Genomic DNA, 43726 nt, shown 5'->3' on the forward strand with positions numbered 1-43726 from the left:
CCGCCGCCCACCACCAGCGCCCGCTTCGGCAAGGCATCAAGCAGGAACATCTCATTCGAGGTCACCGCCAATTCACCGCCCGGCACTTCCGGCACAAACGGCCGCCCGCCCGTGGCAATCAGAATATGCTTGACGCTGAACTCCTCACCCGAGGCCAACCGCACCCGATGCGGATCGACCACCACCGCGCGGGCATCATAGATCGTCACACCGGCATTCAGCAGCGTGCTGCGATACGCGCCCTCCAGCCGATCCAATTCCTTGTCCAGCGTGCCGCGAAACTGCATCCAGTCGAACGCGCCGACCTGCGCATCCCAGCCGTAAGCCCGCGCATCCTGCACCTCTTCGGGATATTCCGAGGCAAACACCATCAGCTTCTTCGGCACGCAGCCCCGGATCACACAGGTCCCGCCCATCCGGCTTTCCTCGGCCAGCGCCACCTTCGCGCCACCCTCCGCAGAAGCAATCCGCGCCGCCCGCACCCCGCCCGAGCCACCACCGATGACGAAAAGATCGTAGTCGAACACGTTATTCCCCCAGATCAGCGAAGATATTGTCCGTCGGTGCAAACAAAATCCGCTCGTCCGTCTCAGACCCCGAGTTGATATCGCGCACCGTCACTCTGCCATCGCCGTGGCCAATGATCACGATGTCACAGATATCTATGAACAGCCCGTTTTCAACCACACCCGGAATTTGGTTCAACACCAAGGCCAACTGACGCGGATTGCCGATCCGCTTCAGATGCAGATCGAGGATGTAATTGCTCTCGTCCGTCACCAGCGGGCGGTCGCCATTCATTCGCAGGGTCACATCGCGCGCCAGCACATCCATCGACACCAGCATTTCCTCGACCAAAGCCTTAGAGGTCTGCCAGCCGAACGGAATGATCTCAATCGGCAGCGGAAACGCCCCCAACTGCTGCACTTCCTTCGCCGCATCGGCGATCACGATCATCAGATCGCTGGCGGTCGCGACGATCTTCTCCTGCAACAACGCCGCACCGCCGCCCTTGATCAGCGCAAGGTTCTGGTCAAACTCATCTGCGCCATCAATCGTCACGTCCAACCACTTCGCCTCATCCAGCGAGGTCACATGAATCCCCACCTGCCGCGCCAACTCGGCGGTGCGGGTCGAGGTCGGAACCCCGACAATCTTCAACCCCTCCTCGCGCACCCGCTCGCCCAGACAGCGCACCATCCATGCGGCGGTCGATCCGGTGCCTAAGCCCACCTTCATGCCGCTTTCAATGAAATCCACCGCCCGCTTAGCGGCGACGAATTTGGCTTTGTCGATGGGGGAAAGATCGGCTGGCATGTGATTTCCTCAGTCTGATGCGCCCATTGGGCCGCGGGCTGCTTGGGCTGTTGCGCCCTTATAGGCAAACCCGCCCGACGGGGCGAGAGGGGAATCACTTGGCCCTTGACAGACTCGCCCGCAAAGCTACATTGCGAATAATTCTCAATGTCAGAAAGCCGCCATGAACTCCCTTTTCGATCTGCGCAACGACTGGAAGCAACCGCGCGGCGATGCCGCCCTCGCTGACGTCCACCGCTCGGTGCAACTGCCGAAAGGCACATGGCGCCGCTTCGCCGCTTTCCTCGGCCCCGGCTATATGGTGGCGGTTGGCTATATGGACCCCGGCAACTGGGCGACCTCGCTCGCGGGTGGCTCCAAATTCGGCTACACCCTGCTGGTGGTGGCGCTGATTTCCAACCTGATGGCGATCGTGCTGCAATCACTCTGCGCCCGCCTCGCCATCGCCTCGGGTCGTGATCTGGCGCAAGCCTGCCGCGACGCCTTCCCGCGCTTTGTTTCAATCCCGCTCTGGCTCGCCGCAGAAATCGCCATCATCGCCACCGACATTGCCGAGGTGATCGGCACCGCCATCGGCCTCAACCTGCTGTTCGGCATCCCGCTCGAACTCGGCGTGCTGATCACCGCCCTCGACGTCTTCCTGATCCTGTGGCTGCAAACCAAAGGCTTCCGCTGGCTGGAGGCCTTCATCATCACGCTTCTGGGCGTGATCGCCGTCTGCTTTGGGCTCCAGATCGCGATGGCCGATCCCGATTGGGCAGGCGTGATCAAAGGCTTCGCCCCCACCACCGAAATCCTGCGCAACCCCGAAATGCTCTACCTCGCGCTTGGCATCCTTGGCGCCACCGTGATGCCGCACAACCTCTACCTGCACTCCGCCATCGTGCAAACCCGCGCCTATGGCGACAGCATCGAGGAAAAACGGGAGGCATTGAAATTCGCCACCATCGACAGCACCGTGGCGCTCTGCTTCGCGCTGTTGATCAACGCCTCGATCCTGATCCTCGCCGCCGCCTCGTTCCATGCCACAGGCCAGACCGAGGTCGCAGAACTCGGTGACGCCCACCAACTGCTCGGCCCATTGCTCGGCTCTGGCATCGCGCCCTCCCTATTCGCAATCGCCCTCTTGGCCTGTGGTTTAAACTCAACCGTCACCGCCACCCTCGCAGGTCAAGCCGTGATGGAAGGCTTCCTGCAAATCCGGCTGCCGCCATGGCTGCGCCGCCTGATCACCCGCGCCATTGCCATCATCCCCGCCGCCGGAGTGACTCTCTATTACGGCAGCGCGGGCACCGGGCGATTGCTCATCCTCACCCAAGTCATCCTGTCGCTGCAACTTTCCTTCGCCGTGGTGCCCTTGGTGATGTTCACCGCCAACCGCGCCAAAATGGGTGCGCTCGCCGCCCCACGCTGGCTGGTGGCGCTGGCCATCCTGATCGCCGTGGTGATCATCGCGCTGAACGCCAAACTGCTGTGGGATTTCATCAGCTAGCCCACAGCCAAATTGCTAAAACTTATCTAAAATTTGCTTTCATCTTGGCGAAAATATCCCACGGGGGTGCGGGGGTGTGAAACCCCCGCGAACCTTTGGGCAGAACGCCCCGTATCAGAACCACCTCCGCCGCCGCCGCTGCACACCAAAAAGTGTCGGTTTTCGCATGGTATCCCTCCCGCCTTCCGCCATACTGCGGCGAAATGAGGAGCCCGCGATGTATGTTCTGCACCACACACCCGACTCGGCAGCCCTGATCGTCCGATTGGTGCTAGAGGAGCTCGGCCTGCCCTACCAGATCGCCTCGCTCGACCGCGAAGGCGGCGCGCTCGACAGCCCCAGCTACCGTAAACTGCAACCCCTGGGCAAAATCCCCGCGCTGGAAACCCCCGATGGCACCATGTTTGAAACCGCCGCGATCCTGCTGCATCTGTCCGAAATAACTGGCAAGCTCGCGCCCGCTCCGAACACGCCCGAACGCGGCCAATTCCTGAAATGGCTGTTCTTCACCTCCAGCAACCTGCACCCAACTGCGATGGTCTACTACTACCCGCATCGCGTCGCAGGCCCGGAAAACGCCGACGCCGCCAAGGCGCAAGCCGCTGCGACCCTGAAATCGCTGGTAAAGACCCTTGATGACATGGTCGCCCTAGAGGCCCCCGACTGGCTCTCAACCGCCCCTTCCATCCTTGGCTATTACATCGCCATGCTGATGCGTTGGCTGTTCGAGCCGTGCCCCGCAACCGACTATCCCGCCTTGCACAAAATCCTGCTCGCCTTGGAGACCCGCCCCGCAGCCATTGCTTGCGCGCAGGCCGAAGGCTTGGGCGACATGATGTTCTCGAACCCCTATTGATCGGACCGCCCCTATGTTCCTCTCCGTTTTCGACATGTTCAAAGTCGGCGTCGGCCCGTCCTCGTCGCACACCATGGGGCCAATGGTTGCCGCCGCTCGCTTTCTCGATCTGATGCGCACCTCGCCGTTCAAATTCGGCGGCGTCAAAGCCTCGTTGCACGGCAGCCTCGCCTTCACCGGCATCGGTCACGCCACCGATCGCGCCACCATTTTGGGCCTCGCAGGCTTCCACCCCGCCACCTATGACGCCGCGAAAGCCGAAACCACCCTTGCGGCGATCAGCGAGACGCACACCATCCACGCAGACGGCCTGCCGCCTTTGCACTTCAATCCCAAAGCCGACCTGACCTTTGATTACGGCCCAGCTTTGCCGGGCCACGCCAATGGCATGGTGCTGAAAGCCACCGACGCCCAAGGCGACGTGATCTTGCAGGAAACCTACTATTCCATCGGCGGCGGCTTCGTGCTGAGTGCTGGTGAGTTGACGGAGGCAGGCGCTGGCAAAGCCAAGACCAAAGCCGACGTGCCCTACCCTTTTGAAACGGGTGACGAAATGATGGCGATGGCAAAGGCGTCGGGCCTCTCCATCGCGCAAATGAAACTCGCCAACGAACTGAAATTCCGCTCCAAAACCGAGATCGACCAAGGCATCGCCCGACTGTGGCAAGTGATGAACGACTGCATCTCGCGCGGCATGGAGGGCACCGGTATCCTGCCGGGTGGCCTAAAAGTCCGCCGCCGTGCCAAAGGCATTCACGACGCTTTGCTGGCTGAACGCGGATTGAACATGACCGCGCCCCACACCATCAACGACTGGATGAGCCTCTATGCGATGGCGGTAAACGAAGAAAACGCCGCCGGCGGCCAAGTCGTCACCGCCCCCACCAACGGGGCTGCTGGCGTATTGCCTGCAGTGCTGCGCTATTACCTTGACCACGTCCCCGGCGCTTCCACCTCGAAAATCGCCGAATTCCTGCTGACCGCCTCCGCCATCGGCGGCCTCTGCAAACACAACGCCAGCATCTCGGGTGCGGAATGTGGTTGCCAAGCCGAAGTGGGCTCCGCCGCCGCAATGGCCTCCGCCGCCCTTGCCGCCGTTTTGGGTGGCACGGTGATGCAAGTCGAGAACGCCGCCGAAATCGCGCTGGAGCATCACCTCGGCATGACCTGTGATCCCGTCGCTGGCCTCGTGCAGGTGCCTTGCATCGAGCGCAACGGTCTGGGTGCAATCAAAGCCGTCTCCGCCGCCTCCCTCGCCCTGCGCGGCGACGGCGAGCATCTGGTGTCACTGGATGTCTGCATCGAGACCATGCGCCAAACCGGCAATGACATGCATGAGAAGTACAAAGAAACCTCGCTGGGTGGCCTTGCTGTCAACGTGCCAAACTGCTGAGAAGGTGATCTGGTAGAGCCGCAAAGCGGCAAAAGTTTTCCCTTCCCCCGGCTTCCCGCCGGGATGAAGGGGCTGCCGCCGCGATAAGATTGAGACCCTGCGCTTGGGGTTCGGGAAGTTATTGAGTATTTTCAAAAGAGCAACTCCCAGACCCGCAGCGCCATCCATAGTCGTTTTCAGACAGGACGCATCCCGCTCGCTCGTCTAGCGATAACGCATGACAAACGACCGCATCCTTCCCGGCATCCTGTTAATGCTCGCCTTTTGTGTGCTGGCCCCGTTGCTCGACACCGCCTCAAAACTTGCCACCGCCGCGATCCCGGTCGGTCAAATCACCACCGCGCGTTTTCTAGTGCAAGGGGCGCTGATGCTGCCCATTGCTTTGCTGATGCGGCTGCCTTTGCGTATCTCGCCCAAAACCACCGCGCTGATCACCCTGCGCGCGGTCTTTCTGATCGCCTCGACCTACGGCTTTGTCGCAGGCGTGCAAGTCATGCCGATCGCCGATGCCCTCGCCATCGTGTTCATCGAGCCGTTCATCCTGCTGATCCTCGGCTATGTCCTGTTCGGCAACCCGGTCGGCCCCCGCCGCATCGCAGCTTCTGTCGTGGGATTTGCAGGCGCGCTCTTGGTGATCCAGCCCTCGCTGACCCATTACGGCACAGCCGCACTTTACCCGCTGGTCTCGGCGTTCTGTTTTGCCTTCTACATGCTGATCACCCAGGCCATCGCCACTGGGATGCATCCCGTGACCCAACAGTTGCACACCTCGATCGCTGGCAGCCTGCTCTGCCTGCCCGTGATGCTGTGGGCCAATGGCACTGGCATCACCGAACTTGATCCCGTCATGCCGCAGGGTCTGAACTGGCTTTGGCTGTTCGGCGTCGGCTTTTGGGCGGCGGCAAGCCATATGTGCATGACCGTGGCGCTGAAATGCGCCCCCGCCTCCACCCTAGCGCCCTTGCACTATCTGGAGATCGTCACCGCAGTGACCCTCGGCTATCTGGTGTTCGGCGATTTCCCCAATGCGCTGACTTGGGCGGGCATCGTGATCATCATCGCCTCGGGTCTTTACATCATCCACCGCGAGCGGATCACGCTACACCAAGCCCGTTCAGTGCTGCCGCCAGAGATTTGATTGGCAAGATCACCAGCATCTTGGGCGCCGAGAACCGCAGGCTGACCGGGCCGGATACCTCATTCGAGGTGCCGATCATGCCATCTGGCGCGAAATCCAAGCCCTGCAACGGCCACCGCAGCCCCGCGCTTTCCCCGCTCACCTGCGCCATCGGAAACAGCGAGAACCGGCTGCCCAGCGGCAAATCCAACCGCATCTGCAACGGTGCCAGAAAGATCACATCCTGCGGCGACAGCACCAGACAGCGCTGATCGGGCGCGCGCACCAAAGCGTTCAGCACCGCCAAGCCATGATCCAGCCGCGCCCCTGCGAATCCTATCCCCAGCACGAACGGTGCCCGGATCGAGCGCAGAGCCTTGTCAAAATCGGTGGTTATTTGTTCGGCAATCGGAAACAACCGCCCCGCCAGCCGCGCCTGCGCTGCAGCACTGATCGAATCGAAGTCGCCAATCACCGCTTCAGGCTCCACCCCCAGCGCCAAAAGCCGGTCCGCCCCGCCATCAGCCCCAACAATCCTTGGGGCTAACCGCAGCGCACGGGTAAGCTGCGCTTTGCCGAACGGCCCACCGCCCGCCAAAGTTACCCCCTGCAAAGAGTCGACAATCACCTGCATAATCCCGATACTGTTCTTCTAATTGCGGCACAAACCCCGTGCGGTGAACACAATCAATCCTTCAAATTACCCTGTTCTGTCCACGGAATTGAACAAAGCGCAGTGCAGGTTGGCGACGTGAACTTTGTAAAGGCGGCATCCCGATGATCGGTGCAAGTAAAATTCTTACCGTTTCTTACGGAACTTTCAGCTGCACGCTGGAAGGGTTCGATGAGCCTTTCAACACCATGAAGGCCATCGCCGAATATTTCCGTGATCTCGCCGCCGAAGACCGCTACTTTGGCGCCGAACCGCCCACCCCGGATGCCGCCATGCTGCACCGCATTGCCGAGCGCGAAATCCAGCGCCGGGTTGAGGCGAAAATCCAAGACAATGGCGTGATCCTGCGGGCTGGTGATACCGAAGCGCCTGCGCTCGCCGCCCCGATTGTTGCCCCCCCCATCTCCCCCCCGACAGTCACCGCTGCCGCGAACCTGGATGCCAATGGCGAATCCGTCGCCGAACGCTTGTCCCGCCTGCGCGCCGCACAATCCGCTCCGATGGCTGCCGAACCCACCATTCACCACATCGCCGAAGCCGCCGCTATCGCCGACGACAGCTATAGCGAAGACCAACATTCCGACGACATTCTGGCCAATATTGCCGCTTTGGCAGCGCCTGAAGCTCCCTCGGAAACCCCTGTCGAAGCGGATACAACCGAGCCGCACTACGCTCTCGAACCCGGCGATCTGATCGCCGCAGAAATCACGCCTGATCACCAAGATGCATCAGAGCCCGAGATCGAGCCGCAAGATCTTGCCGACCTCGCCGCGTTGGATGCGCCACGCCCCAACGCCGCACCCCTTGATACCGCAGCGGACACCAGCGCAGCTTTGCCCGCAGCCCAAGAGAGCTATGACGAAGACCCTGCCTTGCAGAACGACGGCTCCGCCGATCTTGCCGCCGCCTTCGCAGATGATCTGCCCGCAGCCGAAAGCCTGATCACCACCGAAAGCCTGATCGCTGTCGAAGACCCGGTGATCGAAGATTTTGCAGCGGCTGTGCAAGACGCGCCCGCCGCCGAAGACTATGACGACGAAATCCTCGCTGATCTGCTGCCCGAACACGATCCGATTGCCGAAGCGGCGGCCTATGCCGATGAAGACATGTTGGCCTCACTCGGCGCTCTGATCGCCGAGAACGATCTAATCCAGCCCGAAACTGATGCAGTCGCACCCATATCAGAGCCGCTGATCGCGGTTTCCGATGCAGTATCTGAAGACACCCTGTCAGAAGACGCACTGCCAGAAGCTGTTGATGCAGCAGAAGACGATGCGGAAGATGACATCCTGCTCGCCAGCCTGCCCACAGCCGCAGAAGTCAGCCCCGAAATCTCTGTCGCCCCGGAAATCCAACCGGAACCAGAAACCCAAGCCGCCGCGGCAGCTTTCCCAGAAACCGCCCGCGAACCCGGCGAGAAAATCCAGCGTGCCCGCGCCCGTGTGATCAAAATCCGCCGCGCCGATGCACCGCGCGCACCCGAAACTGCTCAAACCGCACCGCAAACCTCGCTGCTCTCCCCCGAGGCCGAGGCAGCACTACAAGCCGAACTCGCCGCGCTTGAGGCCGAGATCCCGGCAGCATCCGCCCCGGTGCGCCCGACCCGCCCCGTGCGTCACCTGACGCCGCGCCCGATTGAAACCAGCTTTGACGACGACGATCATCTCGCCGCCGCCCTGGCCGATGCGCCTGTCGCTGACACGCCAGCCGCAGAAATGCTGCCAGAGATCACCCCCGCAGCGGATGCCGTCGCGGCACTGCTGGCCTCCACCACGCCCGCAGAAGTCGAAACACCTACTGAATCCGAAGCCCAACCGCAGCCGGCGCATCACGCCGAAGGTCGCAAACTGCTAGAAACCGAATCGGATGACGATGCCGTCACCCGGCTGATGGCCGCCACCAACTCTGTGATGGACGACGAAGAAAGCCGCCGCCGCCACTCGGCGATCTCGCATCTGAAAGCCGCCGTCGCCGCGACCGAGGCCGAACGCCAGATCAAAGCCGCCAACCCCGGTCGCCCACAACCCGATCGCCAAGACATCTATCGCCACGATCTGGAAAGCGTTGTCCGCCCCAAGCCCGCCGACAGCAGCATCGAAACCCGCGCCGCAGCCAATGCCGAACGCCTGACGCCGCTGGTTCTGGTCTCCGAACAGCGCATTGATCGCGCCAAACCCGCCGCCGCCCCCTTTGTGGCCACTGCCGCCTTTGTGGCCCCCGCGATCCTGACGCCCTCGGCCCCGGCCAGCCCGCGCGTGGTGATGCCGGTGCGCCCGCGCCGCGTCAGTGGTGCCGCCAGCATGGCCGCGATGCAAGCGATGCCCGATGAAGACAGCCTGATCGGCGACGCAACTGACGATCTGGACGACGAAGACCTGCTCGCCGCCGAAGATGAGGGCAATTTCTTCGCCGAGGGCCAAAACTTCGCCGATTTCGCCGAGAAACTTGGCGCAAATTCCTTGGCCGAACTTCTGGAAGCCTCAGCTGTCTACTGCACGCAAGTGCTGGGCCGCCCGAACTTCAGCCGCCCCCTTGTCATACGCCAGCTGGACTCCCTGATCGACGAACCAGATCACCAACGCGAAGATTGTCTGCGCGCTTTCGGCACCCTGCTGCGGCAAGGTCGCATCGCGAAAATTAAGCGTGGCCAATTTGCCATGACCGAGCGTTCGCCCTTGCTGGCGGAAGCGCTTCGCTTTACCGCCTAAGCCAAGAGAACAGGGCCGAGGCTGCCACTCGCGCCCCACAAAACAGCCGGAACATTGGGGAATGTTCCGGCTGTTTTCATGTCTGATCAGAGTTTACGATCAATAGGGGCGTCAGGCACGGGGTTAGCCTCAGGATCGGGCTGGCCCACCCCCAAAAACACCGATTTGAACGGCAATATCCACGCCACGCCCAAAAACAGATAGGCCGGAACCTCAGCCCAGATTGGCAACCGATCAATCTTGTCGATCAGATTGACCGCCACCACGACATAAATCGGCATCCCCACCAGAAGGATTAGCAAAGACCACCGCTTACGGGCCTTGTAACTCAGCGCCATCGCCATCTCCTGAAACCAAAACGCCCCCTGCACGACAGCAGGGGGCGTGGTGTAAGCTAAACCGCAAGATCAATCCGCAAAGGGATCGGTCACCAGAATCGTATCGTCCCGCTCAGGCGAGGTCGACAGCAGCGCCACCGGACATTGGATCAATTCCTCAATCCGCCGCACATATTTGATCGCAGCCCCCGGCAGATCGGCCCAAGACCGCGCGCCTGCGGTGTTCTCGCTCCAACCTTCCATTTCCTCATAGATCGGCGTGCAACGGGCCTGCTGATCGGCAGCGGTCGGCAGGTAATCCAACCGCACCCCATCCAGATCATAGCCCACACAAATCTTCAGCACCGGGAAACCATCCAGCACATCCAACTTGGTCAGCGCAATCCCCGACACGCCTGACGTTGCACAAGTCTGCCGCACCAGCACCGCATCAAACCAGCCGCAACGCCGCTTACGCCCGGTCACGGTGCCAAATTCATGGCCCCGCTCGCCCAAACGCGCGCCATCGGCATCGAACAGCTCTGCCGGGAACGGGCCTTCACCGACCCTGGTCGTATAGGCCTTCACGATGCCCAACACGAAATCAATCGCCGTCGGCCCTAACCCCGTGCCCGTCGCCGCCTGCCCCGCGATCACATTCGAAGACGTCACAAACGGATAAGTCCCGAAATCAATATCCAGCAACGCCCCCTGTGCGCCCTCGAACAAAATCCGTTTTCCGGCCTTGCGCGCCTCGGTCAGCACCTTCCACACCGGTTTCGCATAGGGCAAAACCTGCGGCGCAATCGCGCGCAATGCGTCAAGCAGCGCCGCGCGGTCAATCGGCGCGATCCCCAGCCCCCGACGCAAGGCATCATGGTGGCCCATCAAACGATCCACCCGCGTCGCCAACGTCGTCTCATCCGCCAGATCGGCCACCCGAATGGCGCGCCGACCCACCTTATCCTCATAAGCCGGGCCAATGCCGCGCCCAGTGGTGCCAATCTTTGCCACCCCGGTCTGGCCCTCGCGCGCCCGGTCCAACTCGCCATGAATCGGCAAGATCAGCGACGCATTCTCGGCAAGCATCAGATTTTCAGTTGTAATATCAACGCCCTGCCCGCGCAGCTTTTCAATCTCGGTCACCAGATGCCACGGATCAACCACCACGCCGTTGCCAATGACCGACAGCTTGCCGCCGCGCACAATCCCCGAGGGCAGCAGCGACAGCTTATAAACCTTGCCATCAATCACCAGCGTATGCCCGGCGTTATGCCCGCCCTGAAAGCGCGCAATCACATCGGCCCGCTCTGAGAGCCAGTCGACGATTTTCCCCTTACCTTCGTCGCCCCACTGGGCTCCGACGACAACAACATTGGCCACGGCATATCCTTCGCGTTTTGGAAAAACCGCGCGACCTATAGCGACACCTGCACCGCGATGAAACCGCTAAATCACGCGGGCGGCTGGACAGACCGCCGCAGATACGCCACCAAAGACCAAACGAGGGGGAAAACATGGGCATTATCCTGCGCTGGCTTGGGGCATTCATCCTGCTATCGGCCACCTACAACCCAACCCAAATCAACTTCACCCGCTGGGCCGAGGCAAACTGGCAGACCCAAATGCCGCTGACCATCCTGCTCGGCCTGCTGCTCGGCGTCGGCTACATGATCTACATCGGTGCCACCCTGCGCTCGATCGGCGCCTTCGGCATCATTCTGGTTGGTGCCATCGTGGCCGCCCTCGTCTGGGTGCTGATCGACTACCAAATCCTCACCCTGCAAAACCCCTCCCTCAACCTCTGGCTCGGCATCTTCGCCCTCTCGGTCGTCCTCGGCATCGGTCTGTCGTGGAGCATCATCCGCCAGCGGCTGTCGGGCCAAGCCACGGTGGACGAGGTGCAGGAATAATGCTGCTCTACATCACCCTTGGCACCAACGATATCGCCCGCGCCAAACGCTTTTACGACGCCACCCTCGCCCCCATAGGCCTGCATTTCATGGGCGAGTTTGACGGTGAAATTGGCTACGGCCCCACCGGCGCAGCAAGCCCTCTCGTCTGGATCAACCCGCCCTATGACGGCAACCCCGCCACCGTGGGCAACGGCTCGATGCCCGCCTTCGCAGCCCAAACCCGCGCCGCCGTCGATGCCTTCCACAAAGCCGCCCTCAGCCACGGCGGCCGCGACGAAGGCACACCCGGCCTGCGCTACAGCCCGAATTTCTACAGCTGCTACGTCCGCGACCCCGACGGCAACAAACTCTCCGCCGTCTGCACCGCGCCAGAATAGCGCCCCACCACAACCATTCACATTGACTTAATTCTCCCCGCCGGAGGCTTCCCACATCAATGTCGCATGCCTCCGGCGACCGGATTGTAAGCAATCCGTTTGGATATTTGAGCGCAGAGGATGACCAAGAGCCGCCGAAGGGCTTGCACGCCTGACTGCATCCGCCTAGATAGACCGCGACCTCTTAGAAAGCCCCGCCCGTATGGAAAACGTCGTTCTCACCGTCCACCTCATCCTCGCTTTGCTGTTGATCGGCGTGGTGCTGTTGCAACGGTCGGAAGGTGGCGGCCTTGGCATGGGCTCGTCGGGGGGCGCAATCTCTGGCCGCGCGGCGGCCACGGCTTTGGGCAAAGTGACGTGGGTACTGGCTGCGATGTTCATCGTCACCTCGATCACCATGACCATCCTCGCCTCGCGCTCTGCCTCGACCGCTTCGGTGATCGACCAGATCGGAGCCGAGCAACCCGCCGTGAAAGCCCCGGCTCCGGCACTCCCCGCAGGCGGCGATCTGCTGCCACCATCCAACGATGGCACCCCGGCAGCCCCACCGGCCGCCACCGCACCCGCAGCGCCTCCGGCAACCCCGGATGCTGCGGCTCCGGCTACCCCGGCACCTGCTCCGGCAGAACCTCCGGCCTCGAACTAACACCAACTGTTGCAGCGCAACACCGCCAACCGACAGCATCTAGCGGTCGGGTTGCGCTCTCGCTTTGCTTAAGCTATTGCTCAACTCCCGTGATGCTGTGATTCCAAAGCTGCGAATCAGAGCCGTTTTAACCAAATTCACGGGGGCCCCCACATGGCACGCTATATTTTCATCACCGGCGGCGTGGTGTCCTCTCTCGGCAAAGGCCTCGCCTCCGCCGCGCTTGGTGCGCTGTTGCAGGCTCGAGGCTATACCGTCCGATTGCGCAAACTTGACCCCTACCTGAACGTCGATCCCGGCACTATGTCGCCCTTTGAACATGGCGAAGTCTTCGTCACCGACGACGGCGCCGAAACCGACCTCGACCTCGGCCATTATGAGCGTTTCACTGGGGTTTCCGCCCGCCAAACCGACAGCATCTCCTCCGGCCGCATCTACTCCAACGTCTTGGAGAAAGAACGCCGCGGCGACTATCTTGGCAAAACCATCCAAGTCATCCCGCATGTGACCAATGAAATCAAAGACTTCCTGCGCATCGGCGATGAGGAGGTTGATTTCATGCTCTGTGAAATCGGCGGCACCGTCGGCGATATCGAGGGCCTGCCGTTCTTCGAGAGCATCCGCCAGTTCATCCACGAACGCCCGCGCGGCCAGTCGATCCTGATGCACCTCACCCTGCTGCCCTACCTCGCGGCCTCGGGTGAATTGAAAACCAAACCCACCCAACACTCAGTCAAAGAACTGCAATCCATCGGCCTCGCCCCTGACGTGCTGGTCTGCCGCTCTGAACATCCGATCCCGGATCGTGAACTGGAAAAGATCGCCCTGTTCTGCAACGTCCGCAAAGAACACGTCATCCCGGCCTATGATCTGAAAACCATCTACGAAGCCCCGCTTGCCTATCACCGCGCCGGCCTCGACCAAGCCGTGCTCGACGCCTTCGGCATCACCCCCGCGCCGAAACCGAACCTCGCCCGCTGGATCGACGTGATGGACCGTCTGACCCATGCCGAAGGCCAGGTCCGCGTCGCCATCGTCGGCAAGTACACCCAGCTCGAAGACGCCTACAAATCCATCGCCGAGGCCCTCACCCACGGCGGTATGGCCAACCGCACCCGCGTCAAAGCCGAATGGATCGACGCCGAAATCTTTGAACGCGAAGACCCCGCGCCCTATCTTGAAAACTTCCACGCCATCCTCGTCCCCGGCGGCTTTGGCGAGCGCGGCACCGAAGGCAAGATCAAAGCCGCCCAGTTCGCGCGCGAAAAGAAAATCCCCTATCTCGGCATCTGCCTCGGCATGCAAATGGCGGTGATCGAAGCCGCCCGCAACCTCGCAGGCGTCACCAATGCAGGCTCGGAAGAATTCGACGTCGAGGCCGGCGCCAAACGCTTCACCCCCGTCGTCTACCACTTGAAAGAGTGGATCCAAGGCAACCACGTCGTCGCCCGCAAAACCACCGACGACAAAGGCGGCACCATGCGTCTGGGCGCCTACACCGCCGCCCTCACCCCCGGCAGCCACGTCGCGCAAATCTACGGCACCACCACGATTGAGGAACGCCACCGCCACCGCTACGAAGTCGATGCCAAATACATCACCGAGCTGGAAAAATGCGGCCTGATCTTCTCCGGCATGAGCCCGGATGGCCGCCTGCCCGAGATCGTCGAGGTCAAAGACCACCCATGGTTCATCGGCGTACAATTCCACCCGGAATTGAAATCAAAACCCTTCGCCCCGCATCCGCTGTTTGCGGATTTCGTGCGGGCAGCGAAGGAAGTGGAGCGGTTGGTGTGAAAATTGAGTTTTCTTAGTTTTTGAAACTCAATCAAACTGGATTTTTTTGAGATAGAAAGGTAGTGCATATGACAACCTACATTGTGTCATACGATCTCATTTCTGGAGGGGATTATGCCCGGCTTTACGAAGCGCTGAAGGCAAGTAAAGCTTGGGCAAAAGTGACGGAGTCTACTTGGGCTATTGTTACTGATGAGACAGCGACAGAGGTTCGCGATCGTCTGGCTGGTCTTTTAAAAGAGAATGATAGAATCTTCGTGGTAAAGTCTGGAGTGCAGGCGGCTTGGAAAAACTCTAAATGTAAAAATGAGTGGTTAAAAAAATGGCTTTAATTTCAGGCAGCGACAAAGACGAAAAGGCAACTGGCAGCAATGATCCAAAAATTGTTCGCGGGAGAGTGGACTCTCTCACACTTTTTGAAATAACTGATAATGAACTTGGCATTTTGGAGAATGGTTCTCCAAATTCATTATATCTGAATTTCGCGATTTTTTTTATTTCTACCGGGCTTTCGTTTATTCTAAGCCTACTTACGACAAATTTTGAAAGTGACCGGGTATTTTATGTTTTTGTTATTGTATCTGTAGTTTGTGCGGCGTTCGGATCGATTCTAGCCATTATTTGGCTTAGAGTCCGTGGCGAAGTCTCGGATGTTTGTAAAAAAATTCGCGCACGAGTGGTTTAGGTACATAATTCCCACTCACCCCTCCCCCAAAACCCGCTGCACAATCCCCAGCTCCTTGGCGATCAGCGCCAGCAGCACCCGCGCCGGACCGTCAGGCTTGCGCCGCTCCTGTTCCCAATTCAACAACGTTGCCTTCTTCACCCCAATCGACCGCGCAAACTCCGCCTGCGACAACCCCGTCCGCTTCACTGTAGGGTGGGTTTTTAACCCACCGCACCCGCGCGACGGTGGGTTAAAAACCCACCCTACCCCCTCACACCATCTCCACCCGCAACCTTTTCCCCACCGCCTTCGCATACCGCCGCAAGGTCTCCACCGAGGGCGACACCCGCCCGCCTTCCAGCCGTGCAATCGCCGACTGGGTCGTGCCCATCCGCTCCGCCAAAGCCTCTTGCGTCAGCCCCGCCTCGGCGCGGGCCGAGATCATCGCCTCAATCACCGAATACTCCGCATCTGCCTCGGCATAGGCGGCGGCATATCCCGGATCGGCCATAAATTTCGCGTGCAGGTCAGCCAGTTTGGTCATGTCATCCTCGATTTCATTCGGCTCAGCGCAAGGTCCATCGCCCGCTTTGGCGTCTTTTGAGTTTTCTTCTCAAACACATGCAGCACCAGCACTCTCCGCCCGGTCAGCGTCACATAGATCCCACGCGCGATGCCTTCGCTTGCACTCACCCGCAACTCCCACAACTTTCCGTCAAGATGCTTCACATGCGGCTCGTGCATCCGCTCCAGCCCAACGCTTTCGATCAGCGCCAGAAGCCGCATCAGTTTGGCCCGTAGCTCATCCGGCAAAGCCGCTATCTCATCATCAACACCGTCATGTGTTTCCACCGACCATTGCATATTCGCTATATACCCTTTCCGCTATATCCAATCAAGCCCTCCCCCCAACTCTCCCGCATCATCCTTAACCAACCGCTAAGGCCGAACTTGCCCGAAACTTCCGCAGCCCCTATCCTGCCCTGAACAACCCCGGTGCTCACATGCCCCGCCTTGCCCTTGCCCTCGCCCTGCTCGCCACCCAAGCCGCAGCAGACCCGCTCAGCGGCAAAAGCTACATCATTCAGTTGTCCTCGACCCAATACAGCTCGGGCTACGGGGAATACCTGTTGCCGCCCTTGGCAAAGGTGATGCAACGCTCTGGTCTGAAAGCGAAAAATGGCCCCGGCGCTGATCTGGTGGTCAATGTCGAACCCGCCTCGGATGTCGGCGCTTGGGTTGGCACGGGCACAAACCGGGTCTGGCTTTACACAATCTCCGCCACAGTCGGCATCTCGCCAGAAACCTACGAGATCCCCTACCACGGCACCCCGGCCTTTGGCATCACCGCCACCCTGCAAACCCCGAACCCCGACCGGCAGGATGAAATGGACTGCCTGATCACCCTCGCCGCCCGCACCGCGCTGAAAAACTACCGCCCCGTTGGGATTTTCAAAACCGACGGCAGCGCCTGCCTGCGGAAATAGCTTTAAACCTTAACAAAACCTTAAATCCACCACCCTATCACCTTGAAATAAAACAATTAAAAAAGGTCCCGAGTTGGGACCCTGCGCAAATCCCCTTCCCCCCCGCAAAATCCCGCCGTATATTAACCCGCATGCTCAGCTATCAACACCTGTTCCACGCCGGAAACCTCGCCGATGTCCAGAAGCACGCGCTTCTGGCGGTCATGCTCGATTATCTCACCCAAAAAGACAAACCGCTGACCTATATCGAGACCCACGCAGGTCGGGGTCTCTATGATCTGGGCTCGGATGAGGCGCTGAAAACCGGCGAGGCCGCGGCAGGCATCGCCATCGCCGAGGCGTGGTTCCCGCCCCTGCACCCCTACCGCAACCGCCTGAACGAGGTTCGCGCCAGCTACGGCCAGATGGCCTATCCCGGCTCCCCCCTGATCGCAGCCCTTTCCCTGCGTGACCAAGACACCATCCATCTGGCGGAACTGCACCCGCAAGAACACCAACACCTGCGCCACGCTCTGAACCCGTGGAGCGCGCATATCTACCAGAAAGATGGCTTCGATCTCGCCCTCGCCATCACGCCCCCCACCCCGCGCCGCGGCTTGATGCTGATCGACCCCAGCTACGAGGTGAAGGCCGATTACGACGCCATCCCCAAGCACATCGCCAACATCAACCGCAAATGGAACGTCGGGATCATCGCTTTGTGGTATCCACTTTTGACCGGTGGCCCGCATGGCCCAATGCTGAAAGCCCTCGAAGCGCAGTTCCCCGATGCGCTGCGCACGGAAGTCCGCTTCCCTCCGGCGCGGGAGGGGCATCGGATGGAAGGCTCGGGCATGTTCATCCTCAATCCGCCTTACGGTCTGGCCGAAGAAGCCGCCCGGATTGAGGCGCATTTCAAGGCACTATAAAGGTCAGATTTCTCAAAGGCTGGAATCTTCAAATGCTGGAATTTCACACTCTCGATGTGTTCACCGAAACCCCATTCGCGGGCAATCCGCTCGCCGTGGTCCTCAACGCCGACACCCTGCCCCCCGCCGAAATGCAGATCATCGCGCGGGAGTTCAACCTGTCCGAGACAATCTTCGTGCAAGCGCCGCAAAACCCCGCCCACACCGCCCGCGTCCGCATCTTCTTTCCCACCGCTGAAATCCCCTTTGCGGGCCATCCCACGATCGGCTGCGCCATCCATCTCGCCTGTGCCAGACACACGGGCGATTTCGAAACCCTGATCACCCTTGAAGAAGAAGCAGGCCTCGTGCCCGTCACTGTCACCCGTCAAGGCATCCACATTGAGGCGGAATTCACTGCCCCCGTGCTGCCCTTCCCGGTGAAAACCGGCCTTCCGCTTGATCTGATCGCCGCCAGCCTCGGCCTCACCCCGGCCCAAATCGGCTTTGCCAACCACCGCCCCGCCACCCATCAAGGCGGCCCGCGTTTTCTGTATGTTCCGGTCGACAGCCTTGGAACCCTCGACCAAGCCGAACCACACGAACCGCATTGGTCCGCGCTGATGGCTCTCGCGGAAGTGGACAGCGCCTACCTTTATACCCCCGGCCAACATAGCGATTTCCAAGCCCGGATGTTCGCCCCCACCGCTGGCACCTATGAAGACCCCGCCACCGGATCCGCCAGCGCCATTCTCGCCGCTCAGCTTTGGGCATCAGGCGCGCTTGCCCCCGGCACCACCAAACTTGCCTTACGCCAAGGTATCGAGATGGGCCGCCCGAGTAGCATCGGCCTGACCATCGACGCCACCGCGCAAGGCATCGTCGCCGTCCGTGTCAAAGGCAGCGCTGTGCCAATCAGTTCAGGGCAAATCCGCAGCCCGTAACCGCTTCGTGCAATTCAGCGGCAGCAACTCCACTTGGCAAGGCCATAGCGCCCGCCTATCCTACCGTCATGTTCGCAGAAATCCTCCGCAGCCTTTTGGCTCCCGCCCCGACCCGCATGGCCGATCCTGATGCACAACTGGCGCTTGCAGCCTTGTTGGTGCGTGTGGCCAAAACCGATGGCCTCTATGCCGTCGAAGAAGTCGAACGGATTGAGAAAATCCTGATGGCCCGCAATGGGCTTGATCCGTTTGAGGCAGCCGCTCTGCGCGCCAGGGCCGAGGATTTCGAATCCCAAGCCCCGGACACCGTGCGCTTCACCCGAGCCCTTAAAGCCGCCGTGCCACTGGAAGATCGCGCTGCTTTGCTTGAAGCCCTGTGGTCGGTCGCCCTTGCCGACGGTCAACGCGATGCCTCGGAAGACCAGCAAATGCGCCTGCTTGCCAACCTGTTAGGGCTGAGCGATGTCGAATCCGCGCAAGCCCGCCAGAAAGCCGCCCGCCTATGATCGCCTCACTTGGCATGTATGACCGCCCGGAAACCGCTGCCGCCAATGATCGGCTTTGGGCGGGTATCCGCGACGGATTGCGCGCCGAGGGTATCAAAGCCCCCGATGCGCTGACTCGCGGTGAACACGCTTATTGGGACGCATGGCAATCACCCGACCTGATCTTCTCGCAAACCTGCGGCTTTCCGTTTCGCGCCAAACTGCACGACCATGTCACCCTGATCGGCACGCCGGATTATGGCCTGCCCGGCTGCCCGCCCGGCCATTACAACTCGGTGTTCGTTGCCCGCAAAGACGACCCGCGCAGCACCCTCAACGAATTTTCCGACGCGCCCTTCGCCTATAACGAAGACCTCAGCCAATCCGGCTGGGCAGCACCGCAAAACCACGCGGCTACCCACGGCCTGCATTTCCCGCCCAGCCTGCAAACCGGCGGCCACCGACTATCTGCGCTTGCCGTGGCAGACTCCCGCGCCGACATCGCCGCGATTGATGCGCTGACATGGGAATTGTTGTCCCAATACGAGCCCTTCGCCGCCTGCCTGAAAGAAATAGCCCGCACCCAGCCGCCAACCCCGGTGCTGCCCTATATCACCGCCAAAACAAACGATGCGGCAGTTTTTTTCCGCATCACTGCTGCCGCGATTGCCGCCCTCAGCGCGGCAGATAAGGCCACATTGCACCTGAAAGGCCTGATCGCGATCCCGGCCAGCGCTTATCTTGCGGTGCCTACGCCTGCCTCACCTGAACAGATTGCGCACAACCTTTAGGCAAAACGCCCAAGCACACGCCAAAATGCGCTGCAAAACCCGTTGCAATGCCACCAATTCTGCGGCCTATTCAATCACCTGCCCTCATCTAAGGCCCCCAAGTGAACGAATCTGCCGATACACCCGTCATCGCGATCCACGATTTACACAAAAGCTATGGCGCGCTTGAGGTGTTGAAAGGCGTCGATCTGATCGCCCCGCGCGGGCATGTCGTCTCGTTGATCGGCTCGTCGGGCTCTGGCAAATCCACGCTCTTGCGCTGCTGCAACCTCTTGGAAGACAGCCAACAGGGCGAGATCCGCTTTGAAGGCGAACCGGTGCGCTGGAAGGGCCAAGGGCTTGGACGCCACCCGGCTGATCGCGCACAAGTCACAAGGATGCGCACCAATCTTTCCATGGTGTTTCAACAGTTTAACCTGTGGTCGCATATGACCATCCTGCAAAACGTCATGGAAGCCCCGGTGACGGTGATGAAGCGTGACCCTAAAGAGGTCGAAGCGAAGGCCCGCGAATACCTCGCCAAGGTTGGAATTGCCGACAAAGCCGATGCTTGGCCCGCGATGCTGTCCGGCGGTCAACAACAACGCGCCGCCATCGCCCGCGCCTTGTGCATGGAACCCCGTGCTTTGCTGTTTGATGAGCCAACCTCCGCCCTTGACCCTGAACTGGAGCAAGAGGTGATCAAGGTGATCAAGGCCCTCGCCGATGAAGGCCGCACCATGATCCTCGTCACCCATGATATGAAGCTGGCCGCCGACGTGTCCGATCACGTCATCTTCCTGCACCTCGGAAAAATCGAAGAACAGGGCCCGCCGTCCGAGCTGTTCGGCAACCCCAAGACCGACCGTCTGCGCGGATTTCTCTCCGCAGGCGCGCATTAAGACCAAAAACACCAAACCAAAAACCAACTGGGAGACTCCAATGAAAAAACTACTTCTCGCCACCGCCCTCATGGCCCTATCGGCAGGCTTTGCCTCGGCTGACGTGGTGCGCTTGGCCACCGAGGGCGCTTACCCTCCGTTCAACTTCATCGACGACAAGGGCGAAGTCGCGGGCTTTGAGCGCGAGTTCGGCGATGAGGTCTGCAAGCGGGCAGCTCTGGAATGCACCTGGACCACCAATGAATGGGACAGCATCATTCCCAACCTGCAATCGGGCAACTACGACGTGATCATCGCCGGCATGTCGATCACCGATGAACGCTCCAAGGTCATCACCTTCTCGGACAACTACTACCCGCCAGCCGCTTCGGCCTATCTTGCCGCCTCGGCGGATGCCGATGTGAAAACCGGCATTGTCTCGGCGCAAGTCGGCACCATCCAAGCCGCTTATGTGGCTGAATCCGGTGCCACCCTCTTGGAATTCCCCACACCGGATGAAACCGTCGCCGCCGTGCGCAATGGTGAGGCTGCGGCTGTGTTCGCCGACAAAGACTACCTGCGTCCCTTCGCGACCGAGTCCAATGGCGCTTTGGTCTTCGTCGGCGAAGATATCTCCATCGGTGGCGGCGTCGGACTAGGTCTGCGCCAATCGGATACCGAGTTGAAAGGCAAACTCGACACCGCGATCAAAGCGATGAAAGCCGATGGTTCGCTGAACGCGTTGATTGAGAAGTATTTCGGCCCGGAAGGCTTGAAATTCTAATCACTCAAACGCCCTCCGGTGCAAATCGGGGGGCTTTTTCCGCCCCATCGGACCGATATTGATGTTCGCAGTTTGCGCCACCCCGAAAGCGATTGAGGGCCTGACTTGGGCCATGTGCTACCTGACCTCGGGCAAGCACCTTGATTTCTATTGGTCTTTTGTCACCGTGCTGCTGCTGCTGGCGATCACCGCCCCGGTCGCGATGGCCTTGGGCTTTGGTGGGGCGATGGCCGCGCGCAGCCAGATCGCGCCGCTGCGTTGGATCGGCAAAGCCTATACCGCGATGGTGCGCGGCGTGCCCGACATCGTGTATTTCCTGTTCTTCGTGATCGCGCTGGACCAAGGCATCGAATACCTCAACCACCTGCGCGTCTGTGAAGATCTGTCGCAACCAGTGTTCCGAGGCCTCGAATTCCACGTCTGCGCCGAAGCCAAAGTCCCCCCCGCGACCGCATCACCCTTCATGTTCCAAGCCTACAGCTTTGGCCTTGCGGTGATCACCTTCGCCATCGTGTTCGGTGCCTTCGTCGCCAATGTAATATATGGCGCGATGCAGGCCGTGCCCCATGCCCAGCTGGAAACCGCCGAGGCCTACGGGATGTCGCACGGCCAAGTCTTCCGCCGCGTGCTGGTGCCGCAAATGTGGACCTACGCACTGCCAGGCCTGACCAACCTGTGGATGATCCTGATCAAAGCCACGCCGTTGCTGTTCCTGCTCTCCGTCAAGGATATCGTCTACTACGCCCGCGAGCTGGGCGGCACCAAGACTCAAGCCTATGACTACCCGCACGCCGATTGGCGGCTGTATTACTTCCTTGGCCTGTTGGTGTTCTATCTTCTGATGACCAAGCTCTCGGAAATCGTGCTGACCCGCATCTCCAACCGCCTGTCCAAAGGCCAAGCCACCGCCGCAGGCGAAGCCATGCGAAAGGCCGCGATATGAGCTGCTGGGAAACCTTCACCGACTACGCGCTGCGCTCGATCGGTATCGGTGCAAAGCTGTTGCCGAAGACCGATTTCACCATTTGCCAACAATTCACCCTGATCGGCTCCGGCCTGATCTGGAACGTCTATTTCGGCGCTTTGGCGCTGCTGTTCGGCTTCTTCCTCGCCAATGCCCTCGCCTTGGCCCGCATCGCCCACAACCCCTTCATCCGCAAACCCGCCGAATGGTTCGTCTTCGTCTTCCGCGGCTCGCCCCTGTTCATCCAGTTCTTCCTCGCCTACGAAATGCTCGTGATGCTGCCGCGCACGGGTATCGAGATATTCGGCCTGACCCTAACCTCATCCTGGCTGACCAAAGCTTGGGCGGGTGCGCTGATCGTGTTGTTCCTCAACACCGCCGCCTATTCCGCCGAGATTTTCTACGGCGCCCTGCGTTCCATTCCCAAGGGCGACCTAGAGGCGGCGGAAGCCTATGGCATCACCGGTTTCGCCAAATTCCGTCGCATCCAATGGCCAACCATGCTGCGCCTCGCTTGGCCCAGTTACACCAACGAGGCGATTTTCCTGTTTCAGTCTACGACGTTGGTGTTTTTCTCGGGCTTCCCCGCGCTCAGCCAACAGGGTGACGCGCTCTACTACGCCAATTACTTTGCCGACAAAACCTTCAACCCGTTCATCCCTTATCCCATCGTCGCCTTCTACTTCGTGTTGCTGACCTTGGCGGTGATCTGGCTGTTTGGCCGCATCAATGCTCATCTCAACCGCCACCTGCCGCAAAACATCCGCAGCAGAATTCGCTTGCGTCCTCAGCTTATCCGATAGTAACCTACATTTGATCAAATTGCGGGACTGCTATCGTGGCAGCCGCCGGGATCACAAAAAAGGATAGGATCAAGGGCATGATCTGATCTGTCCGCTGGCCATTGCGGCAAGTGTGGGCGGCTTCGTGCCTTCCTGATGTGTAATGATGAAAGACTGGCTGAGAAAGCATCCTGACGTGCGCACGATTCGTGTGGCGGCGGTGGATTTGAATGGGCAAGCCCGGGGCAAACGCGTGCCTGCGCGCTTTGCCGACAACGTGGTCAAGAACGGCACGCGCTTCCCGTTTTCCGTGCTGAACCTCGACATCTGGGGCGAAGATATTGACGACAGCCCGCTGGTGTTCGAACAGGGCGACCAAGACGGCATCCTGAAGCCGACCGAGCGCGGCTTCATGCCGATGCCATGGCTGGAAGCCCCCACCGCTTTGCTGCCGATCTGGATGTTCCGCGAAAACGGCACCCCCTATGAAGGCGATCCCCGCCACGCCCTGCGCGCTGTGGTGGATCGGTTCAAAGCCCGGGGCTTGACCCCGGTTTGCGCGATCGAGTTGGAATTCTTCCTGATCGACGATAGCGGCAAAACCCTGCAAGCCCCCGCCTCACCGCGCTCCGGCAAGGTGCGCAAAGCCGCAGAAACCCTGTCAATCCGGGCACTTGACGCTTTTGACACTTTCTTCACCGACCTCTACGATGCCTGTGAAGCGATGGACATTCCCGCCGACACCACAACCTCGGAAACCGGCTTGGGTCAGTTCGAGGTCAACCTGATGCACTGCGACGACGCCCTGCGCGCCGCCGATGATGCGTGGTTGTTCAAGATGCTGGTCAAGGGCTTGGCGCGCCGCCACGGCTTTGCGGCCTCGTTCATGGCAAAGCCCTACCCCGAATATTCCGGCTCCGGCCTGCACACCCATTTCAGCGTGATCGATGAAAAGGGCGACAACGTTTTCGATAGCGGTGGCCCGAAAGGCACCACAATGATGAAAAACGCCGTCGCAGGCTGTCTCAACGCAATGCACGATTCCACGCTGATTTTCGCGCCGCACCAGAATTCCTACGAGCGTCTGGTACCGGGCAAACACGCCCCCACTGCCATCGCTTGGGGCTATGAAAACCGCACCGCCGCGATCCGCATCCCGGCAGGCAACCCCGCCGCGCGCCGCATCGAACACCGCGTCGCGGGCGGCGATGTGAACCCCTATCTGATGCTTGCAGCCATCCTTGGCGCGGCCTTGGACGGCATCGAGAATCAGATGGAGCCGCCCAGCCCGATTGTCGGCAACGCTTACGCCGTTGAAGGCCTTGCGCAGATCCCGACCAGTTGGGAAGCCGCGATTGACGCGATGGAGCAATCCGAAATCGTCGCGCGCTTCATCCACCCCGAGCTGATCAAGAACCTGATCTCGACCAAACGGCAAGAGCATCACTACATCGGCGAACTCACCGACGCCGAGCGCATCGAGCTTTACCTCGACACGGTCTAAGCCGGAATTCGCGCGAATTCCGTCCACGATTTCCGCGCGGAAATCGCCTTGCTCCTAGCGTTTGATCAAACCCTTTCAGCATCCCCCTTGACCGACCGGGGGGGTGCTGCGCTACCCTCGCCTTACCTAACGTGGACAGCACATGCTTATCGGAATCCTGCAAACCGGCCTTGCCCCTGACGCGCTTGTCGAAACTTCCGGCGACTACCCGGATATGTTCGCGCGCCTGCTGGCGGGAAACGGCTTTAGCTTCCGCACTTACCGCGTGGTTGAGGGTGAATTTCCGGCCTCGGTTAAAGAGTGCGAAGGCTGGCTGATCACCGGCTCACGCCACGGCGCCTATGAAGATCATGCTTGGATTCCGCCATTGGAGGTCTTCATCCGAGATGCCTACGCCGCCCATGTCCCGATGGTTGGTATCTGCTTTGGCCACCAGATCATCGCCCAAGCGATGGGCGGCAAGGTCGAACGTTACGCAGGCGGATGGGCTGTCGGTGCCACCGATTACGATTTCAACGGCCAGCACCTCACGCTGAACGCGTGGCACCGTGACCAAGTCACCGAAAAGCCCGCCAATGCCACGGTTCTGGCGACAAACGATTTTTGCACCAACGCAGCACTCATCTATGATGATCGGATGCTGACCGTGCAAGCCCATCCTGAATTTCGCCCTGAATTCATTGATGGATTAATGCAAACTCGGGGCAAAGGTCTGGTCCCCGACGAGGTCATGGCGGCAGCCGCAGACCGGCTGTCAGACCCGATCCAAGACCAGACGATGGCGGCGCAGATCGCTGCTTTCTTCAAGGCCAAAAGACCCTAAGTCCCCAGCCTCGCCGGGGAATAACCCGACAACCAACAGTGTGAAAAAATGTCCAAATGGACCGACCAACTGCCAGAGGCAGCCCGCAACTACATCGGTGACCGCCGGGTGGATGAAGTCGAATGTGTGATCGGCGACATCGCAGGTGTTGCGCGCGGCAAAGCCATGCCAGCGGCGAAATTCGCCTATCAAACCAACTACTTCCTGCCGAATTCGATCTTCCTGCAAACCATCACCGGCGAGTGGGCCGACAACCCGTTCGATGCCTTCACCGAGCCGGACATGATCTTGGAGCCGGATTTCACCACCGCCACTGCCGCCCCCTGGACAGCCGATGTGACGCTGCAAGTCATCCACGACGCCAAGGACCAAGACGGCAACCTCGTGCCCTTCGCCCCGCGCAACGTGCTGCGCCGGATCATGGACCTGTATGCCGCGCAAGGCTGGACCCCGGTTGTGGCCCCCGAGATGGAGTTTTTCCTGACCGCCCGCAACATCGACCCCAACCAGCCAGTGATCCCGCCGATGGGCCGCTCGGGCCGCAGGGCTGCGGGCAAGCAAGCCTATAGCCTCTCGGCGATTGACGAATACGGCAAGGTGATCGACGATATCTACGACTTTGCCGAGGCGCAAGGCCTTGAAATTGATGGAATCTTGCAAGAAGGCGGCGCTGGCCAGATTGAACTCAATCTCGCCCACGGTGACCCGATCCGTCTGGCCGATGATGTGTTCTTCTTCAAACGCCTGATCCGCGAAGCCGCCCTGCGCCACGATTGTTTCGCCACTTTCATGGCCAAACCCATCGCAGGCGAACCGGGCTCGGCGATGCATATCCACACTTCGGTGGTCGATAGCAAAACCGGCAAGAACATCTTTTCCGACAAAAAGGGCGGCGAGACGGAACATTTCCTGCACTTCATCGCCGGGATGCAAAACCACCTGACCGGGGCCATCGCTTTGCTGGCCCCCTATGTGAACAGCTATCGCCGCTATGTGCCGGATTTTGCAGCCCCGATTAACCTTGAATGGGGCCGCGACAACCGCACCACGGGTATCCGCATCCCGATCAGCAGCCCCGCTGGCCGTCGCGTCGAAAACCGCCTGCCCGGGATGGATTGCAACCCCTACCTTGGCATCGCCGCCACCTTGGCCTGCGGCTATCTTGGCCTGATGGAAAAGAAAAACCCGCGCCCGGAATTCTCCGGTTCCGCCTATATCGACAGCGACGATATTCCGGTCAACCTGGGCGATGCGCTTGACCTGTTGGAAGAAGACAAAGCTTTGTGCGAGGTGATGGGCCCAGAATTCGTCGCGGTTTACGATTCTGTAAAGCGCAATGAATACAAAGAGTTCCTGCAAGTCATCAGCCCTTGGGAACGCGAACATCTGCTGTTGAACGTGTAAGATGAACCTTCTGCACGCCAATGATCAGACGGGGGCCTATCCCCCGTCTTACTACGCCGCCACCCGCACCAATCTCGCCCCTTTCCCGCCCCTGCAAGGCGAGACCCGCGCCGACGTTTGCATCGTCGGCGGCGGCTATACCGGCCTGTCCGCAGCGCTGCATCTGGCCGAAAAGGGCTATGATGTGGTGCTGCTGGAAGCCCATAAACTCGGCTTCGGCGCCTCAGGGCGCAATGGCGGGCAAGTCGGCTCCGGCCAGCGCCAAGATCAGGATTGGATCGAGAAGGCAGTGGGGGCGCAAGCCGCCCATAAGCTATGGGATTTAGCTGAAGAATCAAAGGATTTGGTGAAAAACCTCATCCAAACGCATAACATGCCCGTCAGCTTCCACTCCGGCATCGCCCACGCCTGTTGGACAGAGGCACAGGTCCGCGACAGCCATGCCTATGCCGAAAAACTTTACCGTGACTACGGCTACAACCACCTAGAACCGCTGGACCGCGCAGGCATCCAAGCCCTGATCGGCTCCAAGGTCTACAAAGGCGGCGAGATCGACCATGGCGCGGGCCACCTGCACCCGTTGAACTACGCGCTTGGCCTTGCCGCTGCCGCCGCCAAATCCGGCGCGCGGTTGCACGAACTCTCGGAAGTCACCCAGATCGACCACGGCGCGCAGCCCGTTGTTCACACCGCCCAAGGCCGTGTTCACGCCAAACAGTTAATCCTTGCGGGCAACGGCTATCTCGGCAATCTCGCGCCGAAAGTCGCGGCAAAAGTCATGCCGATCAACAACTTCATCCTCGCCACCGAACCCTTGGGCGACCTTGCCAAAGACATCCTGTCGCAACCCATAGCCGTCGCCGACACCAAATTCGTCGTCAACTATTGGCGTCTGTCCGAAGACAACCGCCTGCTGTTCGGCGGCGGTGAATCCTACGGCTACCGCTTCCCCGACCTGATCAAAACCGTGTCGAAACCGATGCTTCAGGTCTATCCGCAGCTGAAAAACACCCGGATCGACTATGCGTGGGGCGGCACCTTGGCGATCACCATGAACCGGATGCCCTGCTTCACCCGGCCCTATCCCAACACCCTCTCCGCCTCTGGTTATTCCGGTCACGGCGTCGCAATGGCCACCCTTGCGGGCAAAATCCTCGCCGAAGCTACCGCCGCGCAATCCGAGCGTTTCGATCTGATGGCCAGCCTGCCGCAACCGCGCTTCCCCGGCGGCGCTGCCCTGCGCTGGCCGATGCTGGTGTTGGCAATGACATGGTATGCGATGCGCGACCGCCTGGGCCTTTAGAGCGGCTGAAGCCGATTTCATCTCCAAATACCGCCCCCGACAGCGGGGCGGTGTTGCCAAGTCTCTGCTGCAAAGCAAAATCTGCCTGACAAATAGGCGGATTTCGCCCGAAGCCCGCGATTGTCACTAGCCTGTCATAGACCTTACGTTTAAAGCTTTCCTGAAGAAGAGTTTAAGGAAAGCTGTGATCATGGCTGCTGACGGACAAACACGCGCCCCGCAAACCTACGACGCCGAACCGATCCCCGAAGCCGCACGCGCCGAGATTGAACGCCTGCTCAGCTCGGGCGACCTGTTCCGCTACACCGCCGCCGAAGGCGCGCCGGTGGCCCTGCTGGAGCAAGAATTTGCCGACCTGCTAGGAGCCAAATACGCCCTCGCCGTGGCCTCTTGTTCCGCCGCGTTGTTCCTTGCGATCAAAGCGCTCGATCTGCCGCGCGGCGCGAACATCCTGATCCCCGCCTTCACCTTCGCCGCCGTGCCCTCTGCCGTCGTCCATGCCGATTGCACCCCGGTTCTGGTTGAGGTTGGCGAGAATTACCGCGTCGATATGGTGGATTTCGCCGCCAAACTTGACGACGCAGCCGCCGTTCTGATCAGCCACATGCGCGGCCATACCAGCGATATGGACGCGATCATGGCCCTCTGCGATGCCAAGCGCATCCCGGTGATCGAAGACGCCGCCCACTCTTTGGGCACCACTTGGAACGGCAAGAATATCGGCACCATTGGCAAGGTCGGTTGCTTCAGCTTCCAATCCTACAAGCTGGTCAACGCAGGCGAAGGTGGCATCCTGATCACCGATGATCCCGAGATTGCCGCCCGCTGCGTGATCATGTCGGGCGCCTATGAGCAGAACTGGAAGAAGCATCCCGGCATGCAGAACAGCTACATGCTGTGGCAAAACAAGTTGCCGCTCTACAACATGCGGATGCAGAACCTCTCCGCCGCCGTGATCCGCCCGCAACTGCCCGAAGTCGCCACCCGCGTCGCCAAGGGCCGCGCTGGGCATGACCGAGTCGCGGACCAGCTGAACGCCAGCCCGTTCCTGACCGTGCCACCCGCCCTGCCGCCTGAACAGCGCGCGCCCGACTCGATCCAGTTTAACCTCGGCGGGGATTGGACCGACGCGCAGGCTTTCGCCTTCCAAGCCCATGCCAAACAGCGCGGCGTCTCGGTGCAGATCTTTGGTCTGACCGAAGGCAATGCCCGCGCGTTCTGGAACTGGGAATTCCTTGGCCCCGCCCCCGATCTGCCGCAGACCCGTGCGATGTTGATGCGCGCCTGCGACGTCCGCCTGCCAACCCGGCTGACCGAGGCTGAACTCGATTACATCGCCGAGGCGCTGATCCATGCCGCCGCGACGGTGAAAGCCCCGGCCAAAACCGCCGCCATCGCCTCCGCGTAACCGCCACAGATAAATCCGCGCGGCGACTGCATTTTTCCCCTTGCAGCCGCCTCGCCGCTCGCTTATCTCACCGCCATCCGACGGTTGCGGGCGTAGCTCAGGGGTAGAGCATAACCTTGCCAAGGTTAGGGTCGTGAGTTCGAATCTCATCGCCCGCTCCATCGGAAATCCAAAAACCTGCATGAAAAAAGCGCCCTTTCGGGCGCTTTTTGCTGTCTTGATATAAGGTTCCACGCCGCCCCGGCCTTGAGAGGAGCCTCGGGGTTTGTGCTCAAGGCCGGGGCAGCGTGGAGGGTTGCCTCACCGCATCCGCAAACCGCCCGCATCAAACCGGAACGCCCGTGGCGCGTCAGGGGTCAGATACACCGCTTCATCCACCGCGAAATCCTGCTCGCCAAACTGCCGCACCGTCAGCAGGCCATGCGGTTCCGCGCGCACATAGATCAGCGTCTCGCTGCCCAGCTTTTCGACATGGCTGATCCGCCCGGCAATCACCCCTGCATCGCGTGAGATTGCCAGATGCTCGGGCCGCACACCCACCGTCTCGCCCTGCTCGCCCAAAGCCTGCGCCTTCAGGAAGTTCATCTTCGGGCTGCCGATAAAGCCCGCCACGAAAGCATTGTCGGGATCGTTATAGAGATCCATCGGCCGCCCAACTTGTTCGACCCGCCCCGCATTCAGCACCACAATCTTATCGGCCAAGGTCATCGCCTCGACCTGATCATGCGTCACATAGACCATGGTGGCCTTCAACTCGCGGTGCAGCCGCGCAATCTCGATCCGCGTGTTCACCCGCAACGCCGCATCCAAATTCGACAACGGCTCGTCGAACAGGAACAGCTTCGGCGTGCGCACAATCGCGCGGCCAATCGCCACCCGCTGGCGCTGCCCGCCCGACAACTCGGCGGGGCGGCGATCCAGCAGCGCATCCAGCGACAGCATGCCACTCGCCCGCGCCACACTTTGCGCCACCTGCGCCGCCGTTGACCCCGCCTGCTTCAGCCCCAGCCCCATATTGTCGCGCACCGTCAGATGCGGGTAAAGCGCGTAGGATTGGAACACCATCGCGATCTCGCGCTTGCTGGGCGGGGTGTTGTTCACCGAAACCCCGTCGATTTTGATCTCACCTCCGCTGGAGTCCTCCAGCCCCGCGATGATCCGCAGCAGCGTCGATTTCCCACAGCCCGAGGGGCCGACAAACACGCAGAATTCGCCGTCTTCCACCGTCAAATTGACGCCCTTGATTACGTCTGTCGCACCAAAGCTTTTGGTAACATTGGAAAGGGTCAGATTGCCCATTTCAGGCTCCTAGCTTGACAGGTTGGCCGGATCGCACGCTTTCGTCCGCCGCAAGGCAGATCGCCAAAGATTGCACCGCATCATTCATATGCCGGGTCAGGTCGAGATCTTCCGTGATCGCGCGGGCCACATAAGCCGCCTCACGGTCGCAGAGTTCCTGATGCCCCGGCTCATCCGCCATCGAAATATCGGTATCGCCCGTCGCCACCTTATGCACCCGCAGCAACGAGGTTTTGGTGTGAGTGTCGATATCATCCGAGCGTGCCGACTCCGGCATGCGGATCGAAACCGCGCCATTCGGGCTGACCACATCTTTGACGAAAAATGCGGTATCCGACATCATCGGCCCCCAGCCGGCCTCATACCAGCCTAACGAGCCATCGGCGAAAATCACCTGAAAATGCCCGTAGTTATACATATCCGGCGCGATATCCTGCGCCAGCCGCAGCCCCATGCCGCGCACTTCTACGGGCTGCGCATCGGTGATCTGGCACATCACATCGACATAATGCACGCCGCAATCGACAATCGGCGGCGTGGTCTGCATCAGCGCCTTATGCACCTCCCACGTTGGCCCCGAGGACTGCTGATTGAGGTTCAAACGGAACACATACGGCCCGCCCAACGCCCGCGCCTCGGCAATCAGCCGGATCCAACTCGGATGATGCCGCAGGATATAGCCGACCACCACCTTGCGCCCCGTCTCAACCGCCATCGCCTGCACCCGCCGCGCGTCGGCCACGGTGGTGGCCAGCGGTTTTTCGACAAACACATCCGCCCCCGCAGCCATAGCCGCACAAGCATACTCGGCGTGACTGTCGGAATAGGTCGCCACGCAAACCAGATCGGGCTTTAGTGCCGCCAAAGCCTGCGCATAATCGGTCAGCAGCGAATAGCCCTGCAACTCGGCAGGCAGATCGACCTTCGAGCGGTTCACCAACCCTATAATCTCAAACGCCGGATCGTTGTGATAGGCAAGCGCATGGCTGCGGCCCATATTGCCGAGGCCCGCGACGAGAACTTTGATGGTCATTGAACAGGTCCCTATTTAACTGCGCCAGCGGTGATGCCGCGAATAAGTTGGCGCGAGAAGATCAAATACAGCACCAGCACTGGCAGAATTGCCAAACTCAGCGCCGCCAGCACCGCGTTCCAATCCGTCACAAACTGGCCAATGAACACCTGACTGCCCAAAGTGATGGTTTTGGTGCTTTCCGCAGGCGCTAGGATCAACGGAAACCACAGATCGTTCCAGATCGGGATCATGGTAAACACCGCCACCGTCGCCATCGCCGGCCGGATCAGCGGCAGCACCAGCCGGAAGAAAATGCGATACTCCGACAGCCCATCAATCCGCCCGGCATTTTTCAGATCATCCGACACCTGCCGCATGAATTCCGACAGGATGAACACCGCCAAAGGCAACCCCTGCGCAGTATACACCAGCACCAGCGACGTCAGCGTATTCACCAACCCGCTTGCCACCATCAGCTGCAAGATCGCCACCGTGCCCAGCCGGATCGGGATCATAATGCCCAACGCCAGATACAGGCCCACCATGGTATTGGCCTTAAAGCGATACTCCGACAGCGCAAACGCCGCCATCGCGCCAAACAGCAGCACGAAGAACAAGCTGCCCACGGTGACGGTCATCGAGTTCAGGAAATACTGAAAGAAATCGCCCTGTTTCAGCACGGTTTTGAAACCGACCCAATCCAAAGTCTCGGCATTGGGCAGCGCAAGCGGATGCGCAAAGATCGCCTTTCGCGATTTGAACGCGTTGATCACGATGACAAACACCGGAAACAACGCGATCAACGTGTAGGTGATCAGCACGGCATGAGCGGCCACGCTGCGGGCGGGGGAATGGCGTGAGACGGACATGATCCCCCCTTAAAACTGATAGCGGCGCAGCCGCGTTTGGATGGCGAACAGATAGATGCAGACGCCGATCAGGATGATGAAGAACATCGCGGTCGCAATCGTCGCCCCCATGTTCTGATCACCCAGTTGCAACTGAAAGCCGAAGAAGGTGCGATAGAGGAACGTGCCCAGAATATCGGTGGCAAAATTCGGCCCCGCCAGCGCGCCTTGCGCCGAATAGATCAGATCGAAAGCATTGAAATTGCCGACAAAAGTCAGGATAGAAATAATCCCGATGCTCGGCAGGATCAGCGGCAGCTTGATCTTCCAGAACTGCGACGCCCCGGTGACGCCGTCCATCTCAGCAGCCTCAATCACCTCCTCGGGGATGCTCAAAAGCGCCGCATAAATCAGCATCATCGGAATACCGACAAACTGCCAAACCGAGATCAGCGCCAAGGTGGTCAGCGCATAGGCCTCTTTCCCAAGCCACGGCGCGAACAGGGATTTCAGCCCCACCGCGTTCAGCAAATCCGGCGCCACGCCCCAGATCGGCGACAGCATCAGCTTCCAGACAAAACCCACCACAACGAAACTCAAGATCGTCGGGATGAAAATCGCCGTGCGGTAAAACGCAGCCCCACGCAGCCGCGGGTTCGACAAGATCGCCGCCAGCAAAATCCCAATCGGGTTCTGCACCAGCATATGCACGATGAAGAACCAGGTGTTATTGCCCAAAGCATTCCAGAAACTCGCCGACCAGCGCGGATCACCGAACAGCGTGCGGAAATTCCCCAAGCCGTTGAACTGCGACACCCGATCCACCTTGGTGAACAAAGACAGGTTCAGCGTCGCGAACAAGGGGATGATCATGATGGCGGTGTAGACCAGCACCGCGGGCGCCAGAAACACCAGAATATGCCAGCGGAAGGGTTTGCGGTCGGACATGCGTTCGGCCTTTGCGTTTGCAGGGAAAGCGCCAAGCAGGGGTCCGGGGGGCGCTGTAGCCCCCCGGCGTTTTCAATCAAGCGCAGGCTTACTTGGCCTTCTGCGGCGCGTACCAACTGGCCAAGCCCTCTTGCAGACGGGCAGCAGCGGCTTCCGGCGTCTCGGTGCCCTTGATCACATTGGCCGAGGCGTTCCAGGTCTCATTCTCGAGGTTCGGCGTGCCACGCGACAAGATCTGATAGGTCGAGCGGATCGACGATTGGCACTTGCTGCGCCACGAGACGAACTCTTGCGCCAGCGGATCTTCCATCGCAACCGGGGTCGAGTTCAGGCTAAAGAAGCCCGGCAGCGCGTTGGCATACATCGTGGCGAACTCGGGCGAGCCCACCCATTCCAAGAACTTCTTGGTTTCATCGGGATGCGCGGTTTTCGCATTCATCCCCAGCGCGATATCGGTGTGATCTGAGATATAGCAGGTATCGCCTGCCGCTTGCACCGGCGGCGGGAATGCCCCCATTTTGAACGTCGCTTGCTTGTTAAAGCCCGAGATTTCCCACGAACCCGCCGGATAGATCGCAGCGCGGCCCAAGGTGAACAGGTTCTGGCTGTCCGGATAAGTCTGCGCTTCAAACCCGTCGCCGAGATAATCCTTCCAGCGCGCAAGCTCGGTGAACGGGGCCACCCAATCGGCATCGGTCAGCTTCTGCGTGCCTGCGATCAGCGCCAAACGGCCTTCCTCACCCTTCCAATAGTTCGGCCCGATGTTGTTATAGCCCATCGTCGCGGCTTCCCACTGGTCGTTGGTGCCCATCGCCATCGGGATATAGGTGCCATCGGCCTTGATCTTGTCCAGCGCCGCGAAGAACTCGTCACGCGTGGTCGGCACTGCAATGCCAAGTGCATCAAACGCGTCTTTGTTGTAGATGAAACCGTGGATCACCGAGGCCATCGGCACGCAGAACGTCGCCGCCCCATCATCCGTCTGCCAAGCCGATTTAGCCACCGGCGAGAAATTCGCCATCGCCGCCAAGCTGGTCAGGTCCGCCAGATTGCCCTTCTTGTAAAGCTCCAGCGAGGCATCAAACGGACGGCAGGTCACCAGATCGCCCGCCGATCCCGCATCCAACTTCGAGTTCAGCACCGCATTGTATTCCGCCGGAGCCGTCGGCGCGAACACCACTTTGATACCGGGATTGGCGGCCTCAAACGCCGGAATGATGGTGTCTTGCCAGATCAGCACATCGTCATTGCGCCAGGATTCGATGGTCAGCGTCACATCCTCGGCATAGGCCGCACTTGCCAGCAGAGTGCTGGCCAGCAGAGCGCCGATCAATTTGGTCTTGGTCATGGGAATCTCCCTTTGTTGGTTAAAATCACCGGCTTCAGTTGCCGTTTTTATCGCTGCGTGCGATCGCCGCGCGCAGATTTCCTTTGGTCTCGCTCAATAAAGCCAGCGCCGTCTCTGGCGCCTGCCCCAATGCAATCAGCACCGCGGATTTCACCGCACCCTGCCCCATCACCAAGGCCTGCGCTGCCAGCAGTTCATCCACCGCCGCGATCCGCGCCACCATCGTGGCCGCCCGCGCGCGCAGCTTGTCATTATCCGCCACCAGCCCAACCATCATGCCATCATGCACTTGGCCCAAGCGTATTCCCATCAGCGTTGACATCATATTCAACGCCACCTTCTGCGCCGTCCCAGCCCCCATCCGGGTCGAGCCTGCAATCACTTCTGGCGGTGTTGGCAAACAAATCGCCACATCGGCATGGTCAAACAGCTTGGCCCCAACCGCATTGGCAATCCCGATCACCGCAGCCCCGCGCGCCCGCGCCGCCTTGGCCACAGCCAGAGCATAAGGCGTGCCGCCCGAAGCCGTCACCGCAATCACCACATCACCCGCGCGCAAAATCTCTGCCGCCCGCATGCCTTCATCAGCGTCATCCTCGGTATCGCCCGGCATCCGCGCATCTACTGGCAAACCACCCGCCATCAAAAGCAGCACCCGGTCCGCCGAAACACCAAACGTCCCGCCCAGTTCCAGCCCATCCGCCACCGCCATCAGCGCCGAAGATCCCGCCCCGGCATAAACCAGCCGCCCATCCGCCAGCAAAGCGTCAGCCATCAACATCGCCGCCGCCTCAATCTGCGGCAAAGCCGAGCTGACCGCTTGCACAGCAGAGGCCTGAGCCGCCAACAAATGCCCCAACACCGCCGCACCGGGTAGCGTGTCCAAGCCGATTGCGGCAGGATGCAGAAGTTCCGTTACAGGCAGCGTCATCCGAATCTCCCTCGATCCTGTCATGAGATACCTATTCAATACCTCTTGTCCAATAAAATCTTCTCAGTCCGATAAATTCACGCTTTATCCGCTTTTTCCACCCATTTATGAAAATAAAACCGTTGCATTTTTTTAAAGGTATCATAATGGTATCTGAATGGCACAGATAGAATCCCTCTTGATCGGCCCCATGCTGATCGGTATCGACGGCGGCGGCACTTCCTGCCGGGCCGCCCTGTTGGCAGGCCCAAACACCCGATATGACGTGGTCTTAGGCCCAGCCAATGTCTCCACCGATTTTGACGCAGCGCTGGCCACCATCAACGCCGCTTTGGCGCAACTGGCCGAGCGCGCGGGCCTGAGCATGGCCGACCTCTCCACCGCCACCACCCATCTCGGCCTCGCCGGGGTGATGAGCCCCGCCATCGCCGCCCGCGTCGCAGCCCACCTGCCCTTCGCGCATGTCACCGTCACCGACGACCGCCCCACCACAATCGCCGGAGCGCTAGGCGAAGCCGACGGCGCGCTGGCCGCCATCGGCACCGGATCGTTCATCGGGCGGCAGGTCGCAGGCAAAATCCACGGCGTCGGCGGCTGGGGCTTTTACATCGGCGATCAAGCCTCGGGCGCATGGCTTTTGCGCCGCTGCCTTGAGGAAGTCATGCTGGCGGTGGACGGCTTCGCCGCCCACACCGACCTCAGCCGCGCTATCCTGAAAGAACATGGCGATGATCCGGGGCAAATCGTGATGTTCTCGCTGAACTCGCAGCCCTCCGACTATGCCCGCCTCGCCCGCGATGTCGTCGCCGCCGCCGAAGCGGGCGATCCGCTCGGTGCGCGCCTGATGCAAGAAGGGGCCGCCTATATCCGCAAGGCACTCAAAGTCGTCGGCTGGAACCCCACCGAAGCCCTCTGCCTCACCGGCGGCCTCGGCCCCGCCTATGCCCACTGGCTAGACCTGCCCACCATTGCCGCCAAAGGCACGGCGCTGGACGGTGCGCTTGCACTGGCCGCCCGCGCATCGGGGGCGGCACGATGAACGTCGCCGAATTTCTCAGCCCGCAACTTTGGCTCAATCCCGCCGCAGGCCCGCTCTATGTGCAACTGCGCAAGCGCTTGGAAAGCGGCATCGAAAGCGGTTTTCTCGCCCCCGACACGCTTTTGCCACCCGAACGCGAGATCGCCGCGCTCACCGACACCTCCCGCGTCACCGTGCGTAAGGCGATTGCCGATCTGGTCGACAAGGGCATTGTCCTGCAAAAGCAAGGCTCTGGCAGCTACATCGCCCCCCGCCAAAGCCGGGTGCAGCAATCCCTGTCGCGCCTGACCTCGTTCACCGAAGACATGGCCCGGCGCGGCCTGACCTCTGAATCCCGCTGGTTGGAACGCGGCCTGTTCCTGCCCACCCCCGAAGAAGTCATGGCCCTCGGCCTCGCCGCACAAGACCGCGTCGCCCGGCTGGAACGCGTCCGCACCATCGACGGCCAGCCGATGGCGATTGAACGCGCCTCGCTCTCCACCAGCATCCTGCCTGACCCCACCTCGGTCGAACGCTCGCTCTATGCCACCCTCACCGCGCGCGGCCACCGCCCGGTGCGCGCCGTACAACGTATCTCTGCCGCCAATCTGGGCAAGCGCGACGCCGATCTGCTGCATGTGCCCGTGGGCGCTGCTGGCCTGCGCATTGAGCGGATTTCCTATCTCGCAAGCGGAGCCGTGGTGGAATTCACCCGCTCGATCTATCGCGGCGATGCCTATGATTTTGCAGCCGAACTTCAAATCGGCCCCGAAGACGAAGGACCAAGCGCATGACCGAACTTGAAACCCACATGGCCCGCGAAGTGGCCGAAATCCCCGAAGCCGCCCAGCGCTTCCTGACTGAAAGCGCCGCCCAAGTCCAAGCCGCCGCCGCAGCGATGCGCCAAGCCAACCCCCAGTTGATCGTCACCGTCGCGCGTGGCTCGTCCGATCACGCCGCCACCTACCTGAAATACGCCGTCGAACTCCTTGCAGGCATCCCGGTCGCCTCGGTCGGTCCCTCCATCGCCTCGATCTATGGCCGCCCCTTGCATCTGGCAAACGCCGCCTGCATCGGCATTTCGCAATCCGGCAAAAGCCCCGACATCGTGGCAATGACCGAAGCCGCCCGCGCAGGCGGTGCCCTAACCATCGCCATCACCAACTTCGCCGATGCCCCAATGGCGCAAGCCGCCGCGCATTGCCTGCCCCTCGCCGCAGGTGAGGAGAAAAGCGTCGCCGCCACCAAAACCTTCGTCAGTTCCGTGGTCGCAGGCCTTGCGCTGCTGGCCGAGTGGCAAAACGACGCCGACCTGCGCAAAGCCGTCGCCGACCTGCCCCGCGCCTTCGCCGAGGCGCTTAAACAAGACTGGTCCGCCCTCTCCAATCGCCTCTCGCGCGCGCAACAAGCCTTCGTGCTGGGCCGTGGCCCCGGCTTTGCCATCGCCTCCGAGGTGGCGCTAAAGTTCAAGGAAACCTGCGGCCTCCACGCCGAAGGCTATTCCGCAGCCGAAGTCCTGCACGGCCCCTCTGCCATCGTGCAAGAACGCTTCCCGGTACTGGCCCTCGCCGTCGAAGATGCCGCCCAGCCGCAAATCATCGCCACAGCTGAGCGTCTCGCCGCCCAAGGTGCCGATGTCTTCATCACTGGCGCGCCTGCAAAAGGCTGCACCACCCTGCCCGCCGCCCGCGGCCTGCACCCCCTCGTCGCCCCCCTCGTCACCGGCGTCAGCTTTTACCACTTTGTCGAACAACTCGCCCGCCGCCGCGGTTTCGACCCCGACACCCCGCCGCATCTGCGCAAAGTGACGCAAACGCTATGACCCGCCTGATCCTCACCGCCCCGCAAGTGTTCGACGGCACCGAAATGCGGCCCGATCATGCCGTGGTGATCGAGGCAGGCGAGATCGCCGCCCTCCTGCCCATCACCCAAGCCCCCGACGGCCCACGCCAAACCCTCAGCGGCACCCTCGCCCCCGGCCTGATTGATCTGCAAGTCAACGGTGGTGCGGGGATCATGCTCGACGGCACCGCCACCGTCCAAAGCATCGCCACCATCTGCGCCGCCCACGCCCGCCTTGGCGCGACGGGTATCTTGCCCACCCTGATCACCGACACGCCCGCCGCCACCACCGCCGTGATCGCCGCAGGCATCGCCGCCGCAAAGGCCAAAACCCCCGGCTTTCTCGGCCTGCATCTTGAAGGCCCCCACCTCGACCCCAAACGCCAAGGTGCCCACGACCCCGCGCTGATCCGCCCAATGACCGACGCCGATCTGGCCGAACTCTGCGCCGCCGCCGCCCAGCTTCCCGCCCTGATGCTGACCCTCGCCCCCGCCTCGGTCACGCTCGCCCAAATCACAAAACTGACCCAAGCCGGAGCGATAATCTCCCTCGGCCACACCGAATCCACCTACGACCAAGCCACCGCCGCCACCAAAGCCGGTGCGGCTTGCGTCACCCATCTGTTCAACGCCATGTCGCAACTCGGCAACCGCGAACCCGGCCTTGTCGGCGCAGTGCTGTCGGGCAGCCTGCATGCAGGCCTGATCGCCGACGGGTTGCATGTGCATCCCGCCACCCTGCGCACAGCCCTCGCTGCCCGCCCAGACGGCCTGTTCCTCGTCTCCGACGCCATGGCAGTCGCAGGCACCGACCTCACCGCATTCACCCTCGGCAGTCGCAAAATCCTGCGCCAAAAGGGCCGCCTGCTGCTGTCAGATGGCACCCTCGCCGGAGCCGACCTCAGCCTGCCGCAAGCCATAGCCTTCCTGATCACCCAACTCGGCCAATCCCCCACGCGGGCCATAGCGATGGCCACCCGCATCCCCGCCCGCTTGATTGGTGCCGACGCAGGTGCAATCCGCCCCGGCACCGCCGCCGATCTGGTGCATTTCGATGCCAACTGGGGCCTCAACACAGTCTGGCAAAACGGCAACCGCCTCTGACGCCCCAACCCACCAGCAGCGCCGCCGCCTCAAGCCGCCTAACCCACTCTTTGCCAAACTCACCGCGAGTTTCCCCCGAATTAGCCCTTGCACCGCCCCCCACACCTCGCTAAATACCCGGCTACGGAGTGCGGGCGTAGCTCAGGGGTAGAGCATAACCTTGCCAAGGTTAGGGTCGTGAGTTCGAATCTCATCGCCCGCTCCAGTATCAAAAAGGCCGCTCATCCGAGCGGCCTTTTTGATTTTTTACAGGCCCGATTTGATCGCGCTCAATCCTGCCACTCCATCGCGGTAAACCCTTCACGAAACGCAAACCGCTCCAGATGCTTATCAATCACCGATTTTGTATCCGCCCGCCAATCATCGACCACCTCGGCAAACCGCACCTCAAACGCCTCCGCCGTGGTACGCACCTCGGCCACGCCCAAAGTAAACGGAAGCCGCCCAGAGGTTTCATCAAAACTGACCTCAATCTTATGAGCAAAATGCTTGCACAACTGCTGCAAGTATTTCGAGGCGTTCGGCGTGGCAAAGGTTCCAACAAACTGCATCACAGCGCTTTATCTGACTGTTTCACTCAGAATATACGCCCACAACGCCGCCAACCACAACCCGCAGCCGCCAAAACCCGATAAACCCCTTGCACCCCCCGCCCATATCCCCTATCTCACCCAAACCTTGAGGCGGGTGGGCAGGCAGGCTATGCGCTGGATTGCAAATCCATGTAGATCGGTTCGATTCCGATACCCGCCTCCAGGGATGCCCCACAGCCCATCTTCTCAATAGAAAATTGAATAAAATCAATCTTCGCGGTATTGTTGCGTCTCAGTGCGCCCCCATGCGTCTCAAAACTTGACGGTAAATCTGACGGTAGAGGAAAAAGGGGCTATACCGTCAGGAGGATGCAGTGCCGCTTACAGATATTGCGTGCAGATCAGCAAAGCCAGAATCGAAGCCGCGTAAGCTTGCGGACATGGCGGGGCTGTATCTCTATATCAGCCCCACAGGCTCTAAAACTTGGCGTGTCGATTACCGGCATAAGTCTAAGCGGAAAACGGCAACGCTAGGCAGGTATCCCGATGTTGGCTTGGCGACGGCGCGCGCCTTGCGCGATGATCTGAAGCGAAGCCTCGCTAAAGGTGAAGACCCGACACAACCGCCCGCTGATACTGAGCCGCAACATACCTTCGCCCAAGTCTCGAACGAATGGCTAGAAGCGCAGCGGCGCGCTTGGACTGAGGTTCATTGGGAACGCATCGCTACCCGGCTGCGCCGCGACGTGTTTCCAGAAATCGGCAAGTTGGATATTGCGACCATTGAAGCCCCTCACCTGCTTAAAGTCATTCGCGCGGTAGAAGACCGAGGGGCTCAGGATATTGCCGCGCGCATCCTGCAAACCGTCGGCGCAATCTTCCGATATGGGCTGGCCTCTGGTTACTGTCGCCGCGATCCTAGCGGCGATCTTCGTGGCGCACTCAAACCCGCCCCTAAACGTCAGCACATGGCTGCAGTGAGCGCGCGTGATATGCCGGCGTTTCTTGTGAGCCTGCGCAATGCAGACTGTGAGCCGCAGACTCGACTAGGGTTGCTGCTGATAATTCACACGGCGCTTCGCACTCGGGAAGTCAGGTTTGCAACATGGCCCGAAATTGACTGGCAGGAAAAGGTTTGGCGCATTGCTGGCGAAAGAATGAAGATGGGCCAAGATCACGTTATTCCCTTAAGCGACCAAACGATTGAAATTCTCAAACAGCTTCAGGCCTTAAGGGGTGGTTCGGACTGGATTGTACCGGGTGACAATGGCAACGCCTGCTCTGAGAATCGGTTTTTGTATCTTATGTATCGACTCGGAAAACATTCTAAAGCCACGGTTCATGGATTCCGTTCGACATTTTCAACCCTCTGCAATGAAAGCGAATTGTGGAGTGCCGACTCAATCGAAAAAGCATTGGCCCACATGCCAAAAAATGCAGTTCGCGCGGCGTATTACAGGGGCAATCGTTTAGAAGAAAGGCGCCGCCTCATGCAGTGGTGGAGTGATTGGCTAATTGATGCCGAGAAACGCGGAAAATCACCTACTGATGTAAGCGACCTGCTGGCATAGTTTCACTTCAAATGTGAAAATACCGTTAAATTTCAATAGCTTGATTCATGATAGCGTAGCCCATATGTTAGGGCTGCGACCGTTTCTTGTTTCGGCATGGTGCTTGAAAAGGAAAAGGCCGCCGGCCTGGCAGCCGACGACCTTAAAGGTATTTACATGTCCGACTATAGCGGCGCGCGCAGCGCGATTCAATCCCCCACCTCCACGAGTCTTGCCGACCTGCTTTGCGATGATGCCCCCAAACGCAATAGCGATCTAGGGTGGCTACTCGAAACCCGGCCCGCAAGCGTCTTTTCCAATTTGGCAAACCGTCCGCTTTGGACCGCATGGCGTGAAGAAGAACGGGGCGACAAGAAGACAAAGGTTCCCTATCGTTCTGTTGCGTCAAGGTCTGCCGCCGATGATCGGGCAACCTGGATCACACGCGAAGCCGCTGGGGTAGTTGCTGCAAAACTTGACAGTATAGGCCTCAAAGGGGTTGGCATCTTTCTTGGTGGCAGCGGCAGCGTGTCGATGGCAGGGATTGATTTAGACTCCTGCTATGACGCAACCACGCAGGCGACTGAACTTTGGGCTCAGGAAGTGATTGACCGCTTCGGCTCATATGCCGAGATCAGCCCCAGCGGAACGGGCATTAAGCTGTTTTTCGACTATGCCACCGCCGATATTGAAGCGCTTCGCGCTGCAATGGCAACGCAGTGGACTAAGGCATGGTCGCGCGGTTCCCATGTTGAAATTGCACTACACCTTGGCGGCCGATATTTTGCCGTTACTGATCAGCACTGCCGGAATACACCCCACGAAGTTTGAATAGCCCCGAGTTTCCTAGACACCTTGCAGCTTCAGTTTTTGCTGCTGCTCGAATGCGATCGGCGACAGCATTCCGTTCCTAACGTGTTTGCGCTGCGGGTTGTAGAAGAACTCGATGTAGTCGAACACATCCTGGCGGGCTTCTTTGCGGGTTTTATACTTTCTTCGGCGGATGCGTTCGCGTTTGAGCAGGTTGAAGAAGCTTTCGGCGACGGCGTTGTCCCAGCAGTTGCCACGTCGGCTCATGCTTTGCGTCAGATTGTGCTGTTCGAGGAACTCCTGCCACTCATAGCTGGTGAACTGTGAGCCTTGGTCGGAATGCACTTGGACTTTGGTCTTCGGTTTGCGGCGCCAGACGGCCATCAGAAGGGCTTGCAACGGCAGATCCGTATAGGTCCGACCCTGCATGGACCACCCAACAACACGCCTAGAAAATAGATCGATGACAACTGCGAGATAAACGAAGCCCTCGTGGGTGCGGATGTAGGTGATATCTGTGACCCAGAACTGGTCCGGAGCGTCGACATCAAACTCTCGGTTCAAGGTGTTGTCGGCCACGACCGCAGGGCTGCCGCCGTAAGAGCCAGGCTTCTTTTTGTAACCAATCTGGGCCCTTATCCCTGCTAGACGCGCCAAACGCCAAGCCCTGTTGGGGCTGATGTCTGCGCCCATGTCGCACAGATCATCATGCAACTTGCGGTATCCATAGACCTCGCCGCTGTCATCCCAAGCCTGCTTCAACAGCACCGTTTGGCGC

Annotated in this window: 47 protein-coding genes and 3 tRNA genes (1 of these 50 cut by a window edge); 34 read left to right on the top strand and 16 right to left on the bottom strand. The window is 60.3% G+C overall.

What is annotated here, in order from left to right; translation table 11 throughout:
• Positions 1-527: the 5' portion of a glutathione-disulfide reductase gene (gene gor / locus AKV04_RS01300; protein WP_054004664.1), read on the bottom strand. Its footprint begins 829 nt before the window's first position; the window shows 527 of its 1356 coding nt (coding positions 1-527); it begins with the start codon at positions 525-527; the stop codon falls past the left edge of the window.
• Position 528: 1 nt separating this feature from the next.
• The gene (rpiA, locus tag AKV04_RS01305; protein WP_054004665.1) at positions 529-1317 is read right to left on the bottom strand and encodes a ribose-5-phosphate isomerase RpiA; all 789 of its coding nucleotides are present in this window, start codon (positions 1315-1317) and stop codon (positions 529-531) included.
• A 163-nt stretch (positions 1318-1480) separates the two neighbouring features.
• Here rpiA and AKV04_RS01310 point away from each other — a divergent pair, with 163 nt between their 5' ends.
• The 4 genes from AKV04_RS01310 (at position 1481) to AKV04_RS01325 (ending at position 6196) form a co-directional block, all read left to right on the top strand.
• Positions 1481-2809: an Nramp family divalent metal transporter gene (locus AKV04_RS01310; RefSeq protein WP_054004666.1), complete on the top strand. Its 1329-nt coding sequence runs from the start codon at positions 1481-1483 to the stop codon at positions 2807-2809.
• 217 nt (positions 2810-3026) lie between these two features.
• Positions 3027-3665, top strand: coding sequence for a glutathione S-transferase family protein (locus tag AKV04_RS01315; RefSeq protein WP_054004667.1), 639 nt, complete (start codon positions 3027-3029; stop codon positions 3663-3665).
• A gap of 13 nt (positions 3666-3678) precedes the next feature.
• Complete coding sequence (locus AKV04_RS01320; RefSeq protein WP_054004668.1) at positions 3679-5058, top strand: L-serine ammonia-lyase; 1380 nt, start codon at positions 3679-3681, stop codon at positions 5056-5058.
• Positions 5059-5275: 217 nt separating this feature from the next.
• Entirely contained in the window at positions 5276-6196 is a 921-nt protein-coding gene (locus AKV04_RS01325) for a DMT family transporter (protein ID WP_054004669.1), read from the top strand.
• Here AKV04_RS01325 and AKV04_RS01330 read toward each other — a convergent pair.
• Positions 6153-6809, bottom strand: coding sequence for a thiamine diphosphokinase (locus AKV04_RS01330; RefSeq protein ID WP_328287133.1), 657 nt, complete (start codon positions 6807-6809; stop codon positions 6153-6155). The two genes, AKV04_RS01325 and AKV04_RS01330, sit on opposite strands and share 44 nt — an antisense overlap.
• Before the next feature lie 143 nt (positions 6810-6952).
• Here AKV04_RS01330 and AKV04_RS01335 point away from each other — a divergent pair, with 143 nt between their 5' ends.
• On the top strand, positions 6953-9556 hold the full coding sequence (locus AKV04_RS01335) for a hypothetical protein (RefSeq protein ID WP_054004671.1): 2604 nt from the start codon (positions 6953-6955) through the stop codon (positions 9554-9556).
• 86 nt (positions 9557-9642) lie between these two features.
• Here the strand turns inward: AKV04_RS01335 and AKV04_RS01340 are convergent, their stop codons facing one another.
• Entirely contained in the window at positions 9643-9894 is a 252-nt protein-coding gene (locus AKV04_RS01340) for a DUF2842 domain-containing protein (RefSeq protein ID WP_054004728.1), read from the bottom strand.
• A gap of 69 nt (positions 9895-9963) precedes the next feature.
• A complete protein-coding gene (locus tag AKV04_RS01345) occupies positions 9964-11256 on the bottom strand; it encodes an adenylosuccinate synthase (RefSeq protein ID WP_054004672.1) in 1293 nt (430 codons plus the stop codon).
• Between the two features lie 134 nt (positions 11257-11390).
• On the opposite strand from AKV04_RS01345, the gene AKV04_RS01350 reads away from it, so the two are divergent.
• From AKV04_RS01350 to AKV04_RS25955, 6 genes are all read left to right on the top strand, one after another.
• Complete coding sequence (locus AKV04_RS01350) at positions 11391-11786, top strand: DUF6524 family protein (RefSeq protein WP_054004673.1); 396 nt, start codon at positions 11391-11393, stop codon at positions 11784-11786.
• Positions 11786-12166, top strand: a complete 381-nt coding sequence (locus AKV04_RS01355; protein ID WP_054004674.1) for a VOC family protein — start codon at positions 11786-11788, stop codon at positions 12164-12166. The genes AKV04_RS01350 and AKV04_RS01355 overlap by 1 nt, the downstream gene beginning before the upstream one ends.
• 202 nt (positions 12167-12368) lie before the next feature.
• Entirely contained in the window at positions 12369-12812 is a 444-nt protein-coding gene (gene secG / locus AKV04_RS01360; protein WP_054004675.1) for a preprotein translocase subunit SecG, read from the top strand.
• A gap of 153 nt (positions 12813-12965) precedes the next feature.
• On the top strand, positions 12966-14609 hold the full coding sequence (locus tag AKV04_RS01365) for a CTP synthase (RefSeq protein ID WP_054004676.1): 1644 nt from the start codon (positions 12966-12968) through the stop codon (positions 14607-14609).
• Between the two features lie 68 nt (positions 14610-14677).
• Positions 14678-14941, top strand: a complete 264-nt coding sequence (locus tag AKV04_RS25950) for a hypothetical protein (protein ID WP_156317292.1) — start codon at positions 14678-14680, stop codon at positions 14939-14941.
• Entirely contained in the window at positions 14932-15294 is a 363-nt protein-coding gene (locus AKV04_RS25955) for a hypothetical protein (RefSeq protein ID WP_156317293.1), read from the top strand. Before AKV04_RS25950 ends, AKV04_RS25955 begins: the two co-directional genes overlap by 10 nt.
• A 15-nt stretch (positions 15295-15309) precedes the next feature.
• Here the strand turns inward: AKV04_RS25955 and AKV04_RS27470 are convergent, their stop codons facing one another.
• The 3 genes from AKV04_RS27470 to AKV04_RS01380 are packed head-to-tail and all read right to left on the bottom strand — an operon-like array spanning position 15310 to position 16140.
• A complete protein-coding gene (locus AKV04_RS27470; RefSeq protein WP_156317294.1) occupies positions 15310-15591 on the bottom strand; it encodes a helix-turn-helix domain-containing protein in 282 nt (93 codons plus the stop codon).
• Positions 15548-15820 carry a helix-turn-helix domain-containing protein gene (locus AKV04_RS01375; RefSeq protein WP_054004677.1) on the bottom strand — a complete coding sequence of 91 codons (273 nt, stop codon included), beginning with the start codon at positions 15818-15820 and terminating at the stop codon, positions 15548-15550. Before AKV04_RS01375 ends, AKV04_RS27470 begins: the two co-directional genes overlap by 44 nt.
• Positions 15817-16140, bottom strand: coding sequence for a type II toxin-antitoxin system RelE/ParE family toxin (locus tag AKV04_RS01380; RefSeq protein WP_054004678.1), 324 nt, complete (start codon positions 16138-16140; stop codon positions 15817-15819). The genes AKV04_RS01375 and AKV04_RS01380 overlap by 4 nt, the downstream gene beginning before the upstream one ends.
• A gap of 140 nt (positions 16141-16280) precedes the next feature.
• On the opposite strand from AKV04_RS01380, the gene AKV04_RS01385 reads away from it, so the two are divergent.
• The 15 genes from AKV04_RS01385 (at position 16281) to AKV04_RS01455 (ending at position 29863) form a co-directional block, all read left to right on the top strand.
• Positions 16281-16763 (top strand): hypothetical protein, encoded by a 483-nt coding sequence (locus AKV04_RS01385; RefSeq protein ID WP_054004679.1) that lies wholly within the window; start codon positions 16281-16283, stop codon positions 16761-16763.
• Between the two features lie 131 nt (positions 16764-16894).
• Positions 16895-17671, top strand: a complete 777-nt coding sequence (gene rlmJ / locus AKV04_RS01390; protein WP_054004680.1) for a 23S rRNA (adenine(2030)-N(6))-methyltransferase RlmJ — start codon at positions 16895-16897, stop codon at positions 17669-17671.
• Positions 17672-17703: 32 nt separating this feature from the next.
• The gene (locus tag AKV04_RS01395; RefSeq protein ID WP_054004681.1) at positions 17704-18594 is read left to right on the top strand and encodes a PhzF family phenazine biosynthesis protein; all 891 of its coding nucleotides are present in this window, start codon (positions 17704-17706) and stop codon (positions 18592-18594) included.
• Between the two features lie 68 nt (positions 18595-18662).
• Entirely contained in the window at positions 18663-19100 is a 438-nt protein-coding gene (locus AKV04_RS01400) for a tellurite resistance TerB family protein (protein WP_054004682.1), read from the top strand.
• A complete protein-coding gene (locus AKV04_RS01405) occupies positions 19097-19870 on the top strand; it encodes a phosphate/phosphite/phosphonate ABC transporter substrate-binding protein (protein ID WP_054004683.1) in 774 nt (257 codons plus the stop codon). Before AKV04_RS01400 ends, AKV04_RS01405 begins: the two co-directional genes overlap by 4 nt.
• 101 nt (positions 19871-19971) lie before the next feature.
• The gene (locus AKV04_RS01410; RefSeq protein WP_054004684.1) at positions 19972-20751 is read left to right on the top strand and encodes an ABC transporter ATP-binding protein; all 780 of its coding nucleotides are present in this window, start codon (positions 19972-19974) and stop codon (positions 20749-20751) included.
• A 40-nt stretch (positions 20752-20791) separates the two neighbouring features.
• On the top strand, positions 20792-21514 hold the full coding sequence (locus AKV04_RS01415; RefSeq protein WP_054004685.1) for a transporter substrate-binding domain-containing protein: 723 nt from the start codon (positions 20792-20794) through the stop codon (positions 21512-21514).
• A 61-nt stretch (positions 21515-21575) separates the two neighbouring features.
• On the top strand, positions 21576-22457 hold the full coding sequence (locus AKV04_RS01420; protein WP_054004729.1) for an ABC transporter permease: 882 nt from the start codon (positions 21576-21578) through the stop codon (positions 22455-22457).
• On the top strand, positions 22454-23281 hold the full coding sequence (locus AKV04_RS01425) for an ABC transporter permease (protein WP_054004686.1): 828 nt from the start codon (positions 22454-22456) through the stop codon (positions 23279-23281). Before AKV04_RS01420 ends, AKV04_RS01425 begins: the two co-directional genes overlap by 4 nt.
• Before the next feature lie 145 nt (positions 23282-23426).
• Positions 23427-24764, top strand: a complete 1338-nt coding sequence (locus tag AKV04_RS01430; protein WP_054004730.1) for a glutamine synthetase family protein — start codon at positions 23427-23429, stop codon at positions 24762-24764.
• 142 nt (positions 24765-24906) lie between these two features.
• Positions 24907-25587 carry a type 1 glutamine amidotransferase gene (locus AKV04_RS01435; RefSeq protein ID WP_054004687.1) on the top strand — a complete coding sequence of 227 codons (681 nt, stop codon included), beginning with the start codon at positions 24907-24909 and terminating at the stop codon, positions 25585-25587.
• Between the two features lie 48 nt (positions 25588-25635).
• Positions 25636-26991 (top strand): glutamine synthetase family protein, encoded by a 1356-nt coding sequence (locus AKV04_RS01440; protein WP_054004688.1) that lies wholly within the window; start codon positions 25636-25638, stop codon positions 26989-26991.
• A 1-nt stretch (position 26992) separates the two neighbouring features.
• A complete protein-coding gene (locus tag AKV04_RS01445) occupies positions 26993-28294 on the top strand; it encodes an NAD(P)/FAD-dependent oxidoreductase (RefSeq protein ID WP_054004689.1) in 1302 nt (433 codons plus the stop codon).
• 190 nt (positions 28295-28484) lie between these two features.
• On the top strand, positions 28485-29702 hold the full coding sequence (locus AKV04_RS01450; RefSeq protein WP_054004690.1) for a DegT/DnrJ/EryC1/StrS family aminotransferase: 1218 nt from the start codon (positions 28485-28487) through the stop codon (positions 29700-29702).
• 86 nt (positions 29703-29788) lie between these two features.
• Positions 29789-29863, top strand: a tRNA-Gly gene (locus AKV04_RS01455).
• Between the two features lie 139 nt (positions 29864-30002).
• On the opposite strand, the gene AKV04_RS01460 is transcribed toward AKV04_RS01455, so the two are convergent.
• The 6 genes from AKV04_RS01460 to AKV04_RS01485 all read right to left on the bottom strand — a co-directional run bounded on the left by AKV04_RS01460 (position 30003) and on the right by AKV04_RS01485 (position 36091).
• Entirely contained in the window at positions 30003-31001 is a 999-nt protein-coding gene (locus tag AKV04_RS01460) for an ABC transporter ATP-binding protein (protein WP_054004691.1), read from the bottom strand.
• 1 nt (position 31002) lies between these two features.
• A complete protein-coding gene (locus AKV04_RS01465) occupies positions 31003-32034 on the bottom strand; it encodes a Gfo/Idh/MocA family protein (protein WP_156317295.1) in 1032 nt (343 codons plus the stop codon).
• Between the two features lie 11 nt (positions 32035-32045).
• Positions 32046-32885: a carbohydrate ABC transporter permease gene (locus AKV04_RS01470; protein ID WP_054004692.1), complete on the bottom strand. Its 840-nt coding sequence runs from the start codon at positions 32883-32885 to the stop codon at positions 32046-32048.
• Positions 32886-32894: 9 nt separating this feature from the next.
• Complete coding sequence (locus AKV04_RS01475; protein WP_054004693.1) at positions 32895-33812, bottom strand: carbohydrate ABC transporter permease; 918 nt, start codon at positions 33810-33812, stop codon at positions 32895-32897.
• 88 nt (positions 33813-33900) lie between these two features.
• A complete protein-coding gene (locus AKV04_RS01480; protein WP_054004694.1) occupies positions 33901-35160 on the bottom strand; it encodes an ABC transporter substrate-binding protein in 1260 nt (419 codons plus the stop codon).
• 34 nt (positions 35161-35194) lie between these two features.
• Positions 35195-36091 (bottom strand): N-acetylmuramic acid 6-phosphate etherase, encoded by an 897-nt coding sequence (locus tag AKV04_RS01485; protein ID WP_054004695.1) that lies wholly within the window; start codon positions 36089-36091, stop codon positions 35195-35197.
• Between the two features lie 157 nt (positions 36092-36248).
• Here AKV04_RS01485 and AKV04_RS01490 point away from each other — a divergent pair, with 157 nt between their 5' ends.
• The 5 genes from AKV04_RS01490 (at position 36249) to AKV04_RS01510 (ending at position 40260) form a co-directional block, all read left to right on the top strand.
• Positions 36249-37130 (top strand): BadF/BadG/BcrA/BcrD ATPase family protein, encoded by an 882-nt coding sequence (locus tag AKV04_RS01490; protein WP_054004696.1) that lies wholly within the window; start codon positions 36249-36251, stop codon positions 37128-37130.
• Positions 37127-37903, top strand: coding sequence for a GntR family transcriptional regulator (locus AKV04_RS01495; protein ID WP_054004697.1), 777 nt, complete (start codon positions 37127-37129; stop codon positions 37901-37903). Before AKV04_RS01490 ends, AKV04_RS01495 begins: the two co-directional genes overlap by 4 nt.
• Positions 37900-38931, top strand: coding sequence for an SIS domain-containing protein (locus AKV04_RS01500; RefSeq protein ID WP_054004698.1), 1032 nt, complete (start codon positions 37900-37902; stop codon positions 38929-38931). Before AKV04_RS01495 ends, AKV04_RS01500 begins: the two co-directional genes overlap by 4 nt.
• A complete protein-coding gene (gene nagA / locus AKV04_RS01505) occupies positions 38928-40055 on the top strand; it encodes an N-acetylglucosamine-6-phosphate deacetylase (RefSeq protein ID WP_054004699.1) in 1128 nt (375 codons plus the stop codon). The genes AKV04_RS01500 and nagA overlap by 4 nt, the downstream gene beginning before the upstream one ends.
• A gap of 130 nt (positions 40056-40185) precedes the next feature.
• Positions 40186-40260: transfer RNA gene (locus AKV04_RS01510), tRNA-Gly, on the top strand.
• Positions 40261-40324: 64 nt separating this feature from the next.
• On the opposite strand, the gene AKV04_RS01515 is transcribed toward AKV04_RS01510, so the two are convergent.
• Positions 40325-40606, bottom strand: coding sequence for a DUF2218 domain-containing protein (locus AKV04_RS01515; RefSeq protein ID WP_054004700.1), 282 nt, complete (start codon positions 40604-40606; stop codon positions 40325-40327).
• A gap of 131 nt (positions 40607-40737) precedes the next feature.
• Here AKV04_RS01515 and AKV04_RS01520 point away from each other — a divergent pair.
• The 3 genes from AKV04_RS01520 (at position 40738) to AKV04_RS01530 (ending at position 42969) form a co-directional block, all read left to right on the top strand.
• Positions 40738-40811 (top strand) — tRNA-Cys (locus AKV04_RS01520).
• Between the two features lie 151 nt (positions 40812-40962).
• A complete protein-coding gene (locus AKV04_RS01525; protein ID WP_082351479.1) occupies positions 40963-42159 on the top strand; it encodes a tyrosine-type recombinase/integrase in 1197 nt (398 codons plus the stop codon).
• A gap of 96 nt (positions 42160-42255) precedes the next feature.
• Positions 42256-42969 (top strand): hypothetical protein, encoded by a 714-nt coding sequence (locus tag AKV04_RS01530; protein WP_054004702.1) that lies wholly within the window; start codon positions 42256-42258, stop codon positions 42967-42969.
• 15 nt (positions 42970-42984) lie between these two features.
• Here AKV04_RS01530 and AKV04_RS01535 read toward each other — a convergent pair.
• Positions 42985-43726: IS3 family transposase (locus tag AKV04_RS01535; RefSeq protein WP_054004732.1), on the bottom strand; the 742-nt coding region annotated here is incomplete at its 5' end.

It is taken from the genome of Cypionkella psychrotolerans (assembly GCF_001294535.1).
In the GTDB taxonomy this organism is placed as follows: Bacteria; Pseudomonadota; Alphaproteobacteria; order Rhodobacterales; family Rhodobacteraceae; genus Cypionkella; species Cypionkella psychrotolerans.

Bases quoted from the DNA above. Each gene is read 5' to 3' on its own strand.
- AKV04_RS01310 (WP_054004666.1), top strand. From the start codon at position 1,481: ATGAACTCCCTTTTCGATCTGCGCAACGACTGGAAGCAACCGCGCGGC.
- rpiA (WP_054004665.1), bottom strand. From the start codon at position 1,317: ATGCCAGCCGATCTTTCCCCCATCGACAAAGCCAAATTCGTCGCCGCT.
- AKV04_RS01445 (WP_054004689.1), top strand. From the start codon at position 26,993: ATGAACCTTCTGCACGCCAATGATCAGACGGGGGCCTATCCCCCGTCT.
- AKV04_RS01475 (WP_054004693.1), bottom strand. From the start codon at position 33,812: ATGTCCGACCGCAAACCCTTCCGCTGGCATATTCTGGTGTTTCTGGCG.
- AKV04_RS01325 (WP_054004669.1), top strand. From the start codon at position 5,276: ATGACAAACGACCGCATCCTTCCCGGCATCCTGTTAATGCTCGCCTTT.
- AKV04_RS01500 (WP_054004698.1), top strand. From the start codon at position 37,900: ATGACCGAACTTGAAACCCACATGGCCCGCGAAGTGGCCGAAATCCCC.
- AKV04_RS01495 (WP_054004697.1), top strand. From the start codon at position 37,127: ATGAACGTCGCCGAATTTCTCAGCCCGCAACTTTGGCTCAATCCCGCC.
- AKV04_RS01430 (WP_054004730.1), top strand. From the start codon at position 23,427: ATGAAAGACTGGCTGAGAAAGCATCCTGACGTGCGCACGATTCGTGTG.
- nagA (WP_054004699.1), top strand. From the start codon at position 38,928: ATGACCCGCCTGATCCTCACCGCCCCGCAAGTGTTCGACGGCACCGAA.
- AKV04_RS01340 (WP_054004728.1), bottom strand. From the start codon at position 9,894: ATGGCGCTGAGTTACAAGGCCCGTAAGCGGTGGTCTTTGCTAATCCTT.
- AKV04_RS01450 (WP_054004690.1), top strand. From the start codon at position 28,485: ATGGCTGCTGACGGACAAACACGCGCCCCGCAAACCTACGACGCCGAA.
- rlmJ (WP_054004680.1), top strand. From the start codon at position 16,895: ATGCTCAGCTATCAACACCTGTTCCACGCCGGAAACCTCGCCGATGTC.
- AKV04_RS01490 (WP_054004696.1), top strand. From the start codon at position 36,249: ATGGCACAGATAGAATCCCTCTTGATCGGCCCCATGCTGATCGGTATC.
- AKV04_RS01530 (WP_054004702.1), top strand. From the start codon at position 42,256: ATGGTGCTTGAAAAGGAAAAGGCCGCCGGCCTGGCAGCCGACGACCTT.
- AKV04_RS01380 (WP_054004678.1), bottom strand. From the start codon at position 16,140: ATGCAATGGTCGGTGGAAACACATGACGGTGTTGATGATGAGATAGCG.
- AKV04_RS01470 (WP_054004692.1), bottom strand. From the start codon at position 32,885: ATGTCCGTCTCACGCCATTCCCCCGCCCGCAGCGTGGCCGCTCATGCC.
- AKV04_RS01385 (WP_054004679.1), top strand. From the start codon at position 16,281: ATGCCCCGCCTTGCCCTTGCCCTCGCCCTGCTCGCCACCCAAGCCGCA.
- AKV04_RS01330 (WP_328287133.1), bottom strand. From the start codon at position 6,809: ATGCAGGTGATTGTCGACTCTTTGCAGGGGGTAACTTTGGCGGGCGGT.
- secG (WP_054004675.1), top strand. From the start codon at position 12,369: ATGGAAAACGTCGTTCTCACCGTCCACCTCATCCTCGCTTTGCTGTTG.
- AKV04_RS25955 (WP_156317293.1), top strand. From the start codon at position 14,932: ATGGCTTTAATTTCAGGCAGCGACAAAGACGAAAAGGCAACTGGCAGC.
- AKV04_RS01440 (WP_054004688.1), top strand. From the start codon at position 25,636: ATGTCCAAATGGACCGACCAACTGCCAGAGGCAGCCCGCAACTACATC.
- AKV04_RS01405 (WP_054004683.1), top strand. From the start codon at position 19,097: ATGATCGCCTCACTTGGCATGTATGACCGCCCGGAAACCGCTGCCGCC.
- AKV04_RS01425 (WP_054004686.1), top strand. From the start codon at position 22,454: ATGAGCTGCTGGGAAACCTTCACCGACTACGCGCTGCGCTCGATCGGT.
- AKV04_RS25950 (WP_156317292.1), top strand. From the start codon at position 14,678: ATGACAACCTACATTGTGTCATACGATCTCATTTCTGGAGGGGATTAT.
- AKV04_RS01415 (WP_054004685.1), top strand. From the start codon at position 20,792: ATGAAAAAACTACTTCTCGCCACCGCCCTCATGGCCCTATCGGCAGGC.
- AKV04_RS01400 (WP_054004682.1), top strand. From the start codon at position 18,663: ATGTTCGCAGAAATCCTCCGCAGCCTTTTGGCTCCCGCCCCGACCCGC.
- AKV04_RS01485 (WP_054004695.1), bottom strand. From the start codon at position 36,091: ATGACGCTGCCTGTAACGGAACTTCTGCATCCTGCCGCAATCGGCTTG.
- AKV04_RS01350 (WP_054004673.1), top strand. From the start codon at position 11,391: ATGGGCATTATCCTGCGCTGGCTTGGGGCATTCATCCTGCTATCGGCC.
- AKV04_RS01320 (WP_054004668.1), top strand. From the start codon at position 3,679: ATGTTCCTCTCCGTTTTCGACATGTTCAAAGTCGGCGTCGGCCCGTCC.
- AKV04_RS01355 (WP_054004674.1), top strand. From the start codon at position 11,786: ATGCTGCTCTACATCACCCTTGGCACCAACGATATCGCCCGCGCCAAA.
- AKV04_RS01375 (WP_054004677.1), bottom strand. From the start codon at position 15,820: ATGACCAAACTGGCTGACCTGCACGCGAAATTTATGGCCGATCCGGGA.
- AKV04_RS01465 (WP_156317295.1), bottom strand. From the start codon at position 32,034: ATGACCATCAAAGTTCTCGTCGCGGGCCTCGGCAATATGGGCCGCAGC.
- AKV04_RS01460 (WP_054004691.1), bottom strand. From the start codon at position 31,001: ATGGGCAATCTGACCCTTTCCAATGTTACCAAAAGCTTTGGTGCGACA.
- AKV04_RS01515 (WP_054004700.1), bottom strand. From the start codon at position 40,606: ATGCAGTTTGTTGGAACCTTTGCCACGCCGAACGCCTCGAAATACTTG.
- AKV04_RS01315 (WP_054004667.1), top strand. From the start codon at position 3,027: ATGTATGTTCTGCACCACACACCCGACTCGGCAGCCCTGATCGTCCGA.
- AKV04_RS01420 (WP_054004729.1), top strand. From the start codon at position 21,576: ATGTTCGCAGTTTGCGCCACCCCGAAAGCGATTGAGGGCCTGACTTGG.
- AKV04_RS01395 (WP_054004681.1), top strand. From the start codon at position 17,704: ATGCTGGAATTTCACACTCTCGATGTGTTCACCGAAACCCCATTCGCG.
- AKV04_RS01335 (WP_054004671.1), top strand. From the start codon at position 6,953: ATGATCGGTGCAAGTAAAATTCTTACCGTTTCTTACGGAACTTTCAGC.
- AKV04_RS01435 (WP_054004687.1), top strand. From the start codon at position 24,907: ATGCTTATCGGAATCCTGCAAACCGGCCTTGCCCCTGACGCGCTTGTC.
- AKV04_RS01480 (WP_054004694.1), bottom strand. From the start codon at position 35,160: ATGACCAAGACCAAATTGATCGGCGCTCTGCTGGCCAGCACTCTGCTG.
- AKV04_RS27470 (WP_156317294.1), bottom strand. From the start codon at position 15,591: ATGCGAAGGCGGTGGGGAAAAGGTTGCGGGTGGAGATGGTGTGAGGGG.
- AKV04_RS01365 (WP_054004676.1), top strand. From the start codon at position 12,966: ATGGCACGCTATATTTTCATCACCGGCGGCGTGGTGTCCTCTCTCGGC.